The 52,174-nt window shown below is 41.0% G+C and carries 48 protein-coding genes (1 of these 48 only partly in view); 32 read left to right on the plus strand and 16 right to left on the minus strand.

Annotated features, from left to right (window positions below):
* From PSH48_RS12105 to lpxC, 11 genes are all read left to right on the plus strand, one after another.
* Nucleotides 1-969 carry the 3' portion of a UDP-N-acetylmuramoyl-tripeptide--D-alanyl-D-alanine ligase gene (locus PSH48_RS12105; protein WP_273611656.1) on the plus strand. Its footprint begins 414 nt before the window's first position, so the window shows 969 of its 1,383 coding nt (coding positions 415-1,383); the start codon falls outside the window, past its left edge; the stop codon is at nt 967-969.
* Nucleotides 969-2,051, plus strand: coding sequence for a phospho-N-acetylmuramoyl-pentapeptide-transferase (mraY, locus tag PSH48_RS12110; protein ID WP_004589413.1), 1,083 nt, complete (start codon nt 969-971; stop codon nt 2,049-2,051). Before PSH48_RS12105 ends, mraY begins: the two co-directional genes overlap by 1 nt.
* A complete protein-coding gene (gene murD, locus PSH48_RS12115; RefSeq protein ID WP_273611657.1) occupies nt 2,052-3,386 on the plus strand; it encodes a UDP-N-acetylmuramoyl-L-alanine--D-glutamate ligase in 1,335 nt (444 codons plus the stop codon).
* Nucleotides 3,383-4,558: a cell division protein FtsW gene (gene ftsW, locus PSH48_RS12120; protein WP_004589415.1), complete on the plus strand. Its 1,176-nt coding sequence runs from the start codon at nt 3,383-3,385 to the stop codon at nt 4,556-4,558. The genes murD and ftsW overlap by 4 nt, the downstream gene beginning before the upstream one ends.
* Nucleotides 4,555-5,631 (plus strand): undecaprenyldiphospho-muramoylpentapeptide beta-N-acetylglucosaminyltransferase, encoded by a 1,077-nt coding sequence (gene murG, locus PSH48_RS12125; protein ID WP_096740165.1) that lies wholly within the window; start codon nt 4,555-4,557, stop codon nt 5,629-5,631. The genes ftsW and murG overlap by 4 nt, the downstream gene beginning before the upstream one ends.
* A gap of 42 nt (nt 5,632-5,673) precedes the next feature.
* A complete protein-coding gene (gene murC / locus PSH48_RS12130) occupies nt 5,674-7,083 on the plus strand; it encodes a UDP-N-acetylmuramate--L-alanine ligase (RefSeq protein WP_443197871.1) in 1,410 nt (469 codons plus the stop codon).
* Nucleotides 7,080-8,000: a D-alanine--D-alanine ligase gene (locus tag PSH48_RS12135; RefSeq protein WP_273611659.1), complete on the plus strand. Its 921-nt coding sequence runs from the start codon at nt 7,080-7,082 to the stop codon at nt 7,998-8,000. The genes murC and PSH48_RS12135 overlap by 4 nt, the downstream gene beginning before the upstream one ends.
* 1 nt (nt 8,001) lies before the next feature.
* Nucleotides 8,002-8,787 carry a cell division protein FtsQ/DivIB gene (locus tag PSH48_RS12140; protein WP_004589419.1) on the plus strand — a complete coding sequence of 262 codons (786 nt, stop codon included), beginning with the start codon at nt 8,002-8,004 and terminating at the stop codon, nt 8,785-8,787.
* Nucleotides 8,784-10,016, plus strand: coding sequence for a cell division protein FtsA (ftsA, locus tag PSH48_RS12145; protein ID WP_004589420.1), 1,233 nt, complete (start codon nt 8,784-8,786; stop codon nt 10,014-10,016). The genes PSH48_RS12140 and ftsA overlap by 4 nt, the downstream gene beginning before the upstream one ends.
* A 23-nt stretch (nt 10,017-10,039) precedes the next feature.
* A complete protein-coding gene (ftsZ, locus tag PSH48_RS12150; RefSeq protein ID WP_004589421.1) occupies nt 10,040-11,287 on the plus strand; it encodes a cell division protein FtsZ in 1,248 nt (415 codons plus the stop codon).
* 106 nt (nt 11,288-11,393) lie between these two features.
* The gene (gene lpxC, locus PSH48_RS12155) at nt 11,394-12,305 is read left to right on the plus strand and encodes a UDP-3-O-acyl-N-acetylglucosamine deacetylase (protein ID WP_004589422.1); all 912 of its coding nucleotides are present in this window, start codon (nt 11,394-11,396) and stop codon (nt 12,303-12,305) included.
* Nucleotides 12,306-12,434: 129 nt separating this feature from the next.
* Here lpxC and yjjG read toward each other — a convergent pair whose 3' ends face one another.
* The 3 genes from yjjG to PSH48_RS12170 all read right to left on the minus strand — a co-directional run bounded on the left by yjjG (nt 12,435) and on the right by PSH48_RS12170 (nt 14,614).
* The gene (yjjG, locus tag PSH48_RS12160; RefSeq protein WP_273587168.1) at nt 12,435-13,109 is read right to left on the minus strand and encodes a pyrimidine 5'-nucleotidase; all 675 of its coding nucleotides are present in this window, start codon (nt 13,107-13,109) and stop codon (nt 12,435-12,437) included.
* Complete coding sequence (yjjX, locus tag PSH48_RS12165; RefSeq protein ID WP_064384753.1) at nt 13,109-13,651, minus strand: inosine/xanthosine triphosphatase; 543 nt, start codon at nt 13,649-13,651, stop codon at nt 13,109-13,111. Before yjjX ends, yjjG begins: the two co-directional genes overlap by 1 nt.
* A gap of 63 nt (nt 13,652-13,714) precedes the next feature.
* Nucleotides 13,715-14,614, minus strand: a complete 900-nt coding sequence (locus tag PSH48_RS12170; protein ID WP_004589425.1) for a phosphoribulokinase — start codon at nt 14,612-14,614, stop codon at nt 13,715-13,717.
* Between the two features lie 116 nt (nt 14,615-14,730).
* Between PSH48_RS12170 and PSH48_RS12175 the strand changes: the two genes are divergently transcribed.
* Together PSH48_RS12175 and PSH48_RS12180 are read left to right on the plus strand one after the other, a co-directional pair.
* Nucleotides 14,731-15,603 carry a hypothetical protein gene (locus tag PSH48_RS12175; protein WP_273587169.1) on the plus strand — a complete coding sequence of 291 codons (873 nt, stop codon included), beginning with the start codon at nt 14,731-14,733 and terminating at the stop codon, nt 15,601-15,603.
* 63 nt (nt 15,604-15,666) lie between these two features.
* Nucleotides 15,667-16,032 carry a hypothetical protein gene (locus PSH48_RS12180; RefSeq protein ID WP_004589427.1) on the plus strand — a complete coding sequence of 122 codons (366 nt, stop codon included), beginning with the start codon at nt 15,667-15,669 and terminating at the stop codon, nt 16,030-16,032.
* Nucleotides 16,033-16,097: 65 nt separating this feature from the next.
* Here PSH48_RS12180 and PSH48_RS12185 read toward each other — a convergent pair whose 3' ends face one another.
* From PSH48_RS12185 to PSH48_RS12210, 6 genes are all read right to left on the minus strand, one after another.
* Complete coding sequence (locus PSH48_RS12185; RefSeq protein WP_273587170.1) at nt 16,098-18,671, minus strand: M1 family metallopeptidase; 2,574 nt, start codon at nt 18,669-18,671, stop codon at nt 16,098-16,100.
* Nucleotides 18,672-18,819: 148 nt separating this feature from the next.
* Nucleotides 18,820-19,500, minus strand: a complete 681-nt coding sequence (locus tag PSH48_RS12190) for a hypothetical protein (protein WP_004589429.1) — start codon at nt 19,498-19,500, stop codon at nt 18,820-18,822.
* Nucleotides 19,501-19,653: 153 nt separating this feature from the next.
* Nucleotides 19,654-20,004 carry a DUF2750 domain-containing protein gene (locus PSH48_RS12195; RefSeq protein ID WP_004589430.1) on the minus strand — a complete coding sequence of 117 codons (351 nt, stop codon included), beginning with the start codon at nt 20,002-20,004 and terminating at the stop codon, nt 19,654-19,656.
* A 17-nt stretch (nt 20,005-20,021) separates the two neighbouring features.
* Nucleotides 20,022-20,600 (minus strand): glutathione S-transferase family protein, encoded by a 579-nt coding sequence (locus PSH48_RS12200; RefSeq protein ID WP_024033292.1) that lies wholly within the window; start codon nt 20,598-20,600, stop codon nt 20,022-20,024.
* Nucleotides 20,601-20,655: 55 nt separating this feature from the next.
* Entirely contained in the window at nt 20,656-20,937 is a 282-nt protein-coding gene (locus PSH48_RS12205; protein ID WP_004589432.1) for a peptidylprolyl isomerase, read from the minus strand.
* Nucleotides 20,938-21,016: 79 nt separating this feature from the next.
* The gene (locus tag PSH48_RS12210; protein WP_273587171.1) at nt 21,017-21,589 is read right to left on the minus strand and encodes a glutathione peroxidase; all 573 of its coding nucleotides are present in this window, start codon (nt 21,587-21,589) and stop codon (nt 21,017-21,019) included.
* Between the two features lie 82 nt (nt 21,590-21,671).
* On the opposite strand from PSH48_RS12210, the gene PSH48_RS12215 reads away from it, so the two are divergent.
* From PSH48_RS12215 to PSH48_RS12225, 3 genes are all read left to right on the plus strand, one after another.
* Nucleotides 21,672-22,163 carry a GNAT family N-acetyltransferase gene (locus PSH48_RS12215; RefSeq protein WP_273587172.1) on the plus strand — a complete coding sequence of 164 codons (492 nt, stop codon included), beginning with the start codon at nt 21,672-21,674 and terminating at the stop codon, nt 22,161-22,163.
* 110 nt (nt 22,164-22,273) lie between these two features.
* Nucleotides 22,274-24,265 (plus strand): sensor histidine kinase, encoded by a 1,992-nt coding sequence (locus PSH48_RS12220; protein ID WP_029774051.1) that lies wholly within the window; start codon nt 22,274-22,276, stop codon nt 24,263-24,265.
* Nucleotides 24,266-24,314: 49 nt separating this feature from the next.
* Nucleotides 24,315-25,442, plus strand: coding sequence for a response regulator (locus PSH48_RS12225; protein WP_273587173.1), 1,128 nt, complete (start codon nt 24,315-24,317; stop codon nt 25,440-25,442).
* 30 nt (nt 25,443-25,472) lie between these two features.
* Here the strand turns inward: PSH48_RS12225 and queG are convergent, their stop codons facing one another.
* The 4 genes from queG to PSH48_RS12245 all read right to left on the minus strand — a co-directional run bounded on the left by queG (nt 25,473) and on the right by PSH48_RS12245 (nt 29,866).
* Nucleotides 25,473-26,606, minus strand: a complete 1,134-nt coding sequence (gene queG, locus PSH48_RS12230) for a tRNA epoxyqueuosine(34) reductase QueG (RefSeq protein ID WP_054982668.1) — start codon at nt 26,604-26,606, stop codon at nt 25,473-25,475.
* 117 nt (nt 26,607-26,723) lie between these two features.
* Nucleotides 26,724-27,941, minus strand: a complete 1,218-nt coding sequence (locus PSH48_RS12235; RefSeq protein WP_004589438.1) for a methyl-accepting chemotaxis protein — start codon at nt 27,939-27,941, stop codon at nt 26,724-26,726.
* 360 nt (nt 27,942-28,301) lie between these two features.
* Entirely contained in the window at nt 28,302-29,003 is a 702-nt protein-coding gene (locus PSH48_RS12240; protein WP_273587174.1) for a glycerophosphodiester phosphodiesterase, read from the minus strand.
* Nucleotides 29,000-29,866, minus strand: coding sequence for a DMT family transporter (locus PSH48_RS12245; protein WP_054982831.1), 867 nt, complete (start codon nt 29,864-29,866; stop codon nt 29,000-29,002). Before PSH48_RS12245 ends, PSH48_RS12240 begins: the two co-directional genes overlap by 4 nt.
* A 158-nt stretch (nt 29,867-30,024) precedes the next feature.
* Between PSH48_RS12245 and PSH48_RS12250 the strand changes: the two genes are divergently transcribed.
* The 5 genes from PSH48_RS12250 to rlmB all read left to right on the plus strand — a co-directional run bounded on the left by PSH48_RS12250 (nt 30,025) and on the right by rlmB (nt 35,294).
* Complete coding sequence (locus PSH48_RS12250; protein ID WP_273587175.1) at nt 30,025-30,195, plus strand: hypothetical protein; 171 nt, start codon at nt 30,025-30,027, stop codon at nt 30,193-30,195.
* The gene (locus PSH48_RS12255; RefSeq protein ID WP_273587176.1) at nt 30,192-31,289 is read left to right on the plus strand and encodes a sensor histidine kinase; all 1,098 of its coding nucleotides are present in this window, start codon (nt 30,192-30,194) and stop codon (nt 31,287-31,289) included. Before PSH48_RS12250 ends, PSH48_RS12255 begins: the two co-directional genes overlap by 4 nt.
* Nucleotides 31,290-31,291: 2 nt before the next feature.
* Nucleotides 31,292-31,906 carry a response regulator transcription factor gene (locus PSH48_RS12260; RefSeq protein ID WP_004587598.1) on the plus strand — a complete coding sequence of 205 codons (615 nt, stop codon included), beginning with the start codon at nt 31,292-31,294 and terminating at the stop codon, nt 31,904-31,906.
* A 146-nt stretch (nt 31,907-32,052) separates the two neighbouring features.
* Nucleotides 32,053-34,554 carry a ribonuclease R gene (gene rnr / locus PSH48_RS12265; RefSeq protein ID WP_096740155.1) on the plus strand — a complete coding sequence of 834 codons (2,502 nt, stop codon included), beginning with the start codon at nt 32,053-32,055 and terminating at the stop codon, nt 34,552-34,554.
* Nucleotides 34,551-35,294, plus strand: coding sequence for a 23S rRNA (guanosine(2251)-2'-O)-methyltransferase RlmB (rlmB, locus tag PSH48_RS12270; protein ID WP_273587177.1), 744 nt, complete (start codon nt 34,551-34,553; stop codon nt 35,292-35,294). The genes rnr and rlmB overlap by 4 nt, the downstream gene beginning before the upstream one ends.
* A 203-nt stretch (nt 35,295-35,497) precedes the next feature.
* Here rlmB and PSH48_RS12275 read toward each other — a convergent pair whose 3' ends face one another.
* Together PSH48_RS12275 and PSH48_RS12280 are read right to left on the minus strand one after the other, a co-directional pair.
* Nucleotides 35,498-37,654, minus strand: a complete 2,157-nt coding sequence (locus tag PSH48_RS12275; RefSeq protein ID WP_273587178.1) for a TonB-dependent receptor family protein — start codon at nt 37,652-37,654, stop codon at nt 35,498-35,500.
* 203 nt (nt 37,655-37,857) lie between these two features.
* On the minus strand, nt 37,858-38,703 hold the full coding sequence (locus tag PSH48_RS12280; protein WP_273587179.1) for a LysR family transcriptional regulator: 846 nt from the start codon (nt 38,701-38,703) through the stop codon (nt 37,858-37,860).
* A gap of 126 nt (nt 38,704-38,829) precedes the next feature.
* On the opposite strand from PSH48_RS12280, the gene PSH48_RS12285 reads away from it, so the two are divergent.
* From PSH48_RS12285 to thyX, 6 genes are all read left to right on the plus strand, one after another.
* Nucleotides 38,830-39,429, plus strand: a complete 600-nt coding sequence (locus PSH48_RS12285; protein ID WP_004587594.1) for a hypothetical protein — start codon at nt 38,830-38,832, stop codon at nt 39,427-39,429.
* A gap of 98 nt (nt 39,430-39,527) precedes the next feature.
* On the plus strand, nt 39,528-40,610 hold the full coding sequence (gcvT, locus tag PSH48_RS12290) for a glycine cleavage system aminomethyltransferase GcvT (RefSeq protein WP_004587593.1): 1,083 nt from the start codon (nt 39,528-39,530) through the stop codon (nt 40,608-40,610).
* A gap of 72 nt (nt 40,611-40,682) precedes the next feature.
* Entirely contained in the window at nt 40,683-41,072 is a 390-nt protein-coding gene (gene gcvH, locus PSH48_RS12295; protein ID WP_004587592.1) for a glycine cleavage system protein GcvH, read from the plus strand.
* 154 nt (nt 41,073-41,226) lie between these two features.
* Nucleotides 41,227-44,118 (plus strand): aminomethyl-transferring glycine dehydrogenase, encoded by a 2,892-nt coding sequence (gene gcvP / locus PSH48_RS12300; RefSeq protein ID WP_273587180.1) that lies wholly within the window; start codon nt 41,227-41,229, stop codon nt 44,116-44,118.
* 748 nt (nt 44,119-44,866) lie between these two features.
* On the plus strand, nt 44,867-45,784 hold the full coding sequence (locus PSH48_RS12305) for a dCTP deaminase domain-containing protein (protein WP_273611660.1): 918 nt from the start codon (nt 44,867-44,869) through the stop codon (nt 45,782-45,784).
* Nucleotides 45,765-46,535 (plus strand): FAD-dependent thymidylate synthase, encoded by a 771-nt coding sequence (thyX, locus tag PSH48_RS12310; protein WP_273611661.1) that lies wholly within the window; start codon nt 45,765-45,767, stop codon nt 46,533-46,535. Before PSH48_RS12305 ends, thyX begins: the two co-directional genes overlap by 20 nt.
* 191 nt (nt 46,536-46,726) lie before the next feature.
* On the opposite strand, the gene PSH48_RS12315 is transcribed toward thyX, so the two are convergent.
* Complete coding sequence (locus PSH48_RS12315; RefSeq protein WP_004587588.1) at nt 46,727-47,035, minus strand: hypothetical protein; 309 nt, start codon at nt 47,033-47,035, stop codon at nt 46,727-46,729.
* Between the two features lie 432 nt (nt 47,036-47,467).
* Here PSH48_RS12315 and PSH48_RS12320 point away from each other — a divergent pair, with 432 nt between their 5' ends.
* The 5 genes from PSH48_RS12320 to PSH48_RS12340 all read left to right on the plus strand — a co-directional run bounded on the left by PSH48_RS12320 (nt 47,468) and on the right by PSH48_RS12340 (nt 51,938).
* On the plus strand, nt 47,468-47,707 hold the full coding sequence (locus tag PSH48_RS12320) for a hypothetical protein (protein WP_273611662.1): 240 nt from the start codon (nt 47,468-47,470) through the stop codon (nt 47,705-47,707).
* Nucleotides 47,708-47,934: 227 nt separating this feature from the next.
* On the plus strand, nt 47,935-48,909 hold the full coding sequence (locus PSH48_RS12325; RefSeq protein ID WP_273611663.1) for a transposase: 975 nt from the start codon (nt 47,935-47,937) through the stop codon (nt 48,907-48,909).
* Between the two features lie 149 nt (nt 48,910-49,058).
* On the plus strand, nt 49,059-49,487 hold the full coding sequence (locus PSH48_RS12330) for a hypothetical protein (RefSeq protein ID WP_273611664.1): 429 nt from the start codon (nt 49,059-49,061) through the stop codon (nt 49,485-49,487).
* Between the two features lie 10 nt (nt 49,488-49,497).
* Nucleotides 49,498-50,526 (plus strand): hypothetical protein, encoded by a 1,029-nt coding sequence (locus tag PSH48_RS12335; protein ID WP_273611665.1) that lies wholly within the window; start codon nt 49,498-49,500, stop codon nt 50,524-50,526.
* A gap of 869 nt (nt 50,527-51,395) precedes the next feature.
* Nucleotides 51,396-51,938 carry a DUF6795 domain-containing protein gene (locus tag PSH48_RS12340; RefSeq protein ID WP_273611666.1) on the plus strand — a complete coding sequence of 181 codons (543 nt, stop codon included), beginning with the start codon at nt 51,396-51,398 and terminating at the stop codon, nt 51,936-51,938.
* The last annotated feature ends 236 nt before the right edge of the window (nt 51,939-52,174 follow it).

The raw sequence follows: 52,174 nt of genomic DNA on the forward strand, positions 1-52,174 counted from the left end.
ATTGGCGTACCGCTAACGCTATTACGTTTAGAGCCGCAGCACCGTTTTGCTGTTATAGAGCTTGGCGCTAATCATTTAGGCGAAATTGCTTACACTACCGCCATGGCAAAACCCGATGTAGCTGTGGTGTGTAATGTGGCCGCTGCGCATTTAGAAGGCTTTGGTAGTCTAATGGGAGTTGCTAAGGCAAAAGGTGAGATTTTTGATGGCCTAAAAGACGATGGCGTTGCCATTGTTAACTGCGATAGCGAATTTAGCCAATACTGGCTTGATAAATTAAAAGGGCGCACTGTTAAGTGTTTTTCAAGTACTGAAAAACTTGATATTTGGGCTGAAAATATCAGCCTAGATGAAAACGCTCGCGCGAGCTTTTTATTGTGTACACAAGAGCAAAAAGTACCTGTAACGCTTGCTCTTCCTGGTAAGCACAACGTGAGCAATGCCCTTATTGCCGCGGCTTTAACCAGCGAGTTTGATGTATCACTTGAAGAGATAGCCACCGCACTTGCCACCATGGGCGATGTTAAGGGGCGTGTAAACTTAATAAAAGTAACTGATTCACTGACCGTTATTGATGATACCTACAATGCAAATGTTAAGTCGGTAAAAGCAGCAATTGATTTATTAAGTGATATTCAAGGGCACCGTATTTTAGCACTGGGCGATATGGGAGAGCTTGGTGAGCAAGCCAGAACTTATCATCAAGAAGTAGGCGAATACGCAAAACAACAAGGCATTGATGAGCTGTATACGCTGGGTGTGTTAAGTAAATACGCAAGCGATGTATTTGATAAGCCAAACCGTCATTTTTCTAACCGCGAAGAGATGCTCAAGCAAATTCAAACCAGTCTTAATAACACAAACAATAAAACCACGCTTGTGGTGAAAGGATCGCGCAGTTCTCGCATGGAATTATTAGTAACCGATTTAGTAAATGGCCAGCAACAAGCCATCAATGGAGTATCATAATGTTAGTTTGGCTGGCAGAGTATTTAACCCAATATTACAGTGGCTTTAATGTTTTTTCGTATTTAACCTTACGTGCCATTTTAGGCATATTAACAGCGTTAATGATGTCGCTTTATTTTGGCCCTAAGCTCATTCGTTCGTTACAAAAAATGCAAATTGGCCAAGTAGTGCGTGATGATGGCCCCGAATCTCACTTATCTAAAAAAGGTACTCCTACTATGGGAGGCTTACTTATTTTAGGCGCCATATTTACCAGCACCTTATTATGGGCTGACTTATCAAACAAATACGTATGGGCAACCTTATTTGTAATTGGCTCATTAGGTTTAGTGGGCTTTATAGATGACTACCGCAAAGTAATACGCAAAGACCCTAAAGGGTTAATTGCTAAATGGAAGTATTTTTGGCAATCGGTTATTGCTCTAGTGGTGGCAACTGCACTGTATGCTACGAGTACACAAGCGTCAGAAACCTCACTTGTTGTGCCATTTTTTAAAGATGTATTGCCACAATTAGGCTTGTTTTACATTGTAATTACTTACTTTGCATTAGTAGGCACTTCAAACGCGGTAAATCTGACTGATGGCTTAGATGGCCTGGCGATTGTGCCGACTATTTTAGTGGCTGCTGCACTGGCGATAATTGCTTATTTAACCGGTAATATTAACTTTTCGGCTTACTTACATATCCCGCATTTACCGCTTGCTAGTGAGCTGGTGGTTGTATGTACCGCTATTGTTGGCGCTGGGTTAGGCTTTTTATGGTTTAACACTTACCCAGCACAAGTGTTTATGGGTGATGTAGGGTCGTTGGCACTTGGCGGCGCGCTGGGCATTATTGCTATTTTAGTACGCCAAGAGCTACTGCTTATTATTATGGGCGGCGTGTTTGTAATGGAAGCTTTATCGGTAATTTTACAAGTGGGCTCATACAAATTACGCGGACAGCGCATTTTTAGAATGGCGCCGATTCATCATCATTACGAGCTAAAAGGTTGGCCAGAGCCACGTGTTATTGTGCGCTTTTGGATAATTTCAATTGTGCTAGTACTTGCTGGCCTTGCGACATTAAAGATTCGATAAATGCAGTATTTAAACGAGATAAAAAACAAACATATAACAGTGCTCGGACTCGGTGTAACCGGCCTGGGCATTGTGCGTTTTTTATTATCTCATGGTTTTGCACCAAAGGTCGTTGATAGCCGGGTTGCGCCACCAGGTATGGATTGGCTAAGCGAGCACGCTCCTGAGCTTAATACGCATTTTGGTGATTTAGCTAGCGCCGCGCTTTGTAAAACCGATATGATCATCATAAGCCCCGGGCTTAGCTTAAAAATTCCCGCAATTGCTCAAGCAATAGAGTCAGGCATTGAAGTAATTGGTGATGTAGAGCTATTTGCTCGTATAAATACAAAACCGGTTGTTGCTGTTACTGGTTCTAATGGTAAATCAACCGTTGTTACCTTAGCCTACGAGGTATTAAAAGCTGCAGGTTATAAGGTGGCATTAGGTGGCAATATTGGCACTGCGGTATTGGATTTACTAAGTGATGATTTTGACGTGTATGTGCTGGAGCTTTCGAGTTTTCAGCTAGATACCTGCTCAAGCTTAAAACCAATAAGCGCAGCGGTATTAAATATATCTGAAGATCATTTAGATCGTTACGACAGCTACCAAGCCTATATCGACTCTAAATTAAGTATTTATAACAATGCTGAGCTTTTAGTAAGCAACGCAGATGATATTCAAACTAAGCCTATTAGTCGCGCTTTAGCGCCGCAAATGAGCTTTGGCAGCGACCAAGGTGATTACCACTTAGCTGAGCGCAATAATGAGCTGCACTTTATAGTAAAAGGCGAGGCGTACTTACCTGTTAGTACGCTTGCGGTCGTTGGTAAGCACAATTACTTAAATACACTTGCGGTTATGGCGTTATTAAGCCCGTTTGATATTAGTAAAGAGCAGTACGCAGCGGCGCTTTGTCAATTTAATTGTTTAGCGCACCGTTGCCAGTTTGTTGATGAGCAATATGGTGTTCAATACTTTAACGACTCTAAAGCCACCAATGTTGGCGCCACTATAGCGGCAATAGATAGTTTGGCCTCAGATCACGAAAACCTGATTGTAATAGCCGGTGGTGATGCTAAAGGCGCTGATTTAAGTGCGTTAAAGCCATATATAAAAAGTCATGTAAAAGCGCTTGTATGCTTTGGTAAAGATGCAGCAGAGCTTGCTGCTTTAACGAGTAAATCGCACTTAGTAAACACAATGCAAGAGGCGGTATCGCTCGCTAAAGTACTTAGCAAGCGCGGTGACATTGTATTACTTGCCCCTGCCTGTGCCAGCATTGATATGTATAACAACTACATGCAACGCGGTGATGACTTTGTGCAATGTGTAATGGAAGGGCAATTATGATTGCCTTTGCCGATTTAAAAGAAACACTCACCCCAAAACCTTCAGCACAGCTTTACGATGTGCCACTGCTTTATTGCATGTTAATGCTTATAGGGGTGGGTTTTATAATGGTGACCAGCGCCTCAATGCCCACAGCCGAAAGGCTGTTTGATAACTCATACCATATTACCATTCGCCACAGCATGTTTTTAGCGATGGCATTTGTTTTATTTTGGATTGCAGCCAGCGTGCCTATGGATTGGTGGAAACGCTCAAACCCGTATTTGTTGCTGCTTGGTATGGTGCTACTTATTGCCGTGTTAATAATAGGCCGCGAAGTCAACGGCGCTAAGCGTTGGATACCCATTGGACCTGTTGGTTTTCAGGTAGCCGAGGCCGCTAAATTATACTTTTTCAGTTATATAGCCGGCTACTTGGTAAGAAAGCGCGAAGAAGTACAAGAAAATATTAAAGGCTTTGCTAAGCCTATCGCTGTATTTGCGGTATATGCCTTACTTATTTTACTGCAGCCCGATTTAGGAACCGTGGTGGTTATGTTTGTAACAACTGTGGGGCTATTATTTTTGGCCGGCGCAAAGTTATGGCAGTTTTTTGTACTTATTTTAACGGGCGTAGGGCTTGTTGTATTACTGATTATTGTAGAGCCATACAGAATGGCGCGAGTGGTGGGCTTTTTAGACCCTTGGGAAGACCCATTTGGTAAAGGGTATCAGTTAGTGCAGTCGCTTATGGCCTACAGCCAAGGTGGCTGGTTTGGCCAAGGGTTAGGTAACAGCGTGCAAAAGTTACAGTATTTACCCGAGGCGCATAACGATTTTATTTTTGCCGTTATAGGTGAAGAGCTAGGCCTTGTAGGTGTAGCAAGTATTTTATGTGTGTTGGCTGTGTTTGTATTTAGGGCGCTTTTAATAGGCCAACAAGCTTTAAAATGTGGCAAAGAATACGAAGGCTATTTTGCGTTTGCTATTGGCATTTGGTTTGCGTTTCAAACCATGGTTAATGTAGGCGCCAGTGCAGGGTTATTACCGACTAAAGGGTTAACCTTGCCGTTTATTTCGTATGGTGGTTCAAGTTTATTAATAATGACGATTGCCACCGGTATTTTATTGCGTGTTGATTTTGAAACCAAAATGGCAACCAAACAAGCCACCTCACGCGGAGGTAAGCGATGAGTAAAAAATTAGTAGTTGTGGCCGGTGGTACAGGTGGGCATATATTCCCAGGTATTGCTGTAGCCGATTATTTAAAAGAGCAAGGCTGGCAAGTAAGCTGGATAGGCACGCCAGACAGAATGGAAGCGGATGTTGTACCAAAGCACAACATTGAAATTGATTTTATTAATGTAAAGGGCGTACGCGGTAATGGCTTAAAGCGTCTTATTAAAGCCCCATTCATGGTACTTAATGCAATATTGCAGGCGCGTAAGGTATTGAAATCTCAGCAACCAGATGTAGTGCTTGCTATGGGCGGCTATGTAACCGGGCCAACCGGCATTGCCGCTAAAAGTTTAGGCATTCCACTGGTGATTCATGAGCAAAATGCAGTGGCAGGAATGAGCAACAAGTGGTTGGCAAAATTTGCTAACAGAGTACTTGCTGCGTTTCCAAGCGCCTTTGCACCAGGGCAAGCCGAATTAGTCGGTAACCCAGTACGTGCAAGCGTTGCTAATGTAGCTAAACGTGATGTTTCAAGCCCTATTAATATTTTAGTGGTAGGTGGCTCGCTAGGCGCACAAGTGCTTAACCAAACACTGCCAGAGGCGTTTAATTTACTTGCTAAAACAGCGCCAATTAAAGTGTGGCACCAAACAGGTAAAGGCCATATTGAGGGCGTGAAAAGCGCGTATGCGAAAAACAACATTGCAGATGAAGAGCTAAAAGTTGCTGAATTTATAGATGATATGGACGCCGCCTACGCGTGGGCCGATATTGTTATTTGCCGTGCTGGTGCACTGACTGTTAGTGAAATTGCCGCCGCGGGTAAAATGGCTGTATTTGTACCGTTTCCACATGCGGTAGACGATCATCAAACCGCCAACGCAAAATATTTAGTAACCGCAAATGGCGCGCTTTTAATGCCTCAGCCGCAGTTTAATAAAGATTCAATAGTTGAGCTATTAAACCCGTATTTGGCAAAGCCTATATTAATTAAACAAATGGCCAGCAATGCTAAGCAGCAAGCCATTTTAGATGCCACAGCAAGCGTTGCCTCGCACTGTGAGCAAGTAACAAATAAGAGAAAATAAGTGAAAGATAAGTCAATACAAGAACAACAAACTCGACCTGCTATGCGTCGAATAGAAACCATCCATTTTATTGGTATTGGTGGTGCGGGTATGGGCGGTATTGCTGAAGTACTGGCTTTTGAAGGCTACCGCATTACAGGCTCAGATATAGCGCACAGCGCAATGACTGAACGCTTAATTAAAGCCGGTGCTGAAGTATTTATAGGCCATCACGAAAACAACGTAAAAGATGCCAATGTAGTTGTTGTTTCAAGTGCTATTGACGAAACAAACCCTGAGATTATTGCTGCAAAAGCAGCGCGTATACCGGTAGTTCGCCGTGCAGAAATGCTTGCCGAATTAATGCGTTTTCGCCATGGCATTGCCATTGCGGGCACACATGGTAAAACCACAACAACCAGTTTAATTGCCAGCATTTATGCTCAGGCAGGGCTTGATCCTACTTTTATTATTGGTGGCTTATTAAATAGCGCGGGCAGTAACGCAAAAGTGGGCAAGAGCGACTTTTTAATTGCTGAGGCAGATGAAAGCGATGCATCGTTTTTACATTTACAGCCTATGGTATCGGTGATCACCAATATTGAAGAAGATCACATGGAAACCTATGGCGGCAGCCTTGAGAAAATGAAAGACACTTATGTGGACTTTATTCATAACCTGCCATTTTATGGCTTAGCCGTAGTGTGCATAGACTCGCAGGTAGCAAGTGAGCTGATCCCGCGTTTTGGTCGCCCTGTGATCACGTATGGCGAGTCAAAAGATGCCGACTACCGCATGAGCGATTTTAGCCAATCAGCAAGTACTTGTACTTTTACAGTGACACATAAAAGCGGTGAAAGCTTAAGTGCAACGCTTAATATGCCAGGTAAGCACAACGCACTGAATGCCACGGCGGCAATTGCAGTGGCTAAAGATCAAAACATTGCTAACCACGCAATTTTAGAGGCGCTGCAAAAATTTGAAGGCATAGGACGACGCTTCCAGCATTATGGCAATTTTGAAAATGAGCGCGGCAATGTCATGCTGGTGGATGATTACGGACATCACCCATCAGAAGTTGCTGCCACCATTGCAGCGGTACGCGAAGGCTGGCCAGAAAAGCGTTTAGTTATGGTTTATCAACCACACAGGTTTACCCGTACACGCGATTTATACGAAGACTTTGTAAAAGTATTAGCAGATGTAGATCAACTTTTATTACTTGATGTGTACAGTGCCGGCGAAGAGCCTATTGTTGGCGCAGACAGTAAAAGCCTGTGCCGCAGCTTACGTCAGCGCGGAAAAGAGCCTCTACATGTAGCAACGAGCGCAGAGCTTGCGGGTGTGCTGGCAGATAACTTACAAAATAACGACTTAGTTTTAACGCAAGGCGCTGGTAATATAGGAAAATTGGTTAAAACATTAGCGGCAACAGGTATGTCGGTGGAAAAATTAAAGCAAGGTGAAGTATGACGCAAGAAAACGCGCAATTTGGTAAAGTAGCAGTACTGCTTGGGGGTAACTCAGCAGAGCGCGAAGTGTCACTACGTTCAGGGCAAGCGGTGCTTAATGCACTACAAAATGCCGGCGTTGATGCCATTGCTTTTGACCCGCAAAATTGCTCTTTGTGGGAGCTAAAAGAATTACAGGTAGATCGTGTTTTTATTGCTTTGCATGGCCGTGGTGGCGAAGATGGTACAGTGCAAGGCGCACTTGAATTTATGAACTTGCCATACACGGGCAGCACTGTATTAGGCTCAGCCTTGGCAATGGATAAAGTACGTTGTAAGCATTTATTTAAATCTGCAGGGCTAAGCACAGCGCCTTATGCAGTTGTTGATGCTAAAAAAGGCTTTGATGCAAAAGCCATTATGGATGAGTTTAAAAAAGTAATGGTTAAGCCATCGCACGAAGGCTCAAGCATAGGTATGGCGCAAGCAAGTACCGCTCAAGAGCTTGAAGATGCCCTTACACACGCTTTTAAGTTTGATAGCCAAGTATTAGTAGAGCAGTGGATAACTGGGCGCGAATTTACCGTGACGGTATTAGGCGATGAAGTACAGCCTGTGATTGAAATGACGACCCCAAATGGTTTTTACGATTACCAAGCTAAGTATCAATCAAATACAACACAGTATCATTGCCCTGCAGATTTATCGGCGCAAGATACACAGCACTTACAGGCTATCTCGTTAGAGGCGTTTGATTTAGTGGGTGCAAGCGGCTGGGGCCGTGTAGATGCCATGCAAGATGAGCAGGGGAATTTTTATTTATTAGAAGTAAATACAGTCCCTGGCATGACCGAAAAATCGCTGGTGCCCATGGCGGCAAAAGCAAATGGGGCAACATTTGAGCAATTAGTTGTTCGCATTTTGGGGCAAACGCTTTAATATGCATCCCCTTTTAGAAAAAGCTCAACAGTTAAAACAGCAACTTAACTTTAATTGGTCGCTAATTTTTGGTGTGAGCTTTTTTCTGGTGGTAGTGATTGGGCTCGTGCAAATAACTACCGGTGTATCTGATTGGTTAGTAGAGAACAAAGATGCACAAATAAAGCACTTAACAGTGCTAGGAAAGCCCAAATACACTGACGAAAAGGCCATAATAAAAGCAATAAAAAAGGCCGATTTAAGCAGTTTTTTTGAGCTAGATGTAAAACGCGTACAGCAACTGGTAAAAGATTTACCTTGGGTTGCAACCGTATCGGTACGCAAGCAATGGCCCGATACAATACAAGTGTACGTAGTTGAACACGAAGCCGTAGCCCATTGGAATAGCGATTTACTGCTAAACCAAAGTGGCGATGCCTTTGAAGCAAGTAGCGATAAACTCGCCAATGATTTACCGCAACTTTACGGCCCAGAAGGCAGCGAAAAAGAAGCGTGGATTGCCTTTAAGCAGTTTGACGAAATGCTAAAGGTAAATGCGTTAACGTTAAAAAGCTTAGCCCTTTCGGAGCGTTTTTCGTGGCAGTTATGGTTAGATAATGGTGTGCGCTTAAATTTAGGGCGCAAAGACAAAGCAAAGCGAGTACAGCGGTTTATAGATGTGTACCCGCGCATGGAAAAGCGTGCAGATGCACAAATAGATGCAATAGATTTACGCTATGATACCGGCCTTGCAGTTAGCTATAAGCCTGTGCAAGAACAGCAATTACAAAATAAGAGTAAGGCATGACTAAGTCAGCAGAAAGAAACCTAGTGATTGGATTAGACGTTGGTACCTCAAAAGTGGTGGCCACGGTAGGTGAAATCACCGCAGATAACAAGCTCAGCATTGTTGGTGTGGGCAGCCAAGTATCTCATGGTATGGATAAAGGCGGCGTTAACGATTTAAACTTAGTGTCTGAGTCGATTCGCCGAGCAATAGATGAAGCCGAGTTAATGGCCGATTGTCGTATTAGCTCAGTGTACTTAGGGATTTCTGGCAAGCACATACAATGTCAAAACGAAAGCGGCGTGGTTGCTATTAATAATACAGAAGTAACCGATGAAGACATTGAAAATGTAATTCATATAGCGCGCTCTGTGCCCATTTCGGCCGAGCGTAAAATGCTGCATGCATTACCGCAAGAATACAGCATTGATATGCAAGAGGGCATTAAAAACCCCCTTGGTATGAGCGGCGTACGTATGGAAGCACGTGCACACATTATTACCTGCTCAAACGACATGGCTAAAAACATTGAAAAATGTGTTGAGCGCTGTGGTTTAGAGGTTGATCAGCTTATATTTACCGCACTTGCATCGTGTTACTCGGTTTTAACCGATGACGAAAAAGAGCTTGGTGTAGCGGTACTTGATATTGGTGGTGGTACAATGGATATCACTATTTATATTAACGGGGCATTACGTCATTCTTCGGTTATACCAGTGGCGGGTAATCAAGTAACCGGTGATATTGCAAAAATATTTCGTACACCTATATCACATGCTGAGTCACTCAAAGTACAATATGCATGTGCAAGTAGCCAAATGGCCAGTAACGAAGACACCATAGAAGTACCAAGTGTAGGCGGGCGACCAGCACGATTAATGTCGCGCCATACTTTATCTGAAGTGGTAGAGCCTCGTTTTAGAGAATTATTTGAATTAGCGATGGAAGAAATTCGTCGCTCAGGTTTAGAAGACCAAATTGCGGCAGGCCTCGTTATTACAGGCGGGACTGCTAAAATGACTGGCGCAATGGAAGTGGCTGAAGACATTTTCCAAATGCCAGTGAGGATAGGCAAACCAATCGGGATAGTTGGTTTGACAGACTACGTAGACGATCCTTCGTACGCAACCGCTGTAGGTTTGTTACAATACGGGCGCACTATGCAATCGATGAATGCACAAAAGTCGAAAGCAGAGGATAATAATAATTGGTGGAACCGCATTACTAAATGGTTCCAAGGCGAGTTTTAAAGTACTCAAGTCGGAGAGTAAACATGTTTGATATGATGGAACAACACAGCGAAGAAGCTGTAATTAAGGTAATTGGCGTGGGCGGTGGCGGCGGTAACGCTGTTGAGCACATGGTAAAACAACAAATAGAAGGCGTGCGCTTTATAGCCGCAAATACGGATGCACAAGCATTACGTAATTCCGCTGCCGATATTACCGTACAACTAGGCACGCAAATAACCTCAGGGTTAGGTGCAGGTGCAAACCCAGAAGTAGGCCGCGAATCGGCTGAAGAAGATGCAGAAACAATCCGTGCCAGCCTTGAAGGCGCAGATATGGTATTTATTGCTGCCGGCATGGGTGGTGGTACAGGTACTGGTGCTGCACCAGTGGTTGCTAAAATTGCCAAAGAATTAGGTATTTTAACGGTTGCTGTAGTAACGCGTCCTTTTGACTTTGAAGGCAAAAAGCGCGCAGCAGCTGCTGAACAAGGCATTAACGAATTGTCAGAAATTGTAGACTCACTTATTACAATTCCGAACAATAAATTGCTTAAAGTTTTAGGTAAAGGGACTACACTGCTAGATGCCTTCGCTAAAGCAAACGATGTACTTTTTGGTGCGGTTCAAGGTATTGCTGAGCTAATTACACGTTCTGGTTTAATTAACGTGGATTTCGCCGACGTACGTACCGTAATGTCAGCAATGGGTACTGCCATGATGGGCACAGCCTCTGCATCAGGCCCAGATCGTGCTCAAGAAGCTGCAGAAGCGGCTATCTCAAGCCCATTATTAGAAGACGTTGATTTAACCGGTGCTAAAGGTATTTTGGTTAATATTACCGCGGGTATGGACATTGCGATTGAAGAATTTGAAATTGTGGGTAACCACGTTAAAGCACTAGCGTCTGAAAATGCAACCGTAGTTGTAGGTGCGGTTATTGACCCAGAAATGAGCGACGAGTTACGTGTAACTGTTGTTGCTACGGGTTTAGGCGGCGATCGTCGTCCGCAGTTTGGTATTGTTGATAACGGCTTTAAAAAGGCATCAGGTTCTGATGTAGCAAGTTCATCAAACCAATCTAGCAGCATGTACGTACCAAGCTTTGCAAGCCAAGGCACAAGCACTGAAGAAACGACGCCAAGCACGCAAGTAGAAAGCAAAGAACAAGCGCCATCTACAAGCTCAAGCAACACGGCAAGTTCATCAGCGCAAAACAGTAAAAAAGCGGATAAATCAGAAGGCGGAGATTATTTTGATATTCCGGCTTTTTTACGTAAGCAGGCTGATTAACATCTGCTAATGCTTTTGTTTGAAATATGTACAAATATTGAAAGGCAAAAGGATTTATGTTAAACTCCGCCGTCTAACTGTAACTGATTTAAAAGTGAGCGAACCTATGATTAAACAGCGTACGATTGCACAAGTAGTCAAAGCCATAGGAATTGGACTTCATAAAGGTGAGAAGGTCACAATAACTCTCCGACCTGCGAGCGCAAATACCGGGATTGTATTTCGTCGTGTCGACCTTGATCCGGTTGTTGATTTTGAAACAACACCTGAAGCCGTTGGTGATACGCAGCTGTGTACCTGTTTAATTAACAAAGATGGCGTTCGCTTATCAACGACTGAGCACCTAATTGCAGCGGTTGCTGCAATGGGTATCGATAATTTAATTGTTGAATTAGACAGCTCAGAAGTGCCGATTATGGATGGTAGTGCATTACCGTTCATTTATTTGTTACAAAAAGGCGGCATTGAAGAGCAAAATGTTGCGAAACGCTTTATTCGTATAAAAGAAAAAGTACGTATTGAAGAAGGCGATAAATGGGCCGAAGTAGAACCATATGATGGTTTTCATATCGACTTTGAAATTGCCTTTGATCACCCGGCCATTAATGAAAGCCGCCAGCGCATTGGTTTAGATATTACTGCGCAAAGCTTTACTGAAGAAATTAGCCGTGCACGTACGTTTGGTTTTATGAAAGACATTGAATACATGCATGCTAATAACCTAGCACTTGGTGGCAGCATGGACAGCGCAGTAGTACTTGATGACTTTAAAGTACTAAACCCAAATGGTTTGCGCTACAGCGATGAATTTGTAAAACACAAAATATTAGACTGTGTGGGCGACATGTTTATGACAGGTCATAACCTACTAGGTAAAGTAACGGCTTATAAATCGGGTCACGATTTAAATAATAAGTTACTTCGCAAAATTATGGCAACAGAGTCAGCATGGGAGTGGGCAACATTTGAAACGCCTGTTACGATGCCTGCACCCGGCCTTGAATTAGCGACGGCCTAATTTAGTATTTTTTAAAAATACACGCTCACAAACAGTTATAAAAAATGACGCTTAATAGCGTCATTTTTTTTGCCTTAAATTAGCGAATTGCAGCTAATTACTATTAATTTTTAATAATTAACGCGCAGCTTAAAGCGCTAAAATTGTTGGTAACTGTGCCAGTTCATTTATGGTGTAGGTTGGGCTTATGCCTGCTGGTAACTGCTCGCCTGGGTGCTGTAGCCAACAGGTATCAATACCGGCATTATTGCCTCCTAAAATATCGCTAGAGGCAGTGTCGCCCACCATTAATATTTTGCTTTTGTCTGGGTTACCCATAAGCTCAAATGTGTGCTCAAAAATAGCCTTGTTAGGCTTAACAATGCCTACCAGTTCCGAAATAACCAACCAATCAAACATGTTTTCAAGGCCGGTATGCGCTAGGCGCAGGGCTTGCAAACGTGCAAAGCCATTAGTAATAATACCCAATTGTGCATGCGGTTTGAGTGCATTTAGTAAATCGATTGCGCCAGGGAGTGGTTCACAAATTTGTGCCATAGCATCTAAAAATGCATCGTTTAGCTCTTTAGCGGGTACCCCTAATTTTACAGCCCACTCGTTAAAGCGGGTTACTTGTAAGTAATCGGCGCTAATTTTTCCATCTTGATAATCTATCCACAGCTGCTTATTAGTTTTTTGGTAATGGATGTAATCAGCTTGAGTAAACTCAATGTTGTACGCTTTAAACATGCGGGTCATCCCCGCTAAAATATCAAACCTGAATAGTGTTTCGTCTGCATCAAACAGTACATAACTGTATTTCATTAATTTTCCTGATAAAGGCTAGGGTGTAAAAAAGGAGCCATAGCTAAGGTAAGCGCTTGGGTGTAGGTGCTTTGACGAGTGGCATGATTGTTTGTGAGAAGCCCTATCGCGCCGCCTTTTTGCTTAACATTATGGGTGTTAAATGCTTTATCCATCACATCGCCAAGCTCTTCTCCGCTTAGCAGCGCGTTATATAACACTTGCGGTAGCGGCAGGTTACTGCTGCGCCCTATCGCTTGCTCAGAGCCATTATTAATAACAACATAGGCAAAGGTTGCAGCACCATAGCTAAATTGCTCTGCACCGCCTTCCATTGCACAGTAGTAATCTGCTTGGTACATGCTTTTACAGTAAGTAACTCGGTTTTGTGCGCCGATACGGGTTTGTTCCTCGCCAATTGGTTGATCGGGAACATTTGAGGGAGCATCAACGCCTTGGCAATCAATTTCATAACTAGGAAAGTACATTGCAAAAATATGTTTTGCAGCGTTAATTTTTACTGGGTTTTTAGAACCCACAATAATTTTTAATGAGTGCGACACGTTTTCCCTCACTGTTAGCAAAAGCAGCAGTGTACGTCAGAAGTGTAAATCATAAAAGAGGGGCTAAATGGGTATATCTAAAGGGGCTAGGTTTTCAAGAGCTCGCTTTTTAACAATAATGTCTTTAATAAGCGGAGTAAGCACCAGCTCCATTGCTAAACCCATTTTACCGCCTGGCACCACAAGGGTATTTATACGTGACATAAAGCTGCCTTCAATCATCTGTAAATAATACGGAAAATCAACGTCATCAATTCCTCTAAAGCGAATAACCACAAAGCTTTCATCTAGCGAAGGTATATCTTTTGCGCTAAATGGGTTTGACGTATCAACCGTTGGCACACGTTGAAAGTTAATATGGGTGCGCGAAAACTGCGGTGTGATGTGGTTAATGTAGTCATCCATACTGCGTACAATGGAGTCCATTACTTTTTCGCGAGAGTGGCCGCGGTCTTGCGTATCGCGGATCAATTTTTGGATCCATTCAAGGTTAATAATAGGCACCATGCCTATAAGCAGATCCACGTGCTTAGCTACATCATGATCCTGATCAACCACGCCACCGTGCAAGCCTTCGTAAAACATTAAATCAGTGTTTGTTTCAAGATCTTGCCAAGGGGTAAACGTCCCCGGTAATTGATTATAAGGCACTGCTTCGTCAAAGGTATGTAAGTATCGGCGCAATTTGCCTTGGCCTGTTTCGCCGTAGGTACCAAATAAGGTTTCTAATGCGCCAAAGTCATTGGCTTCACGGCCAAAATAACTTATGTGTTTACCTTCTTGTTGTGCTTCGCGTACTTTTTTATCCATTTCTGGGCGCGTGTAACGATGAAAGCTATCTCCTTCGATAAAAGCCGCATCAATGTTGAGGCTACGAAAAATATGTTTAATTGCATTGGTGGTAGTGGTAGTTCCCGCACCCGACGAACCTGTAATAGCAATGATAGGATGTTTAGCTGACATGTATTTTCTCTTTTTTAGGACCAAGTTAGTTATAAAGAGTTGACTGACTTAGGTCAAGTGACGCCATCGGCAAATAACGTTATCATGAGGTGCTTAAAAATAAAACGAGAGAAAGCATGAAACTTATTAAACCATGGCTTGGGCTAGTCTCTTTAGCGGCGCTAAGCCTTGCTACAGCGCAGGCTAGCATGCCTAAAAGCCAAATATTACTTGCTGATTTAAATACACCCTACGGTATGCAAGTGAGTATAGTGAGCGACAAAAACAGCTATAACAACCAACCTTATTTAACAAACCAGGGTATTTATTTCACCCATGAAGTTATTTCAAGCGAGCAAAGTCAAACCGATATTGCCTATTATGATTTAGCAACCAAGCAAGTAAGCAACATAACAAATACGCCAGTGAGCGAATATTCGCCCACTGTTATGCCCTCAAAACAAAGTTTATCGGCCATTGTGGTAGAGCAAGATAGCAAACAAAAGTTGTGGCAATACCCACTCGATAATGAGCAAGCACCGAGCCGTATTTTTGATTGGATTGAACCTGTTGGTTACCACGCATGGGGCGCTCAAAGCGACTTAGTGATGTTTATTTTGGGTGAGCCACATACTTTGCAATATACTTCGGCTGCTGCGGCAAAAGGCGAGGTGGTAGCAAGTAACATAGGGCGTACGCTTATTTATAACAGTAAAACCGCAACATTTTTATTTAGTTACACGAAAAATGATCAGCATATTTTAGCAAGCTTTAACCCGCAATCTAAACAGGTAGAAGATTTACTTAGATTGCCAGAGCAAGTACAAGACTTTATTTTAAAAGATGCTAATACAGTGGCTTATGCGGTTAAAAACCGTGTATATATGCGTAATTTAAGTGGCAGCGATGAGGTTTCTCAATGGCTTAACTTAAGCCCATATTGCGAGACAAACATAACGCGAATGAGTTATAAAAACCACAAACTTGCCTTTGTATGCGATGTAAAATAATTCGGACTTTGCAGCGCGTATAGGCTAATGTAATGCACAATTAAACATTAAAGGGATCACCACGTGGCTTATAGTGCAGATGAGTTAACAGAGCAGCTCATTCAGTTAAAGTGCAGAAGCAACTTTAAAATTAAAAACATTGCTGAGTACATGTTAGCAAATTCTAAAGAAGCAATTTATACCCACAGCGAAGCGGGTAAAGGCAAAATAATTATTCGCCCAGCCTTTGAAGTGTTTAGCGATGATTTTGCAACAATTGATGAGGTAACACGAGTACAAGGTTATTTTCATAGTAGTGAGATGACACGCTTTCCTACACGTATTCACAAAAGTGCGCAGCCGATTCACTATGGTGTGGCCTTTAAAATTAACTCAGAGCAAGCAGCAAAAGACTTTATTGCCAAGCTAACACAGATTATTAACGGGTAAATAAAAGCCGCTGAGTGAATAACTCAGCGGCTTTTTTAATTATACTTATTTACTTTTAATTAAGCTTATTTGCTTTTTAAAAAGTCATTAACTGATGCCAGTTCACGCTCTTTAAGCGCAATACAGTCATGGGTACTTTCTTCAAGCTTGCTTAGCGTACGCGCGTAGCCCGGTGTTTCTTCAATTTTATCTTTAAAGAATGCTTGCGTGGTTGCTAAACTTTGTTCATCACAACGCGCGGTTGTAAAGTACGGTAAGTTAGGCACAAAAAACGGCGGTAAGCTTTGTGTTACCTTGTCGTAATTGTTGTATATCCACTCAATAAATAGTGCTTGGCGTGGCTCGCTATAACTTTGACCCGCTAAAATAGTACGCATATCAGACGCGGTTACTTCGTCGGTTAGGGTGTACGCTAATACTTGCTTTTGTAACTGCGCTTTACCCATAAAGCCCATTGCAGCCAGCATGTTTGTGCGTACTTGTGGATCTTTAGTGGTTTTAAAGGTTGCCATAAATTGATCAAGTAAGGCTTTATCCCCATTATAGGCGGCAAGTTTTAAGTAGGTAGCTGCTAAATACGGATCCACTTTTTGCGGATCGTTTAAGTACACTTGCGTTTGCTCTTTTGCTTTGCTGATCACACGTTGATCTTCGCCATCAAAACCAAGCAAGGAAACAACACCCGCACGTAGTTGCGATACTGCACCGTCTTCGCCAGCTTGTGCTTCTAGTGAGTATTTTTTAGCTGCAGGCATTACTGCACTGCGAATAAACTCAGGCCATAACGCTTCGTTGCTTTCATCTTTAAAGGTATTTTTTTGCGATACCAAGTAGCCCAGCGCTGTATTTGCAACACGAGGGTGATCATCGCTCACAAATACTTCTAAGGTTTGCATTAACTTAGCCGCCGATATTACACCCGCATCAAGTAGTGCATCAGTGGCAGAGAGCAGCGCTAAGCGCTCACGGTCATTAAGTGCTTGCGGAGCATGTTTTATTAGTGAATCAAACTGCGCATCGTCCATTACCCAACGGTAATAACCTAGCGCCCCTTCATCGGGATAAATCCACTGTGGCTCAAAATCAAGTGTTAAGGTTTGGCTTTGCTTATTGAGTAAAATACTGGCTGTTTTTACTTTATCGCCAGCGCCATATTTTATCCCAACAGGGACATTCCAAAGCTGTGCGGGTGCATCTACACCAGCATTAGCAAAGCGACTTTGCGATATAGTAATTTTTTTACCGTCTTGTTTTACATCTACAAGCGGAAAAGAAGACTGTTCAATAAATGATTTTAAAACACTCGCAACATCTTTATTAGAAGCTTTACCTAGTGCTTCCCATAAATCAGCTGCTTCGGCGTTTTTATACGAGAATTTTTTTAAGTAACTTTGAATCCCTTTTTGGAATGCCTCTTCACCAATCCAGTTTTCAACCATAGCCAGTACTGCGCTGCCTTTACTGTAGGCAAGCCCTAAACCATCCATAATATCGGCTTCGGTTTTAATCGGTTTACGAATCGGCTTAGTGCTTAAGCGAGCATCTAATGCCATTACGTTGTTTTGTGGTAAATCAAGGTGAGATTCAAATTCTGGATTAAGCTGCTTAGTAATCTTTGCCGCCATCCAGCTGGCAAAAGCTTCGTTTAACCATAAGTCGTTCCACCACTTCATGGTAACTAAGTTACCGTACCATTGATGGGCAAGCTCGTGAGCAATAATCGACACATTACGCTGTTTTTTACTGCGTGTAGCGGCTGCTAAATCAACCAGTAATATATCTTCGCGGTAGGTTACTAGGCCTGAGTTTTCCATTGCGCCAAAAGGAAACTCGGGTACAGCTACCGAATCGAGCTTTTTATAAATATAAGGAATACCAAAATACGCCTCAAGTGCAGCAAGTACTTTTGGCATGTTCTCTTTTGCGTAATCAGCTAAATGAATTTTACCCTGCGGGGTAATAACACGCCCTGGAATTGGCATGTCTTTTATTTCAAGCTCTTCAAAAGGGCCCACGGCCATAGCCACTAAATAAGAAGGAATAGGTGGCGTTTTATCAAAGTAATGCGTTGTCATCTCGCCGTTAACTGCGGTTTTAAGCTCTGGCGTATTGGCATAAACCTTTTGAGACGTTGGCGCTGTAATTGTTAACTGAAACGGTATTTTATAACTTGGTTCATCAAATACCGGAAATGCACGGCGTGCATCATTCATTTCAAACTGAGTAAATAAATAAGGTGTGCCCTGATCAATTGTTTTGTATAAGCCTACACTTTGGCGATTATACGGCGCAGAAAAATCTATTTTTAGGGTGTACTTACCCGGTTGAATTTGCTCATCACAGCTAAATTTTACTTTTTCTGTTTTTAGCATTTCGTTATTTAAGTCGCAGTTTTCATCGCCTAGTAACTGCGCCATTTTAACAGCGTAAGCCACGCCGTTAAGTTCAATGTAATGAGTGGGTTTTAACACTTCTAGGGCTATTTCTGTCATCCCTGTAAAGGTGTCTTGGCTTGGGTCGAGTGTTAACGACACCTTTTGTGAACTTGGTTTAGCAAGCTTTTCGATAACGAACTCGTTAGCGTTGGCAGTAGTCATTGCTAAAGCAACACTTACTGTTAATAGGCTTTTTAAAAACATAGTGATCCCTAGATTGTTGTTGTTAGAAACTGACTCAAACAGGCATTTCTATGCCCTTAAAAATTGAGATTTAGATATCCTAGCAGTTTTTTTTATGAGAGTAATTTAATAAAGTGGCTGCTTGGATTTAAAATAGTAACAAATAGTGTCAGTGGCTCTGGCGCTGCTTAAAGCGCTGCCAATGCAGCTGTGGGTTAATGGTGCGAATTTGCTGTATTACGTTGTTTAGTAAGGCGGTATCGTCAAATTTATCATTGGGGTATTCGTTAAACCCCATTAAATAATTAAAGGCGTCTTTTGAATTAGCCTGTAATGCGTAAATACGTACTTGTTGCTCAAAATTAAGTCGTAGGCTACTTATGGCGGTTTTCATACCAAGTTGATCAACAGTGGGAATGGCACATTTTTGCAAATAACCCGCACGTTCTCCTTCACCAGTAAACCAAATGCGTACTTTTTCGCTGTAACGGCCAGATTTAGCCGGTAAATCAAACAACAAACGTGTGTGATTATGTGCTTTAACAAAGGCAATAAAGTCGTTAAGCCCTGCATCAACTAAGGCTTGATGCACCGGAACCAAGCGCGCTTTTATTTTTCCATTAGTATGAAAATTAAAACATAAAATGCCATTTTTAAGCTCAAGATCGTCAAGCGTTAAGCAGCCAATTTCATCGCTATATGCGCCACTGTAATAGGCAATTAAAGGCAACCAAAAATGCCAATGCTTTGCTTGCTCTCTTGCTACTTTAAAATCGCCATAAATATAGCCGTTATAAAGCGTATGCAGTTCCATTGCTGAAAAAGGGCGGCGGCCAAGATGGGTTTTCAACGTAATCCCTTGAAATTAATGACATGTTATATTTTATACTTAAAACAGATAAACATGCGAGTATCGATTTTAGTATTTATGTTTTTAGCTACAAAACAAAAACACCCACTTAAAAAGCAGGTGTTGTATTCACTATTTAATTTATAGTGGCAGTTATTCGCTAAGTGCGCGTGCTAAGCCAACAGGCTCTATTTCTACACACACTTGGTCGTCATTCCAATTTAAACCAACTAATGCGCTGTCTTCGTTTAAATCTTCTACCCACTCATCTAAAAATTCATCTAAATTAATTTCTACAGGCGTAAATTCTTGCCACTCTTCTTTACACTGGGCTTTTGCTGCGTCTTCGCTTTCCCATAAAAGCAGTACATCCGTTTCGGCAAACTGGTTAGATTCGCACACTACAAAGCCGCCGTCGTCGCCACCTAACGCCCACACTTGCTCGCTTAAACGTACTTTTTCTACAAAGCTAACTAGTTGTGATTCAATTTCAATATCGCTCATGTGTTTACCTTATTTGTTTAGAGTCTGGGATCGGTGCTTACTGCAGCTTGACGCGTGCCATAGTCGTTATAAAAACTGACTAAAGCAGCGTGTTGGCTAAAGTCTGTTAATTCACGAAAGCAAATCCAATCAAGTAGGCAGTATAAACTGATGTTAAGGCATTCACAGCCTTTAAATTCATCATCGTTTAAATGACTATTTAAATAGCTTAATGTTTCAGCAATTCGTTCGTTTTGCAGATTAAAAAATAATTTATCGTCGCTAGTATCAAATCCTGAGCGTCTGCTAAGTGCTAATTCTACTAACGAGTCGTTACAGGCGTTAATAATATTAAGTAGGTGCTCTTGCGACCAGCTTAGTGGTGTTTTACCAGCCTTGGCGATAAGGTAACGTAAAATAATGGTTGAATCGCTTAGCGTTAAATCACCATCAATTAAAACCGGTATTTTTCTTCCTGGGTTGTTACTGGCTAAGGTAGGGCGGTCTTGCTCAGAAAAAATATCTAGGTTTACTAGCGCTAAGTCAACATTGTTTTGTGCTGCCCACATTCTAACTCTGCGCGCAAATGGAGAAGGGTTAGATCCTATAAGTTTCATAATTGCTCCTAAAAAAAGCCGCATAAGCGGCTTTTTGCGTTGCGATAAGTCAACGTTATTCTGAGCGGCTTGTCACTTCTAGTAAGTGATAGCCAAACTGTGTTTGTACAGGGCCTTGTACTTGATTAATTGGCGCTGAAAATACAACTTTATCAAACTCAGGTACCATCATACCTGGGCCAAACTCGCCAAGTGCTCCGCCGTCTTGACCAGAAGGACAGTTTGAATATGTTTTTGCAAGCTCTGCAAAGTCTTCGCCTTGTTCAATCTTAGCTTTTAAATCTAAGCACTCTGCTTCGCTGTCTACTAAAATGTGCCTTGCACTTGCCACTGCCATAAAATCTCCTGTTTAAAGTTGGTGTATTTAACCATTAAAGCCAGTCTAGTTAGTTTTAACTCGCAGTACCAGTATAAACTTAATTGATGAGTAGCGTATTTTCAATTGCATCAATTAATTCTTTTGAATTAGGAGCTACTTTACTGTTAAAGCGTTTAATTGTTTTGCGATCAGCTGCAACTAAATATTTATAAAAGTTCCAGTTAGGTGAGCTGGTTTGCGCGTTTAAGTGTTTAAATATTGGATTTGCATCACTGCCGCGAACTTCGCTGGTAGTAAACATAGTAAACGTAACGCCGTAATTAATAAAACACACTTTTGCTATGTCTTTTTCATCGTTTTCTTCTTGAAAAAAATCATCAGATGGAAAACCTAATACCACTAAACCTTTGTCTTTGTATTGTTGGTGTACTTTTTCAAGGCCTTCAAATTGAGATGTAAAACCACAATTGCTTGCTGTATTTACAATGAGCAAAGGGCGGTTTTTAAATTGGCATAAGTTTAAGGATTCTTTTGAGCGCAGCTTACGTATCTCTACATTTGTAAAGTCTTCACATTGTTGCTGCTGTTGTTTGCTGGGTAACGTGTCGTTTGCTTGGGCAGCTAAGCTCGTAATAAAAATACTGAGCCCTAGTATCGTTTTTTTTAACATACTCAACGCCTAAATTTATAATTGTTTGACTAGTCTATCTTACGCTAATATGCACAAAAGTGATCAACAATATTAAGCTGTTATGACTACACGTTTAGCCACTATAGAAGATTTACCTGCCATTGTCGCAATATACAACGAAACGATCGCCTCGCGTATGGTGACCGCCGATACCGAAGAAGTATCGGTAGAGAGCAAACGTGAGTGGTTTAATAGCCACACCGATAAGCGGCCTATTTATGTTTATTGCGAAAATGACCAAGTACTTGCCTGGCTAAGTTATAAATCGTTTTATGGGCGCCCCGCATACGATGGCACCGTCGAAATGAGCATTTATATTACCAAAGCGGCGCAAGGTAAAGGGCTTGGCAAAAAGCTGATGGAGTTTGCCCAAATAGAGGCTAAACAGCTCGAAATTGATGTATTGCTTGGTTTTATATTTAGCCACAACTTACCAAGTATTAAGTTATTCAAGCACTTTGGTTTTAGCGTATGGGGTGAGTTGCCTAATATCGCGGTAATGGATAACACGCGCTACAGTTTAACAATATTCGGTAAGCATCTACCAAAATAGTTGTGGAGCTTATCGGTAAAAAAATCAAAATTAAGTCTAACAACCTATACCAACTAAGAAATTATAGGCTACGCTATTAACATATAAAGTGTTTACGATAGTGTGGCTTAATGAGTCGAAAAATTTTAATTGTAGATAGCAGCAGTGTTATCGCAATGAGAGTGAAAGTTTTACTAGAATTAATAGGTTGTGAGGCTGAGCTCGTTCATTACTCTATGATTGATTTATACTCTAACACCAGCCAGTATGACTTGGTAATTGGTGCTTACGGAGTGCCGTGTGAAGTAATAAAGTCGTTAGCTCAAAAAATCTCACAAGACCGGTGTGTATTACTTGCCCCTAAAGCCGAAAGCGGTGAGCAACTTAGCGCCTTTAGTGAGCTTAATAAGCTAGTCCCTGATGCAACGGTTATTTATCCGTTTTTTTCAAATAAAGAAATTACCTCATTACTCGAAAACCTCTTAGAGCTTGGCTCTAGTCACGTTCTAAAACTCCCCACTATTTTACTTGTTGATCATATGCCTGAGCGCCTTGAAAAAATGAAAAGTAATTTAGTCGGGGCGCATATCAAAACCCTAACCGCAACCAGCGCAACCGAAGCGGTGGCAGTGGCTAATGAAAACAGTATAGATATTTTAATTAGCGATTTTAGCTTTGAAGATGGCACCGGTTTAAATATTTTTTCTGCTATTAAAATGTCTCAGCCAGATTGCCGATGCTTATTGTTTACCGCACGCCCTGAGCAAGTTTCAATGATTGAGGCAATTCGTAAAGGGGTTGAAGATGTTTTAATAAAGCCTCTAACCGATAGCGTACTGCTGCAATCGGTACATAAATTGTGGCAAACAGAGCTTTTAAAACGCCGTAACGCTGAGCTAGTTGAGCGTTTACAAGATACCGTTGATGCATTAATCGAAAAAGACAGCCTACTACAAGTTATTTATAAAAATACGCCTGACGCCATTATGCTATTTGAACGCAGCGGCAAAGTAATAGAAGCAAACGATGCCTGCTTAAGGCTGTTTAAGCTGCCCTTTGACAAACTCGCGGGCTTTTCGGTATTTGAATTTTTAGATGAGGAATCAAGTGCTGAAATAAAAAATAAAATCAGCACACTTAATCGTAACCGCCAATTTAGTAGCGACCTACGTTTGCAAAAAACAGACGGCGGGTATATTCCGCTGGTTGGCTCGTTTAACGAAATAGACCACCATGGCGAAATTGCGTTAGCGGTTATATTTAAAAATGTAACTCACTTAAAACAAAAAGAAGAATTACTCCTTGAAGCCAAAGACCTACTTGAGGAGCAAGTGCGAGCTCGTACTTCGCAGCTAGAGCATGCTAAAAATGTGGCCGAAGCTGCCAATTTAAGCAAATCGGAATTTTTGGCTAACATGTCGCACGAGTTACGCACCCCTATGCACTCTATATTAAGCTTTTCTCGATTTGGTTTGAGTAAGTTAGAAGCGGGCGATTTTGCTAAAGATAAACTCTTAAAATATTTATCCCGTATTGAAAGCAGCGGCGAGCGTTTACTGTCGTTATTAAACAACTTACTTGATTTATCTAAATTGGATGTAGGGAAATTTCCATTTAACCCACGTCCATACAATATAGAAAGCATTATAAAAACCAGTATTGATGATGTCTCTGGTACGGCTATGGAAAAAGAAATTGAAATTGTTTTTTCAAAACCCGGGCCAGTGGTTGTGCAGTGTGATGAAGAGCAAATTAATCAGCTATTGCGCAATGTGTTAGGTAACGCACTTAAATTTAGCGAACCTAAAAGTCGTATTGAAGTGAACTTAATGGCTGATCAAGATAGCGCCATTATTGATGTAGTAGACAATGGAATAGGTATACCTGAGGATGAATTAGAGCACGTGTTTACTAAATTTGTACAAAGCAGCAAAACGAACAGTGGCGCTGGTGGTACTGGTTTAGGGCTTGCGCTTTGTAGAGAGTTTGTAGCGCTTCATCAAGGCGAAATTACGGCAAGTAATAATAGCGATGGTGGTGCAACAATTAGGATTCAGGTACCCCTAGAAATAGATTTAGATGAGCATTTAGCCGATGATAAGCTAGCAGTGCAAGATAGCTAATTATATGTGTAATTAATGTTTAAATAATATTTAATTGGATGATGAAAATATGGCCTTAACTAAAATTCTTGCTGTAGATGATGAACCTTTCAACCTTGAAATTATTGAAGAAATTTTAGAAGATCTTGATTTCGAATTACAAGTTGCCACAAGCGGCCCTGAGTGTTTAGCCATGGTTGAAGGCTATATGCCCCAAGTTATTTTACTTGATGTAAGTATGCCGCAAATGAATGGCTACGAAGTGTGTAAAGCATTAAAGGCGAATCCGAATACCGCGCATATAATTGTTATGTTTGTTTCCGCTAGAGGAACAGTGGAAGAGCGTATGGAAGGTTACTCAGTCGGTGCTGAGGATTACATTGTAAAACCGTTTGGGCATGATGAGCTTAAATCAAAACTTAAAAACTTAAACCAAGTATTAATAGAAAAACAAAGCCTTGAAAAACAAGTAGAAGATGCAACATCTACGGCATTTAACGCTATGGCAAACAGTAGCGAAATGGGGCAAATAGTTAACTACATTGAAAACATTGGTTTTATTAATAATCCGCAAGATTTAGGTAAAGCCTTAATAGACTGCTTACAAACGTTTGACCTACAAAGTAATGTTGAATTTAGACATGGCGATACAATAGAGCACTTTGCCCTTAATGGAGTGTGTTCACCTATTGTAATTGAGCTGTTTGATATGCTTAAAAACAAAGGTCGCTTACATGAGTTTTCTCACCGAATATTAGTTAACTACGAGATGATTAGCTTGTTAATTCTGAATATGCCAGATCACGACCCAGATAAACACGGGCGTATTCGTGACCACGTTTGCTTTATTGTCAGTGTGACTGAGCAGCAGTTACGTGCAATTATGACCAAGCAAATGCTTGAGTCGCAGCAGCAAAAGCTAAATGATGTAGCCAGCACAGTGCATAGTAAGTTTCATGGCTTGATTGGGTTACTAAACGAAAACCGCGAAAGTAACGAAAAGGTATTCAAGCAATTACAAGAAGACTTAGAAGTACGCATACCCACAATGGGGTTAGATGAAGACCAAGAGGTGTTTATTTATAAAAAAGTGGACGAAACTATTCAAAATTCAATTGCCAGAGAAGAGTCGGTTAAACAAGTTAAAGCCGCCTTTACTGAAATTGAACAAGATTTATCTTTGTTACTTAAAAAATAAACCTCCCATAATAAGGCTCACCTGAGAGATTTACGCATCACGAGGTAAGCCTTTTTCGACAATTCTAATTAGGCGCTGTGTTTTACGAAGTTGTTCTCGTTGTTTATTATTTTGTTGCTCAAGCGCCCACTCTATATGCTCTTTTACTAGCTGCGAGCTAGACTCATGTTTGCTTTCTAAAGCGTTAATAATGCTAGGGCTAAAATCGGCATTGCCTAAACCCACCGCTAAATTACGCAACCAACGTTCGTGTCCAATACGGCGAATTGGGCTGCCTTCGGTATTTTTTAAAAAAGTAGGTTCGTCCCAGTCAAATAGCTCAAGTAAGTCTTTGTTTTTTAATTGCGTACGGGGATGAAAGTCTTGCTCATCGGTAATTTGACCATAACGGTTCCATGGGCAAACCAATTGACAATCGTCGCAGCCATAAACTCGGTTCCCCAATAATGCACGGTATTGCTCAGGTATAGGCCCTTGGTGCTCAATGGTTAAGTACGAAATACATTTGCGTGCATCTACCACATAGGGCTCTACAATTGCGCCTGTTGGGCAAAGCGTAATGCAAGCAACGCATTTTCCGCAGCCTTCAAACGTATTTTCATTATCAATTGGCAGCGGTAAATCAACAAAAAGCTCACCTAAAAAAAACCACGACCCAGCTTCTTGGTTTATTAATAAAGAGTGTTTACCTCGCCAGCCCAATCCCGCTTTTTCAGCCAGTTGGCGCTCAAGCACAGGCGCAGAGTCTACAAATGGCCTAAAACCGTAATCGCCAATTTCTTGCTCTATTTTTTGGCCCAGTTTTTTTAGTCGGTTGCGCATTAATTTGTGATAGTCACGCCCTAATGCGTAGCGGCTAATGTAGGCTTTTTCGGTGTTTTTTAGTGTTTTGGCAAAACTAGCATCAGGGGGCAGGTAGTTCATTTTTACCGAAATAACCCGCTGGGTGCCAGGGACTAGTTCAGCAGGGCGAGCGCGCTTCATGCCATGGGCTGCCATATAATCCATAGAGCCATGGTAGCCCGCATCTAACCAGCGCTGTAATTGTGCTTCGTGTTTAGATAGGTCTATATCGGTAATACCCACCTCACTAAAGCCGAGTTCTTGGCCCCAGGCTTTAATATTTTTGGCTAGCTGTTGGTAGTTGGGGGTTGAGTTACTCACACACATTACACACTTAAATAATTAGCTGCGTAATTTACCATATTTATAAAGCGCTGTTGAATGTTGCCAGTTAAAATATTAAGGCAATATACCGCTCGGCTTTTGTTTTGTAATTGCTTATTGCACAAAACGCTTTAATTGCTGTTGCGTTTGTTGGCTAAGTGCATGTGATTGCTGGCTATTACTTAGTGCATGATCAATAGCGCTTTTAGCTTGCTCGCCTAAGGTAACAATTTGCTCTACCGATTGGTGAGTGTGCTGCTGCGCTTGCTCTAGCGTATGCACCGCATCCGCTATTTGCTGCAGTTGCTGTTGGTTTTGTTCAAACTCGCTTAGCATTGTTTTAAACCCTTCAGAGGTATTACTAATGGCGCTTTGTGCGGTACTTGAGTGGCTAATTAACTGCTCACTTTCTTGGTTGGTTTCGTTAACCAGCTCATTCATTTGGTTAATAAAGTCGCTTATTTGTCGGGTTGCGCCGCTTACTTTTACCGATAATGTACGTACTTCATCAGCAACAACCGCAAACCCTCTACCAGCTTCGCCAGCGCGTGCCGCTTCAATGGCAGCGTTTAGTGCCAGTAAATTAGTTTGATCCGAAAACTCCTCAACCATTTTTAAAATGCTGCGAATGTTTTCGCTGTTTTCTTTAAGGCCAGACACCGTTTTAGAAAATCTTTGCAGCAAGGTACCAATAAGCGACACCTTATCAACTAAGCTTGCAAGCTCTTGCGACGAAAGCTTAACAAAGTCTAAGTGCTCGCTGTTAACGCTATGCACGCTGTCGGTATTGCTCACTATGCCCTCTAAGCTTTGCACTATTTGGTTACTCGCATTAATAATATTGTGGCTTAGCTGAGTTTGCTGCTCACTTAACTGCTGCGTATTTTGCATAGCGGTATTTACATCAACATTACTTTGCTCACTGGCTTTAGCGCTGGCGTGAGTTGTACTTAGTAAATCACTTAAGTGGTTAGTAAATAAGTTATATTGCGTACTTAGTTCTTTAAATTCGTCAAAAGAAAATTGCGGTAAGTTGGCGGCTAAATTAGCCTCTTGCTGGTTTATGTTTACTAAAGTGTCGCACATAGCTTTTACAGGGCGCACTATTAAATAGCGCATATAAAAAATAGTAAAGGCAAAGCCCGCTACAATAACCAAGGTTAACAACCAAAATGCGCTAGTACTGTGCTGCTCGCTTAAGCTTTGATATAACCAAAATAAGGTAATGGCTTGAAACAGAAATACAAAGCTTAAATTACCCACTATTTTACGCGTAAGCGTATAAAAAAATGTTCGCTCAATATAATTATAAAATTGCATTACACCACTCATTTATTGCTTACCCATCTAGGGCGTGTTGACCTTTGATGGTTGAATTTGCAGCAGTATGTTTGGCTTTTAGGCAAGGCAGAGCCTATGAAGTGTGGTTATTCCCCATAAATAGGCGATAACGCTACATAAATGCCAAACATGCGCTGCCCTTTGGGTTCTGCCTAAGGGCGATAAACTCTTTGTTGCCTACATGGATGTAGGTAAGGGGCGTGAGCAGGACGCGGAAGCTTTGCTCGGTTTTTACTTAGCCCACTAGGTTACAAGCCTCGCGCCGCGATTTAATCGCCCCTAGATTGAACAAATTTCAATCCGCAAAGATCATCACGCCCTAGCTAGATTATCGACTAAGTTACCGTTAACTCAAGTAATAATGTTTGCTAAATATTTTTTAGAGCGAGCGGGGTAATTAGTAAAAATACCATGCACCCCAATTTTTAGCATAAAATCCATGTCTTCTGGCCTATCTACGGTGTAGGCATAAACTTGCAGGCCTCGCGCTATGGCATCATCTACAAAAGCTTTATTTACAAAGCTTTTGTCTACATGAACACTATACGCATTTAACTGTTGAGCAAACTGTGCATAATTTAATGGAATTGATGAGGTTAACGCGCCAATGTGTAACCACGGTAACCTATTTTTAAGCCAATGAATTTGATGGTGATCAAACGACGACACTAAAATATTACCTTTAGTAATAACGCCTTTAGCAATATTGTTGTTTAAAATAGTGGCAAACTTTTCAAGCTCAAAGGTATGTTTAAGCTCTATATTGAGTAGTGTTTTATTGCTATTCCAATCAAGTAATTGCTGTAGAGTGGGGATTTGCTCGCCGTTACCGGCATCCAACAGACTAAGTTGCTGTGCCGTAAAGTCGCTTACTTTACCGTGCCCGCTGGTGGTTCTATCTAGCCACGAGTCGTGTATGAGCATATAGTCATCAAGCGCACTTTGAATATCAACTTCAATGCCATCTACCCCTACATTTAACGCTTCTAAAATAGCGCTTTTAGTGTTTTCTGGGTAATTGCCGCTTGCCCCTCGGTGCGCAAATATTTTCATTTTCTAGCCTTTTGAGTAATAGACCATGTTTCAAAACAGGCTGCACTGACTATAAGTGCACCGCCAATAAGTGTTAGTAGCGTTGGCCGCTCATGAATAATAACAATAGCCAACAAAGTGCCGTAAAGCGGCTGCAAACATGAAATTAACCCCGCAGTAGCTGCCGATAAGTGCTTTAAACTCGCTGCAAATAGCGAGTGCGGTGTAGCGGTAAAAATAATACCCGCCACAGCAATTAAAATAAGGTCGTGGTTACTCACCTCATACACAGGGACCTTAATAAATGCGCAAAGCATAACACTTGCCACTAAGGTTTGATAAAACATGGTTTGTGGGCCGCCATACTGGCTAAAAAAGCGCTTATGGGTAATATTTCTAATCGAAAAAAACAAAGCCGAAACCACACCCATAATAACCCCTAAGGTTACATCGTCGCCTAAATTTGCGCTGGGTACGAGTAAATATATACCAAATACAACCACAGCTGCGCTTATAATATCTTTTGCTTGGGGCCTGCTTTTATTAAACAAGGGCTCTAAAAACACCGTCATTACTGGGTAGCTAAAAAAAGCCAGCATACCCACAGTTACGCCCGCCATTTGCATGCCTGCAAAGTAAGTAACCCAATGCATGCCTACTGCCACACCTAAAAATAACGCAATGAGGTAATCTTTTGGTTTGTTTAACTTAATTTGTTTTTTTTGAAAATACAGCATAGCCAAAATTGCCATGCCAGCAATAGCGGTACGATACACCGTAATATCAATTGCATTTAACCCTATTAACTTTGCAAAAAGGGCGGTGCCCCCAAAAAGTAACACGGCAATATGTAAGTAAATCAGGCTTTGCTGTTGTGGCTGCATTTAAATGAGAGCTCCTTTTTTTATTATCTTATCACTGGGTGCGAACTCACAGGATGAAATTTTTAAAACATGACAAATGTCAGCAAAGTTAATGACATTTCACACTCTTATTATTTTTTGGCTTTGGCATAGTTAACTTATCTTAATGGGAGGTGGCTATGAATACGTTAATTTTAATAAGTCTCGCTATTAGCGAGTTTTTAGAATCACTTAGCTTTAGTGTTTCAATAAATGATTACTTTATACTCATTAGTATTTTTGTGTTATTTATATTTATTAATAAAAATAATGTTATGAGCAATAACAATGAACTAGGGGCACTGGCATGAGTACAACAAATACGCTTTCAAAGCCCAGTAATAAAAAGTTTTGGGAATACGCACCTTTAATTTTTACTGGGTTTTATTTGCTTCCGACTCTTTTTAACCTCTCTAACTTGCCAGTCAATACCATTGTAATGAGCGTGGCGTTTTATATTGTATTTATTTTGCTTTACATAAAAGCCATGCACTGTGAAACAAAGCGTATAACAACGCTGTTTGTTATTATGTTAGTGGTGTGTTTTAGCGCCACATTTTATACCACAGGTACCTCTACATTATTTGGTTTTATCGCGTTTATAGCTGGTGAGTCATACGCTAAAAAAAGCAGATTATATGCCGTTTTTAGCCTTATATTTACGGTGGCGTTAAGCGCCTATTTGGCAGATATAGCAAACATAAAATACTTTTTAGCCGGCACTTTATTAATTTCAGGGGCGCTGTTGGCCTTTGGCATAGCAACTCAAAAAGAGCGCCTGCATAAAAAGCGCGAACAAGAAAGCGCTAACCAACTAGAGCAATTAGCCGCCATTGCTGAGCGCGAACGAATAGCGCGCGACCTACACGACATTTTAGGCCACTCACTATCATCTATTGCTTTAAAAGCTGAGCTTGCTAATAAGCTAAATCAAGGAGAGCGCTACGAACAAGCCAATAACGAAATAGCACAAGTAGCAGATCTAGCAAGGCAGTTACTTAGCGATGTAAGAAACGCCGTAAGCGATTTAAAACAACTTAATTTAATAAGCCAAATAGCCCAGCTTAAACAAAGGCTAATAGAGCAAGACTTTAACGTTAACTTTAATGTTGTATTAAATACCTTGCCTCCTAAAGTAGAAGGGATCGCAGGGCTTATAATTAAAGAAGCGGTAACTAACTTATTACGCCATAGCAGTAATAAAAACGGCGAAATAAATATAGAGCAAACACAGCATCAGCTGCATATAAGTGTGGTTGATAACGCACCTTGCAGCACGTTAAACGCAGGTAACGGTTTAAATGGTATTAAAGAGCGTGCAGAGCAACTTAATGGCCATGCCACGTTTACCTGTGGCGATAAGTTTACTTTAAACGTAATGCTGCCAATTTCAGCTAAGGATTAACAATGATCAAAGTATATTTAGTGGAAGATCAAGCGCTAGTGCGTGACGCAGTAGGGGCATTGTTAAGCCTTGATTTTAATATTGAAGTGATAGGCCAAGCCAGTAACGGCCAAGATGCCCTTAATGCAATAAAAGCACTGGCTGATGAGGCATTGCCAGACATAATTTTAACCGATATTGAAATGCCACACATGAGCGGTATAGAGCTAAGTGAGCAAATAGCGGCCACGTTCCCAACCATTAAAATGGTTATTATGACCACGTTTTCGCGAGCTGGTTATATTAGGCGCTCGCTCGCCCTAGGCGTTAAAGGTTTCATTTTAAAAGAAGCACCAAGTGATGAGCTTATCAATGCACTTAAAAAAGTAATGCAAGGGCAAAAGGTTATAGACCCAGAGCTTGCCATTAACGCGCTTGATGATGCCGACCCGCTCACCGATAAAGAGCGCAAAGCACTTAAGCTTGCAAGCGATGGCTTAAAAACAAGCGACATAGCCAAACAGCTGTTTATAAGCGAAGGCACAACACGTAATTATTTATCCGATGCTATCGCAAAACTCAATGCCACTAACCGCGTAGATGCAGCGCGTATTGCAAAGCAAAAAGGCTGGTTATAATCGCACTTATATTAAGTGATGATTAAGGCCATTAAGCGTATGTTTTACTTATTAAAGCGGTTTATTAAAAGTTTCATACGCTTTTACCTGTCTCATTTTACGTATATGGGTTAAAATACCTACATAACCAACTAACAAGATAGTGAATGTCAAACCAAGATCCAAATCTCAGCCGAGAACAAGAAAAGTACGAAAACCCAGTCCCTAGTCGTGAGTTTATACTTACTCACCTTCAAGAGCGTTCAAAACCTGCTAACTTCACGCAACTTTGTGATGAATTAGCTGTAAACGATACCGAACGCCAAATTGCATTTAAGCGCCGCCTTCGTGCCATGGAGCGCGATGGCCAATTGTATTTTAATAAGTTTAAATGTTACGCCCTAATTGACGAAGCCGGTTTAACCAAAGGCAAAGTAATTGGCCACAGAGACGGTTTTGGCTTTTTAGAAGTTGAAGGCGAGAGCAAAGATTGGTTTATAGCCAAGCATCAAATGAACATGGTGCTGCACGGCGACATCGTACTTGCTAAAGGCACAAAACGTGGCTCAGGCTCAAAATGTGATGCCCGCATAATTAAAGTACTTACCAACGAGCGCGCACCTATTGTAGGGCGTTACTTTGTTGAGCATGGTATTGCAGTTGTTGTAGCAGAAGACCCACGTATTACCCAAGATATTATTATTCTGCCAGGCAGTGAAAATGGCGCGCGCCATAACCAAATGGTGCAAGTGCAAATCACTCAAAATCCTAGCCGCAACATGAACGCGGTAGGTAAAATTATTGACGTACTGGGCGAGCATTTAGCGCCAGGTATGGAAATAGAAGTGGCACTGCGCAATCACGATATTCCTCATGTTTGGCCAGAAGAAGTGGAAGAGCAAGTAGCTCATTTAGGTGAGTTTGTTGATGAAGCCGACAAACAAGGCCGTGTAGATTTACGCGACCTGCCACTGGTCACCATAGATGGTGAAGACGCCCGCGACTTTGATGATGCCGTATATTGTGAGCGTAAAAAATCTGGCGGCTGGCGCTTATGGGTAGCCATTGCCGATGTATCACATTATGTAGGTATGAACACGCCGCTAAATAAAGAAGCGATTGCTCGCGGTAACTCAGTGTATTTTCCTGAGCAAGTAATTCCAATGCTGCCAAAAGTGTTGTCGAACGGTTTATGTTCGCTTAACCCTAAAGTAGACCGCCTTTGTATGGTGGCCGAAATGACGGTATCAGACGCAGGTAAGCTTTCGGGTTATAAGTTTTACGAAGCGGTGATGAACTCGCATGCGCGTTTAACCTACACCAAAGTAAATGCCATTTTACAAGGCGATGAAAAACTACGCGAAGAATACGCACCCGTTGTGCCACATTTAACTGACTTACAGCAAATGTATATGGCGCTTAAGTCGGCGCGCCAAACCCGTGGTGCTATTGAGTTTGAAACGCTAGAAACGCGTTTTGTATTTAACGCACACCGTAAAATAGAATCAATTGTGCCAGTTGTTCGTAACGACGCGCACAAACTGATTGAAGAATGTATGATTTTAGCCAACGTATCGGCGGCTAAATTATTAGAAAAACACGAAGCCAGCGCGCTTTACCGTGTGCACGATGAGCCAGATCAAGAAAAACTAGGTAACTTTACTCAGTTTTTAAGTGAACTTGGCATTCAAAGCACATTAAGCGATGAGCCAACACCGAAGGAAATTACCCAAGTGTTAGCCCGTTTAGGCGACCGCCCAGAGGCCGAGCTTATTCAAACCATGCTACTTCGTTCAATGAAGCAAGCGGTTTATCAGCCAGATAACATAGGCCACTTTGGCTTAGCGCTGCCTGCGTATGCACACTTTACCTCACCGATTCGCCGTTACCCTGATTTAGTGGTACACCGTGCAATTAAAGCGGTAATAAAAGCACAAGGTCAGCAAACATCGGGCGCATACGCGTACACCGATGATGAAGTAGACCAACTAGGCGAGCAGTGTTCAACCACCGAGCGCCGCGCAGACGACGCAACGCGTGAAGTTGCCGACTGGCTTAAATGTGAGTTTATGCAAGACCACGTGGGTGATGAGTTTAACGGGGTTATTTCATCCGTTACTAACTTTGGTTTATTTGTACGCCTAGACGACTTGCAAATTGATGGCCTGATCCATGTTACTAATTTAGGTGATGAATACTTCCATCATGATGGTGCAAAACACACCCTAATTGGCGAGCATACACATACCGTTTACCGCCTTGGCGATAAAGTAACGGTACAAGTTGCTTCGGTAAGTTTAGATGAGCGCCGTATAAATTTAACGCTCAGTGGTGATGTAGCTCAAGATAGATACGCGCGTCGCCGTGGCTCAGCTAAAGGAGCAGGGCGCGGTAAATCAAGCCATGCACCAGCAAGTGTAAGATCGCAGCTTAAAGCGGGTAAAATCCCTGGCAAAAACACATCAGGCGATGAAAAACCCAAAGCTGGTAAAAAACCAGCCAGTAAAAGCAAAGGCAAACCAGCGGGTAAGTCTGGCGCAAAACCAGCCGGTAAAAAAGCCGCTGAAACCACCGCTAAGAAAAAACCGAAAAAAAAGGCAGTTAAAAAGCCTAAAAGACCAGGCAAAAATGCCCGTAAACGTAATAGCCCAGGAGCAAACAATACGTGAGTAATGAATTAATTTTTGGCTTTCACTCTGTTGAAGCAATTTTAGCAAAAGAGCCAGAGCGTTTTTTAGAAATTTATGCCCTTAAAGGTCGTGATGATAAGCGCTTAACCCCGATTATTAATGAAGCACGTAAATTTGGTATTTCTGTACAATTTATGCAGCGAAAAGCGCTAGATAACAAAGCAAACGATGAACAGCACCAAGGCATTATTGCCAATGTAAAAGCTGCGCGTGTTTACAACGAAAAAGATTTAGATGAGATCATTGCTCGCGAAGACACGCCGTTTTTATTAGTACTAGATGGCATAACCGATCCACACAATTTAGGTGCCTGCCTACGTAGCGCAGATGCAGCAGGTGTACACGCTATAATTGTACCTAAAGATAAGTCGGCCAAGCTTAACGGCACAGCACGTAAAGTAGCCTGTGGCGCAGCCGAAACTGTACCGCTTATTCAGGTAACAAACCTGGCGCGTACGCTTCGCGAAATTAAAGACGCAGGCGTATGGGTTGTGGGCACCGCTGGTGAAACAGACACCCACGTGTTTGATGCAAACCTTACTGGGCCAATGGCAATAGTAATGGGAGCAGAGGGCGAGGGCATGCGCCGTTTAACGCGTGAGCATTGCGACGTGTTAGTTAAAATTCCGATGGCAGGTACAGTTTCAAGCTTAAATGTATCGGTAGCAACCGGTATTTGTTTATTTGAAGTGCTACGCCAACGTAACGCAAATAACTAATACAGTTTAATGTATTAAAAAAGCCGAGGTTGAAATTTAATCTCGGCTTTTTTGTGTTTTTAATTTACGCTTTTAATTTAATATCAATTGATACTCTCTCTATTATAGCGATAGGAAAATAGCTCTATAGCAAGGCAAAAATAACGAAATATAGTGTTCTTATATGAGTTATTTTTAACGCAGCTAGAGAGTTATTTAACTCGTTAGAATGAGTATGTGTAGCCTACCTGTACTGTACGTGGTTTACCTGGCTGAATACCGCCATTAGCGCGGTTAGCAATGTAGGTTTTATCAAGTAAGTTATCTACGCTTAAATATACTTTTTGGTTAGCATCAATTAAGTATTTAGCCGCTAAATCCCATACTACACGGCTATCAATAGCATCTAAGCCTGAGTCAGTTAAATCGGCATGTGCACTTGATACGTAACGCATTTGGCTATTTACCACAAACGATGCAAATTCAGCGCCTAGCGATAAAGCAACCTGGTTTTCTGGTACGTATGGCATTGCATCGCCTTTTTCTACCGAGCCCCAAATTTCTGAATCAAAATCGTTTTGAAACTCAGAATCTGTGTAGGTGTAAGTTAACTTAACCGGAAAAGCAACCTGCTTGGTATTAAACGTACGTGCTGCACTAAATTCAAAGCCCGATACTTCTACTTCACCGTAGTTGTATTGGTCACCAATGTTATCGTCGCTACAACCAACCGCAGCAGTACAGTTACCATGCATGTTGTCGTAGTCAGAGAAAAACGCAATCACTTCACCTGTAAATCCAGCGGCGATAAAGCGCGAACCAAACTCAATATTTACACTTTCTTCTTCGTCTTGGTCAGCGTTACCCGGCGCCGCAGGTGCGTAACCTTTTTGAATGCCCGCAAGTAGCGTTACGTTTTCATTAAGCGTGTAAGTAGCACCAAGTGATGGTACTAAAATTTCAGTATCGTTAGATATATTTTTAGTTAAACCATTGCTGCGCGTTGGATCTGACTTAGACCACTCTTCACGCGTAATCGTAATGTCTTCATAACGAAGGCCAGCACTTACTACTAATGCGTCTATTGTCCACTCGTCTTGAACAAAAAAAGTACGCGCATCGGCACTATCTACACGGTTGCTATCTGAACCTGGGATACCTTGCGATGTTAGCGTCATACTTAAATCTTGATTTAACGTGTACGTATCTTGCCACTGAAAACGATCCATTTCGTCTTCGTGGTAACGTACGCCAACAGTCACGTAGTGATCGCCTGCAGGTATGTGTAACTCAGACTGAATACCTTTTGCTTGGTAATCACGGTTATTCGCTTTTACGCCAATACCCTCAATGCCTTCACTCGTTGGGTTTGCTTCAAATTCGCTGTACTGCTCAAGCGTGCTTGTACCTACACTGCTTGCTTTATACCAGTTACGATGAAAATCGTTTAAGTAAGCGGTTGCTAATAACTCGTAACCTTCGCCAAATTGGTAAGCATAGTTAAGTTGGTAAGCATTATGGCGAGTGTTCATTTCATCGTTTTGCGATGCTGCATAACGACGATTAGGATTTGATTTGTAATCTTCTTCAGTTAAACCCATGTAAGTTTCGTCTGATTTTTCATCAGAGTACTTAATTTTTAGCTCTAGGCTGTGGGCGTCGTTTTTACCAAATGTATGGCCAAACTTTAGTAATAAATCTGTTTTTTCAAAGCCTGTGTTATCGCTACCTACTGGCAACTCTTTAAATCCGTCGGCGCCATAAGTAAATACTTCAATTAAACCTGCTGTGTTGTTTTTTTCTTTACCAAAGTAAGCGTGGCCTTTGTAATAACCATCACCACCAAGGGCTGCATCAACCATGCCTTTTGAGCTATTTGGCTCAGTTGGTAAGCTGCGAGAAAGTAAGTTTAAAACACCACCCGTAGTACGCGGACCATACTTAACAGAGGCAGCACCTTTTAATACTTCAATAGATTCCATACGACCCATAGTAGGGAAGTAGTAAGCAGAAGGTGCTGAGTAAGGAGCGGGTGCAACTAATACACCGTCTTCCATTACTGATATTTTATCGTTACGGCCAGTGCCTGTACCGCGCATACCAATGTTAGGGCGAAGGCCGTAGCCGTCTTCTTCTTGAACGTATACACCCGGAACAGACGCTAAAACACGTGAAATATCGGTAAATTTAAATTTTTGTAGCTCTTCGTCAGAAATAAACGTCGCAGAACCTGGAATATCGTTAATAGCCTGCTGTGAGCCAATAACGGTAATTTGTTCAAAGCGTTGATCTTGGTTTGAACTGCCTTGTGCCATTGCAGTAGTACTAAAAGACAAAGCAACCGCAGTTGCAAGGGTAGATACTAAAAACTTAGGGGTCATTGTGTGTCCTGATCATGTCAATTATCTTAATTGGCGTAATTTGAACACGTTAACGAATACGAATCAATGTTATTAACTGTTTAATAGTTTAGTTTTTTAGAATTAAAAACACCTACTTATGCTACTTTGTTAACTAAATTGTTTCTTTTGTATGGTGCTTTCAATTTAGCGTTCATTCTTAAGTATCGGTTTTGTGTATTTATTTAGCCAAGCCTTAGCGCTATAAATTCAGCAAGTTTATCTACAGCATGCTCCGACTCGCCGCCGCTTTTAATTAAGCTAATGCCGATACTGCCTAAGCTTGGTAAATGTTTTGTTTGAATTTGAAAGTTGAGATCGCTAGGCACAGTGCTTTTAGCAAGTACTGTAATGCCCAAGCCTTCTTTTAAAGCGGCAATAAGGCCGGTTAAATCGGCATTGCTGTAAACAATACGGTATTTGATATTGGCACTTTTAAGTGCATCTGTAGCGCGGCGCCTATAAATACAGCCCTCGGGCGCGGTGACTAAGGTTACTACCTCATTTTTTGCCTGTGCTAGGTCGCCCACCCATACTAGCTCGTCTTGCATAAAAATAGGGAACTTGTCTGAATTAAGGCGCTCGTTAAGTGCTAAAACAAGATCAAATTGATCTTGCCTTGAGGCTGACAGTAAATGTTTACTTAAGCGCGATTTAACCTCCAGCGATACCTCAGGATAAAGCGAGACAAAATCACCAATAATGGAGGGCAAAATACGTGCTGCAAATTCGCTAGGAATACCCAAGCGCACTTTACCGGTTATGCTTTCTGAGGTGAACTGCTGCAAAATAGCATCGTTATACTGCATCATTTGTTTTGCCATAGGCAAAAGTAGCTCACCGTACTGATTAAGCACCTGGCGCTGGCCCTGCTTTTTAAATAATTTATAACCGAGTAAATCTTCAAGGCGTTTAATTTGCAAGCTTACCGCAGGTTGCGATAACCCCAGAAGGTCGCCGGCTTTTGCAAATCCACCTACCTCAACAACCATTACAAAGGTACGCAAACTGTCGGTTGATATGTTTTTCATATTTAAAATTACAATTTATATAGCTACATATATAAGTATTATTTATCAATTGATAAGTAATTACAATTTGTTGTTGTCACAGTGGCGCAATATACTTTTGGTATCAAAAATACACAGGTGTTTGTTATGACTTTTAACCCAATAATGTTTGCCCGCCACAGCAATGCTGCAAGTGCAGTTACCAATGCCGTGCAAGCAAATAACAACCTCGTTGTAATGGATTTTAGTGGCAGTGAAACCAGTGTATTTTTAAGCACTATTTTAGGGTTAGATCTCACAAAGCTTACAGCCAGCGGCTTAGGCCTAAAAGGCACGCTAGATGGTGATTTAAATTCTGATTACAGCTTTGCCGTTTATTACTTTAGCGAAACCGCATTTAGATTTGTATTACCGCACAGCGCAAGCTTGCAATTACAAGCACTTATAAACGAGCAGCAACTTCGTTTTGATATTGATTATGTACTACGTAGCGACCTTGCAACCCTTGCGCTGTGTGGAGCAAACGCATTTGATACCTTAATTAGCGCGTTTAAATTAACGCCAGGGCTGCGTTTATCAAATCCGCAACTATGTTATGGCGCGCAAAGCGGCGAAGTATTTATTACCGCCATAGATAAAAACGACGAACAGCACTTTGTGTTAGTAGCCAAGCAACAAGAACTACAAAAATGGCAACAGCACTTACAAGCACAAGGTTTTGCCCTAATGCAAAACGAAGCTGCCTAATACATAAAATAACCGGTAAACATAACCGTGTTTGCCTGTTTAGTTAAATCTATTTAAGCCACGCCCGCACAGGGTTAATTTAAAAGTGAAGGAATGTTATGACTTCTAAAACTGTACTACATGCTAAGCACCTTGAAGCAGGCGCAAAAATGGTTGATTTTCATGGCTGGGAAATGCCAATCAACTACGGCTCACAAATAGAAGAACACAATGCAGTGCGTACCGATGCAGGTATGTTTGACGTATCACACATGACCATTGTTGATATTGAAGGCGAACAAGCAAAAGCATTTTTACGTAAGTTAGTAGCAAACGACGTAGCAAAATTAACCGTACCAGGTAAAGCGCTTTACACGGGCATGCTTAACGAGCAAGGCGGCGTAATCGACGATTTAATTATTTACTACTTTAGCGAAACGTTTTATCGCTTAGTGGTAAATTCTGCCACCCGCGAAAAAGATTTAGCTCACTTAGCTAAAGTATCTGCCGACTTTACAGTAACCGTAACTGAGCGCCCAGAGTTTGCAATGATTGCAGTACAAGGCCCTAACGCAAAAGCAAAAACAGCCACACTTTTAAATGCTGAGCAACAAGCAGCCGTTGAAGGCATGAAGCCATTTTTTGGCGTACAAGTGGGTGATTTATTTATTGCCACAACGGGTTATACTGGCGAAGACGGTTACGAAATTGTAGTACCGAACGAGCAAGCAGCCGATTTATGGCAACAACTGCTAGATGCAGGTGTAGCGCCAGCCGGTTTAGGTGCACGCGACACGCTACGTTTAGAAGCAGGTATGAACCTTTACGGCCTAGATATGGACGAAAGCGTATCGCCACTTGCAGCTAACATGGCATGGACTATTGCATGGGAACCAGAAGATCGTGACTTTATTGGTCGTGACGTACTTGTTAAGCAACGCGCCGAAAAAAGCACCCATAAACTTGTTGGTTTAGTGCTTGAAGAAAAAGGCGTATTGCGTAGCGGCTCAAAAGTAATTGTTGAAGGTGGAGAAGGGGTAATTACCTCAGGTACTTTCTCACCAACACTTGGTTTTAGTGTAGCCCTTGCACGTGTACCGCGTTCAACAGGGGATACAGCCCAAGTAGAAATGCGCAAAAAATTAGTTAACGTTAAAGTAGTAAAGCCTAGCTTTGTACGTAACGGCAAATCAATCATTTAAAAATTTGGTTATACCAATCACAATAATTATTGTGATTGGTATCCTCCCAATATAAACCAAAGGAACAAAATAATGAGCAATATCCCTAGCGATTTAAAATACGCCTCTTCTCACGAGTGGGTTCGCAACGAAGGTGACGGTACATTTACTGTGGGTATTTCTGAGCATGCGCAAGAGCTGCTTGGCGACATGGTATTTGTAGAACTACCAGAAGTAGGCGATGCAGTAGATGCGGGCGAAGACTGTGCAGTAGCAGAGTCGGTTAAAGCTGCATCAGACATTTACGCACCAGTTGGCGGCGAAATTGTAGCGATTAACGAAGAGCTAGAAGACGCACCAGAAACGGTTAACAACGACCCATACGGTGACGGCTGGTTATTCCGCATTAAAGCAACTGACGAGTCAGAGCTTGAAAACCTACTTAGCGCAGAAGACTACGCTAACACAATCGACGAAGAGTAATACTCTAAGTAGATGACAAAAGCCCCATTCACTGTTTTTGGGGCTTTTATGATTTAACGGCCTACTTCCCATACACAGTACGTTATTAAATCATCACATATTTTAATCAATACTAATTACCCGTTAGTATTTAGGATCATAGGAATCTAGACGCATGTCAAACGCCAAATCTCTTGAACAGTTAGAGCAAAAGCAAGATTTTATTCGCCGCCACATTGGGCCAAGCCCAGCACAAGTAAGCGATATGCTAAGTGCTTTAGAAGTATCAAGTGTGCAAGAGCTGATCGACCAAACTGTACCTGCAAGCATTCGCTTAGCGCAGCCATTAACAGTTGGCGAAAGCCGTACTGAAGTTGAAACACTAAGCTACTTAAAATCGGTAGCAAGCAAAAATAAAGTTTTCAAATCGTACATTGGCCAAGGCTACCACCCAACGCACGTACCGCACGTAATTTTACGTAACGTACTAGAAAACCCAGGTTGGTATACTGCGTACACGCCGTACCAGCCAGAAATTGCGCAAGGGCGTTTAGAGTCGTTATTAAATTTTCAAACTATGACCCTAGATTTAACAGGCCTAGATTTAGCAAGTGCCTCGTTACTTGACGAATCAACCGCTGCTGCTGAGGCAATGGGCCTTGCAAAACGCGTATCTAAAGCTAAAAAAGCCAATGCCTTTTTTATTGCCGACGACGTACACACACAAACTATTGACGTAGTAAGCACCCGTGCTGAGCAGTTTGGTTTTGAAATAATTGTAGGTAAAGCAGAAGATGCCGTTAACCACGACATTTTTGGCGCACTTTTCCAATACCCATCTACATCAGGTGAAGTGGTCGATATAACCGACCTAATTGCCGGCGTACAAAGCAAAAAGGCCATTGCCTGTGTTGCTGCCGACATTATGAGCTTATTACTCTTAAAAGCACCGGGTAAATTAGGTGCCGACGTAGTACTTGGTTCGGCTCAGCGTTTTGGTGTACCTATGGGTTACGGCGGACCACACGCTGCATTTTTTGCAACGCGTGACGCATACAAACGTTCATTACCTGGGCGTATTATTGGCGTATCTAAAGACCGTTTAGGTAACGACGCACTCCGTATGGCCATGCAAACGCGCGAACAACACATTCGCCGCGACAAAGCCAACTCAAACATTTGTACAGCGCAGGTACTACTTGCCAACATGGCCGCGTTTTACGCGGTGTACCACGGCCCACAAGGCTTAAAAACTATCGCGCAGCGTATACATCGCTTTGCTGATATTTTAGCTGCAGGCCTAAAAGCTAAAGGTGTAGCACTTAAACACAGCACCTGGTTTGATACACTAACAGTAGTTAGCGACAGCAAAGACGACGTAATAGCGCGTGCACTTGCCAAAGGCGTTAACTTTGCAACAAACCACGACGGCGAATACTCTATTTCGGTTTCAGAAACTACAACACGCGCCGATGTAGCTGAGCTATTTGATATTGTACTAGGTGAAGGCCATGGCCTAAGCGTAGATAGTATTGCAGCCGATATTGAAGCAAACGGTAGCGACTCTATTCCAGCTAGTTTAGTACGTGATGACGAAGTATTAACGCATCCAAACTTTAACAGCTACCACAGCGAAACAGACATGCTTCGCTACATTAAGCGCCTAGAAAACAAAGATTTAGCGCTTAACCACTCAATGATCTCGTTAGGTTCATGTACCATGAAACTAAACGCGACCGCTGAGATGATCCCAATTACATGGCCTGAATTTGCAAACTTGCACCCATTCTGCCCGCTCGATCAAGCCGAAGGTTACCAAATAATGATTAACGAGCTGCACGACTGGCTAGTTAACATTACTGGGTACGATGCCGTTTCACTTCAGCCAAACTCTGGCGCACAAGGTGAATACGCAGGCTTAATTGCTATTCGTAAATACCACGAGTCACGTGGCGATGCGCACCGTAACGTATGTTTAATTCCAAGCTCAGCACACGGTACTAACCCTGCATCTGCGCAAATGGCCAGCATGAAAATTGTAGTAGTTGATTGCGATAAAAACGGTAACGTAGACATGGCAGATCTTAAAGCGAAAGCTGAAGAAGTGTCTGAAAACTTATCGTGTATTATGATCACATACCCATCTACACACGGCGTTTACGAAGAAACCATTCGCGAAATTTGTGACATTGTGCACGAGCACGGCGGCCAAGTTTACATGGACGGCGCAAACATGAACGCGCAAGTAGGCGTAACAAGCCCTGGCTTTATTGGCTCAGATGTATCGCACTTAAACTTGCACAAAACATTTTGTATTCCACACGGTGGCGGCGGCCCAGGTGTAGGCCCAATTGGTGTTAAATCGCACCTTGCGCCATTTATGCCAAACCACAGCGTAATTAACGTACCGGGTACAAACATTAACAACGGTGCAGTATCAGCAGCGCCTTACGGCTCAGCCGCTATTTTACCTATTTCATGGGCTTACATTACCATGATGGGCTCAGAGGGCTTAAAACAAGCCACTGAAATGGCGATCGTTAATGCTAACTACTTAACACACGAGTTAAGCCAGCACTTCCCAATTTTATACCGCGGCCGTAACAACCGCGTTGCGCACGAATGTATTGTTGACCTACGCCCACTTAAAGAGCAATCAGGCATTACTGAAATGGACGTAGCTAAGCGTTTGCAAGATTACGGCTTCCATTCACCCACTATGTCGTTCCCAGTAGCGGGCACGTTAATGATTGAGCCAACTGAGTCTGAATCAAAAGGTGAGATAGACCGCTTTATCGAAGCTATGGTGTCAATCAAAGGCGAAATCGACAAAGTAATCTCTGGCGAATGGTCAATCGAAAACAACCCACTTGTGTTTGCACCACATACACAAGCTGACGTACTTGGTAACGAATGGGACCGCGCGTACGATCGTTTTTACGCTGCATTCCCAGTGCCTTCGGTGGCTAAAGACAAGTTTTGGCCAACCGTTACACGTATAGATGACGTATACGGCGACCGTAACTTAGTATGTTCATGCCCAGCGGTTGAGACTTATCGCGATTAATTTTTGAATTTTAATGGGTAGTAAGTTCCACTGTAGAGTGGGATTTATCATAATTATAAAAGCCGTTACAGTAATGCAACGGCTTTTTTGTGTGTGTTTAAACATTGTAGACGCACAGCTTGCTGGCGTGTTGGGCGCAGCCCAAAAGTTGTTTAATTGCGGTTGGTGTTTGAGGTTACTATTACAGATAACACGAATACGTTTGGTACTTCAGAAATTAGAAACCTTATTCAAGGCTTTTTCGCGCTGGCGACGGTAGCCAAAGAGGGGCTGCCGTTGACCCCCTCTCTGTAGGAGCTGGCTTTAGCCGCGAATGTTTTTCACCCGAGCATCACGCTATTTCCTTCAAACTACTATTAATGTGAACGTAAACGGCGAAGATAGACCGTCTTTCATATCCCTGTACGCTCCCCAGTTCGGCCATCCATGGCTTCTCGTTCAAAGCTGCGCTTTTCATCTCTGGACTAGTTTCGCCTTATCGCGCCTCATGCGCGATATTACTCATCAATTGCTTATTTTCAGGTCGTGATGACGGGGAGGTTGTTAAACTTTTGGTATTTTCTGATAATTCGGTATGTTAAACCTCATGCCATTAATAATGGGTGACCCCATTTGGTTCTGGTTTTGGTATTTTTCTATAAACATATCTCAAATAGATTTGATATATGGAAGAAATTGTAGATTAAATCTTGTTAAGATAGGAGCATTATACTATAGCCATTAAGTTTATATTTAACTTGGAGAAAATGTGTTAGGACGCAGCGAAATTATAAAACTTATTGATGAAGAAAATATTTTGAGCGTTGATGGAAGCTCAACAGAGGATATCAAAAATCGAACGCAGGCGTCCTCAGTAGATTTAACTATCAAGTCGATTTATACAGCGGACAAAACAATATCTAATTCAAATATAGATATTGGCAATGCAGGTTTAGATTTGATTGATTTAGAACCCGGTCAAACAATTGTTATTCAAGTAGCTGAAAGGTTCGACTTACCTTCAATGATAGGTGGAATTATTTTTCCTCCAAACTCAATGTCTAAGTCAGGAGTAATAATGACTAACCCCGGTCATATTGATCCTTTGTTTTCTGGGTATATTAGTGTTTATTTGGTTAACATGGGGAAGTCCCCAGTGAGATTGAAAAAGGGTAGCAAGGTAGCTACTTTGTTACTGTATTACATTAATGGGGATGTTGGTGAAAGTAATATTTCAGGTGGAGGTGTTAGTAAGGAGCAAGTTTTAACTTTGAGCAAAGACTTCGCTAATTTGGATACTAGGATGCCTGATTTGCTTAACTCAGTTATTAGAAATAAAGCATTATTGTGGGGAGGTGTGGTCATTAGCATTGTCGCTTTGTTTTTTACTTTAGTTCCGCTACTTAGTGAGCAAATATTTACAAATAAAGCTATTGATGCTTTCAAGCTGGAGCATGTTGAACCACTAAAACGTATCAATAATCAGCAGCAGATAGAAATTGCGGCACTAAAAACTGATTTAGCAGACAAAAATAACCAACTGGAGAACCTCAGATTAAAAATAGATGGAAAGGATTCTCAAATCCAAAATCTTTCATCTGATGTGAAAAAATTATTTAATATTCTAGATAAAGAGTTAACTCCAGAAATTAGTCAAAAGAAAGGAGTTGAAAAAATTGAAAATTAAATGTGCGGACTTTAACGCTGTTGTCATTAGTCGACCAAGTTTTGATGATACTGCTTTAATCAGTTTTCTTGAAAGTCAGGGATTAGATTGGGTTAGAAGTGGTGGAACAGAGGCTGAGGAGATTGTAGAAGTATCAGGTAGGGTGTGCTATCTGTCATTTGGAAAAAATAGGCAGTCACCAAGAGACAATAAATCTTACATAGCGAACCTTATTTCTAAAGGACATGAAAGTGTCTTAGAGCATGTAAATTGGACAGTTTTACTGTCAGGAGTATCTAGAGGTTTCACTCATCAACTCGTTCGACATCGCGTAGGATTTGCATATAGCCAGCTTTCTCAACAATACCATGATGAGTCTGATGCTCTATTTGTAGTACCTCCATCGATCAAAAAAAATAAAGAGTTATTTACTGAATGGGCTGATGATATATATCGAAGCTTATCCACATATAGAAAAATTATTAATACTGTTGAGAAAAGTCAATTAACAGATAAAGAATCACTGAGGGAGTTAAGAACGGCTGCTAGATCTGCACTACCTAATGCAACTGAAAGTAAAATTATTATTACAGTCAATGCTCGTGCGTTGAGACATTTTTTTGAGGTTAGAGGTTGCTTAGAAGGTGACTGGGAAATGAGACAGGTAGCTTGCAAGTTGTTCGAAATGGTTTGTTGCGATGCACCTTCACTGTTTTATGATTTTAAGAAAGTAGAAATGTTAGATGGAAGTTTTAAGTTAGTGAAGAGGTAAAGAAATCAGCATGGTCAGGTCTTTCTTTTTGTCTTTTGTGATTAAGAAAAAATGCAAAACCTGCCCCAGTAACCCCATTTAAAAAAAAGGGCATTGTTATTGCCCTTTTTTACGCGCTTAAACTTATTTTTATAACCCATAGCGCCATAGCGCGACTATGTTTTGCTCTAGCCCTTAATTATAGGCCTGCTTTAATCGTCAGGCCCCTTTAAGGTAAACACTAAATGTTTACGCATATCTTTTAAAATCACGCCTTTTTTAAGCATTGCGGCGCTTAAACGCTTTTGCCATTTTAATAAATCAGGCTCTGCGGCTGCTAAAGCTTGTTCGTTTTCAAACTGAAAACAAAGCAGTAGTGAACTTGGAAATAAGTGATATTCCACATCAAACCAGCACTGCAACATACCAGGGATTTCTTCGCGCCCTTGTGCTTCTAGTTTATCGGCAACGTTAAGCACAAGTGCTTGTTGTTTTACTTGCACTGCAGAGAGTTTTTTCATTATTAGAATCCAAATTAGCGGCTAATACATACAGCCAGAATGCGGGCATTATACGCAAGCTTGTAGCTATGCAACAACCGTAGGTTGGTTTGAGCGAAGCGAAACCCAACGCATAGCCAATGTAATAGCCACAGCTAAAGTTAAATACAATGTTATTTATTGTAGGCGCTTAGCTTGCTAGCGCGTTGGCCGAAAGCGCGAACTATTTGGTTTAATATGAAGGGGGAGTTTGTTTTAGTTTTTTAAGCAGGAAAACGTATCTGAATTACTATTACCCCTCCCAAAATAATGATTTTAACACCGAAAGTAAAAACGACACCATTTTGCTAAAAGCTAAAAGCTAAAAGCTAAAAGCTAAAAGCTAAAAGCTAAAAGTGCTCATATAGTAAACACTTTCGCCCTATGCTTTAATATTAAAAAAGGGAGGGCGTTATGCGTAAAAATCTATTTTTATTTAATAAACACTTTGCTGCAATGGTTGCGCTAGGGGCTTTAGCTGCGCCGTTACCTGTATTGAGTAACGAGCCTGGGGTATTAGTTGAGCAGCTTTGTGCTAGTTGCCATAGTTTAAACAACCTTGAGCGCAGTGCGGGTTATAGCCAAGCGGATTGGCAAACACTCATAAGTTATATGGTAGATACAGGCGAGAGAATCAAAGGGGTCAAATCTTGACTTCAGACATCAAAGGTCTAGATTTATAGTTTATTACTCATTGAAACCAAGAATCAAAGGGGTCAAATCTTGACTTCAGACATCAAAGGTCTAGATTTATAGTTTATTACTCATTGAGTTTATTATTATGTCTAGGCCGCTGCGAATAGAGAATCAAAGGGGTCAAATCTTGACTTCAGACATCAAAGGTCTAGATTTATAGTTTATTACTCATTGAGTTTATTATTATGTCTAGGCCGCTGCGAATAGAGTATGAGAATGCGTTTTATCATGTAATGAATCGGGGAAGAGGGCGTGAAAATACCTTTTTGAGCGATGACGACTTTAAGTATTTTTTATATTGTATTGAGCAAGCAAGCCTTCGCTTTAATATTGAAGTGCATTCTTATTGTTTAATGACCAATCATTACCACCTGCTAATCAAAACCCCTGATGCAAATTTAGGCCGAGCCATGAAGCATATTAATGGCCTTTATACTCAATACTTTAACCGAACCCATAATACAGATGGCGCACTGTTTAGAGGTCGCTACAAAGCGGTGTTGGTGGATGCTGATAATTACTTACTCCATGTTAGCCGTTATATACATCGTAACCCTATAGAAGCAAGTACATCGCTAGTCGATGAACTCATTGACTATAAATGGTCTAGCTACTCAGCCTTCATCAAAAAAGCGGCGACACCGAAATGGTTAGTTCGAGACTTTATATTTTCGCTTCAAGGAAAAAAGCGTAAATATGCTGCGTACAAACAGTTTGTTGAATATGAAAATAATAAAGAAATAAGCGCTTTTTATAGTGCTAAAAAGTTATTGTCGGTTTTAGGTTGTGAGGACTTTATTGAAAGTATAAAAGACTACATTGCCAAGCCTGATAGCGAAAGAAAGCTTGTTAGTAAAAATCACTCAGCAGATGAAGTTATAGCTTACTTAGCTCAATACTTTAATGTTGAGGTTAATGAGATTATAACGGTTAAAAAGGGGCGAAAAGAGAAAAATTTACCACGCTGGTTTGCTATTAAATTATGCCAAGATTTAACGGGGTTAAATTTGCAGGCATTAGCAGCTGTTTTTAATGTTGAGCATTATTCGGCGATATCGAAAGCTGTAGGTAGGTTGAATAAATCAATGGTTGAAGATGAAAAGGTTAAATTACAATTGGAAAAACTTCGAGATTGTTTGATGTCTGAAGTCAAGATTTGACCCCAAACCTTTTTTTGATAAAAATACAGAAAAACTCTATATTTCCTATAAAGCAGTTTTTAATTTATCTTAACAACTTTGCTCAGAAGTATACATTACTCAAAGAAAAATATAATATTATTAATATCTAATGTTAAACGGATTTAATTATGGAAGAAATTACAGCTTTCTCAGAAAATAAAACCAAAGAAAAATTACAGGTGCGCTTAGATAGCCTGAAAAACCAACAGGTATTATATGGAGAAAAGGTAGAAAGAATATTTAGAAGAAAAAATTGCACATATATTTTTTTTACCTCAGATGATTCTCCATACGAGGAGGCATTGTACATTACTTTAGTTGATTCAATAGGTGAAGTTATTGAAAGTGTTGAACTGATGAAGCCATATTCGCCAGGGATTTTGAAAGATTTAATAATTAGAAATGATCAAAATATTGAATTTAAATTTTGGGGGGAATCGATAAATAATTTAATTATTGCAGACAAAAAAAAAGTACACTTCTCTCATATAATACCTTCAAATGGTGTCCATTACTCCAATAAATTATCACCAAGTTATTTAACAATAAAAGATTAAGGTTTCAAACATGGACTCGTTTATTTCTGATAAAGATGTAGAAATTAGTATTAAGCAAATGGAAATAGCTGCGATTAACTTTGGTAGTCGTTTCATAAATGACTCAAAAGTAAGAGCACTATATATGGAACAGACAAAAAAAATGTCCTTGGAATTAGTTAATGCTTATAAGGCTGGAGTCATTACGCCTAAACAGGCAGCTGTAGCTGCAAATGAGATGCGGAATGAAATAATGACTGTTTCTCGCAGTAAAACTAGTGATATTGGTAAAGCTAAAGTAGTTAAGTTAAAGGCAAAAGGTCTGAATTTAGAGACGTTATTAGATAAATATGCAAAAAGCCAGTTCGGTAAAAGTTTCGCTGAGCTTACCGAATCAGAAGCTTCATCAATTTATAAAAAGATAGTTCAAAGTGCAGGGAAGGCAAATCCTAAGGTTAGTGTCAAAGCAAGCAATTTAGGCAAAGCCGGACGAAGTTTATGGGTACTTTCTATATGCATCGCCGTTTATAATATTAGTAGTTCTAATAATAAAATTAAAACTGCAGGGCGTGAAGCAACCAACATTGGGGGAGGTTTCGCTGGGGGCGCTGCTGGGGGCGCGACTGCTGGTATCTGGTTTGGGCCTATTGGTGTAGCTGTAGGTGTTGTAGTTGGAGGTGTTTTAGGCTCTATTATATCTGTTCAAGCATATATTGAGCTTGCAGGTCCTGATGGAAAATTTGCAAGAAGTTTTATACCTCGCTTTACTAATGTCTTATCTACTCATGAGAATAAAATGGCAAGTGCTTTAATTACTGAGTGTACGTATGAATTAGATAAGGTAATGGCTGTTTTTTTTGAATTGAATGATAAATATTTCACTGATGTTGATGATATTGCACTAGCTTATGTAGGAATGATTAGAACAGGTAGGTATCCTCTTATTAAGCAAGCTTTATCACTAAATAAAGCTCTAAAAAACTTTCTTATTCAGGTATTGGATAGTGGTTGGACGTCTTCTTCTGAGAAAGAGTGTATAAGGTACCTTCGTCATATCTAGTTACAATGGACTTCTGTAGTGGTCAACTAATTTTGGCCACAGTTTTAAAATTTAAAAGTGTTAGAAATTATTTTTAATATTCAACACTATTCAGCCATATCCCAAACGGTATGCAGGCTAAATAAGTTAATAATTGAAGATGATAAGGTCAACTTACAGTTCGAAAAACTTCGAGATAGTTTGATGTATGAAGTCAAGATTAGATCCCAAGCCTGACTATACAGGAACTGCATATAACGGGGAAATTAAGGGTATTGCAATTGGTGTCCTTGAGAGCCTAGAGAGTGAAGGTTGAAGCATTGTCAGCAAGTGACCAAATTTCCAATTTAAAACATAGCTCAATCTGTGCTGCGGCGATTGTTGCGAGTGTTTTTAGCTATTCATCATTAGCATTCACTATATAAATAATGTTATGGCCTTACAGCGCAGTAGATGAGCTAGGTCAGCGGGTAATAGGTTTTTTTGTTGGAATATGTATATTGTTTGGTGTACTTTTATCAATTGGTAAATGCTTGGTTCTAAAGATTTATAGCCTGTTAGCTTGTAGTGCTATAATTTCATCCCTTATTTATATAATAGGTATTGTTACCGAGCAGAGAGATGGTTTTTCTTTTAATGGCTTAGAACTTTCTGTTTTATTTATAGTACTTAATTTTATTACTCTTTTTCAAAAGTAAATATTTAAAATTTAGCATTAAAGTAATTAAGAGGCTTAAAAGACTACATCAGCAGCAGTTAGAGTAGCGAAAATTAATTGCATATTATTTAATACCCTACAAAATATTTTAATATCGACAAGGACTGTGGGTAATCTTCATAATAAATTACACATTATTCCTCCTAAAACAATCATATTCCAAGAGGTTATTGTGTCAGTCATCGACAAAATTCAAAACTTCAGCGCGAAAATTCAACCTTTTTTTGATAAATTTGGTGCAGATAAAGTACACCTATCTCCTGAAGTATTCGGGTGTTTAAAAGATAATGGTGAGCCAATTGGCAATCAATTGATTTTACGTAGTCTTAGCTTCTCAGATGGTAAGCCACGTAAAGATTTTGTTTATACAGACTCCGATGGTAGTTTTAGATTTCCTGAAAAAACGATTCGTTCCGATGAACCCAGCATACCATTCAAAGAAATATTTACTAATCAATACATTACCACGACTATTAATAGAAAAAAATTTATTATTTGGCGAGCGACATTAATAGGGAAAAACCCTATTGATGAATTTAACAATAAATTAAGTTGCCTTAACGCTGATATTAATAATGAGGCCATTTTATTTAGCTTTTCTAGTAATCGAGAAGAGATGAGCTTAGAGGGAACTTCAATTTGTCGTTGGGATAAAGACTTTGAAGTTATTGATGTTGATGAACACCTAAATCTAACTAACGATTATGTTAAATAAAAATATAAGGAAATAATTATGATGCAAGTTTTAACTCCTTCATTAGCAGCTTGATTTGCTGCTATATCATATTCAACTGACACAACTGATGGTGTCGAGGGCTCTGCTTGGTAGTGTTTAGAAATCTGTGTCATTTCAGTATTATTAAGAAAACAGGAGTGACACATGACTCAATCTTTCGACTTCAACAAAGCATTAGCTGAACTGCAAGCTGGTAAAGGTCTTACTGGCGCAGA

The sequence above is a fragment of the Pseudoalteromonas sp. Angola-4 genome (assembly GCF_028599265.1).
GTDB classification, from domain to species: domain Bacteria; phylum Pseudomonadota; class Gammaproteobacteria; order Enterobacterales; family Alteromonadaceae; genus Pseudoalteromonas; species Pseudoalteromonas atlantica.

Bases quoted from the DNA above. Each gene is read 5' to 3' on its own strand.
- PSH48_RS12315 (WP_004587588.1), bottom strand. From the start codon at position 47,035: ATGAAAAAACTCTCTGCAGTGCAAGTAAAACAACAAGCACTTGTGCTT.
- gcvH (WP_004587592.1), top strand. From the start codon at position 40,683: ATGAGCAATATCCCTAGCGATTTAAAATACGCCTCTTCTCACGAGTGG.
- PSH48_RS12135 (WP_273611659.1), top strand. From the start codon at position 7,080: ATGACGCAAGAAAACGCGCAATTTGGTAAAGTAGCAGTACTGCTTGGG.
- PSH48_RS12140 (WP_004589419.1), top strand. From the start codon at position 8,002: ATGCATCCCCTTTTAGAAAAAGCTCAACAGTTAAAACAGCAACTTAAC.
- PSH48_RS12210 (WP_273587171.1), bottom strand. From the start codon at position 21,589: ATGTTAAAAAAAACGATACTAGGGCTCAGTATTTTTATTACGAGCTTA.
- yjjG (WP_273587168.1), bottom strand. From the start codon at position 13,109: ATGAAATACAGTTATGTACTGTTTGATGCAGACGAAACACTATTCAGG.
- PSH48_RS12235 (WP_004589438.1), bottom strand. From the start codon at position 27,941: ATGAGTGGTGTAATGCAATTTTATAATTATATTGAGCGAACATTTTTT.
- PSH48_RS12255 (WP_273587176.1), top strand. From the start codon at position 30,192: ATGAGTACAACAAATACGCTTTCAAAGCCCAGTAATAAAAAGTTTTGG.
- lpxC (WP_004589422.1), top strand. From the start codon at position 11,394: ATGATTAAACAGCGTACGATTGCACAAGTAGTCAAAGCCATAGGAATT.
- PSH48_RS12225 (WP_273587173.1), top strand. From the start codon at position 24,315: ATGGCCTTAACTAAAATTCTTGCTGTAGATGATGAACCTTTCAACCTT.
- PSH48_RS12170 (WP_004589425.1), bottom strand. From the start codon at position 14,614: ATGTCAGCTAAACATCCTATCATTGCTATTACAGGTTCGTCGGGTGCG.
- PSH48_RS12185 (WP_273587170.1), bottom strand. From the start codon at position 18,671: ATGTTTTTAAAAAGCCTATTAACAGTAAGTGTTGCTTTAGCAATGACT.
- ftsZ (WP_004589421.1), top strand. From the start codon at position 10,040: ATGTTTGATATGATGGAACAACACAGCGAAGAAGCTGTAATTAAGGTA.
- PSH48_RS12250 (WP_273587175.1), top strand. From the start codon at position 30,025: ATGAATACGTTAATTTTAATAAGTCTCGCTATTAGCGAGTTTTTAGAA.
- murD (WP_273611657.1), top strand. From the start codon at position 2,052: ATGCAGTATTTAAACGAGATAAAAAACAAACATATAACAGTGCTCGGA.
- murG (WP_096740165.1), top strand. From the start codon at position 4,555: ATGAGTAAAAAATTAGTAGTTGTGGCCGGTGGTACAGGTGGGCATATA.
- PSH48_RS12240 (WP_273587174.1), bottom strand. From the start codon at position 29,003: ATGAAAATATTTGCGCACCGAGGGGCAAGCGGCAATTACCCAGAAAAC.
- PSH48_RS12260 (WP_004587598.1), top strand. From the start codon at position 31,292: ATGATCAAAGTATATTTAGTGGAAGATCAAGCGCTAGTGCGTGACGCA.
- mraY (WP_004589413.1), top strand. From the start codon at position 969: ATGTTAGTTTGGCTGGCAGAGTATTTAACCCAATATTACAGTGGCTTT.
- gcvT (WP_004587593.1), top strand. From the start codon at position 39,528: ATGACTTCTAAAACTGTACTACATGCTAAGCACCTTGAAGCAGGCGCA.
- ftsW (WP_004589415.1), top strand. From the start codon at position 3,383: ATGATTGCCTTTGCCGATTTAAAAGAAACACTCACCCCAAAACCTTCA.
- PSH48_RS12175 (WP_273587169.1), top strand. From the start codon at position 14,731: ATGAAACTTATTAAACCATGGCTTGGGCTAGTCTCTTTAGCGGCGCTA.
- gcvP (WP_273587180.1), top strand. From the start codon at position 41,227: ATGTCAAACGCCAAATCTCTTGAACAGTTAGAGCAAAAGCAAGATTTT.
- ftsA (WP_004589420.1), top strand. From the start codon at position 8,784: ATGACTAAGTCAGCAGAAAGAAACCTAGTGATTGGATTAGACGTTGGT.
- PSH48_RS12275 (WP_273587178.1), bottom strand. From the start codon at position 37,654: ATGACCCCTAAGTTTTTAGTATCTACCCTTGCAACTGCGGTTGCTTTG.
- PSH48_RS12280 (WP_273587179.1), bottom strand. From the start codon at position 38,703: ATGAAAAACATATCAACCGACAGTTTGCGTACCTTTGTAATGGTTGTT.
- PSH48_RS12195 (WP_004589430.1), bottom strand. From the start codon at position 20,004: ATGAGCGATATTGAAATTGAATCACAACTAGTTAGCTTTGTAGAAAAA.
- PSH48_RS12330 (WP_273611664.1), top strand. From the start codon at position 49,059: ATGGAAGAAATTACAGCTTTCTCAGAAAATAAAACCAAAGAAAAATTA.
- PSH48_RS12245 (WP_054982831.1), bottom strand. From the start codon at position 29,866: ATGCAGCCACAACAGCAAAGCCTGATTTACTTACATATTGCCGTGTTA.
- PSH48_RS12320 (WP_273611662.1), top strand. From the start codon at position 47,468: ATGCGTAAAAATCTATTTTTATTTAATAAACACTTTGCTGCAATGGTT.
- PSH48_RS12200 (WP_024033292.1), bottom strand. From the start codon at position 20,600: ATGAAACTTATAGGATCTAACCCTTCTCCATTTGCGCGCAGAGTTAGA.
- PSH48_RS12215 (WP_273587172.1), top strand. From the start codon at position 21,672: ATGACTACACGTTTAGCCACTATAGAAGATTTACCTGCCATTGTCGCA.
- PSH48_RS12335 (WP_273611665.1), top strand. From the start codon at position 49,498: ATGGACTCGTTTATTTCTGATAAAGATGTAGAAATTAGTATTAAGCAA.
- PSH48_RS12285 (WP_004587594.1), top strand. From the start codon at position 38,830: ATGACTTTTAACCCAATAATGTTTGCCCGCCACAGCAATGCTGCAAGT.
- murC (WP_443197871.1), top strand. From the start codon at position 5,674: ATGCGTCGAATAGAAACCATCCATTTTATTGGTATTGGTGGTGCGGGT.
- PSH48_RS12325 (WP_273611663.1), top strand. From the start codon at position 47,935: ATGTCTAGGCCGCTGCGAATAGAGTATGAGAATGCGTTTTATCATGTA.
- rnr (WP_096740155.1), top strand. From the start codon at position 32,053: ATGTCAAACCAAGATCCAAATCTCAGCCGAGAACAAGAAAAGTACGAA.
- PSH48_RS12220 (WP_029774051.1), top strand. From the start codon at position 22,274: ATGAGTCGAAAAATTTTAATTGTAGATAGCAGCAGTGTTATCGCAATG.
- PSH48_RS12205 (WP_004589432.1), bottom strand. From the start codon at position 20,937: ATGGCAGTGGCAAGTGCAAGGCACATTTTAGTAGACAGCGAAGCAGAG.